This is a genomic window from Microvirga brassicacearum, from assembly GCF_008757455.1.
Taxonomy (GTDB): domain Bacteria; phylum Pseudomonadota; class Alphaproteobacteria; order Rhizobiales; family Beijerinckiaceae; genus Microvirga; species Microvirga brassicacearum.
The window spans coordinates 111,937-169,049 of record NZ_VCMV01000002.1; the positions used below are offsets into that span (position 1 = coordinate 111,937).

Annotated in this window: 48 protein-coding genes and 3 tRNA genes (2 of these 51 only partly in view); 35 read left to right on the forward strand and 16 right to left on the reverse strand. The window is 63.1% G+C overall.

The annotated features are described in order from the left end of the window. From yajC to FEZ63_RS01150, 6 genes are all read left to right on the forward strand, one after another. Positions 1-43, forward strand: partial view of a preprotein translocase subunit YajC gene (gene yajC / locus FEZ63_RS01125; RefSeq protein ID WP_244622583.1) — the final stretch only. 293 nt of this gene lie to the left of the window's left edge; the window shows 43 of its 336 coding nt (coding positions 294-336); the start codon falls outside the window, past its left edge; its stop codon occupies positions 41-43. Between the two features lie 73 nt (positions 44-116). After that, positions 117-1,724, forward strand: a complete 1,608-nt coding sequence (secD, locus tag FEZ63_RS01130) for a protein translocase subunit SecD (protein WP_150941798.1) — start codon at positions 117-119, stop codon at positions 1,722-1,724. A 12-nt stretch (positions 1,725-1,736) separates the two neighbouring features. Next, positions 1,737-2,675, forward strand: a complete 939-nt coding sequence (secF, locus tag FEZ63_RS01135) for a protein translocase subunit SecF (RefSeq protein ID WP_150941799.1) — start codon at positions 1,737-1,739, stop codon at positions 2,673-2,675. 4 nt (positions 2,676-2,679) lie between these two features. Further along, entirely contained in the window at positions 2,680-3,066 is a 387-nt protein-coding gene (locus FEZ63_RS01140; protein WP_150941800.1) for an Mth938-like domain-containing protein, read from the forward strand. A gap of 1 nt (position 3,067) precedes the next feature. Beyond that, positions 3,068-3,916, forward strand: coding sequence for a phytoene/squalene synthase family protein (locus FEZ63_RS01145; protein WP_150941801.1), 849 nt, complete (start codon positions 3,068-3,070; stop codon positions 3,914-3,916). A 377-nt stretch (positions 3,917-4,293) separates the two neighbouring features. Beyond that, complete coding sequence (locus tag FEZ63_RS01150; protein WP_150941802.1) at positions 4,294-4,905, forward strand: DUF2155 domain-containing protein; 612 nt, start codon at positions 4,294-4,296, stop codon at positions 4,903-4,905. Between the two features lie 19 nt (positions 4,906-4,924). Here FEZ63_RS01150 and aat read toward each other — a convergent pair whose 3' ends face one another. From aat to FEZ63_RS01175, 5 genes are all read right to left on the reverse strand, one after another. After that, entirely contained in the window at positions 4,925-5,608 is a 684-nt protein-coding gene (gene aat / locus FEZ63_RS01155; RefSeq protein ID WP_150941803.1) for a leucyl/phenylalanyl-tRNA--protein transferase, read from the reverse strand. A gap of 113 nt (positions 5,609-5,721) precedes the next feature. Beyond that, positions 5,722-7,086, reverse strand: coding sequence for an acetyl-CoA carboxylase biotin carboxylase subunit (gene accC, locus FEZ63_RS01160; protein WP_150941804.1), 1,365 nt, complete (start codon positions 7,084-7,086; stop codon positions 5,722-5,724). 5 nt (positions 7,087-7,091) lie between these two features. Then, entirely contained in the window at positions 7,092-7,568 is a 477-nt protein-coding gene (gene accB / locus FEZ63_RS01165; RefSeq protein ID WP_150941805.1) for an acetyl-CoA carboxylase biotin carboxyl carrier protein, read from the reverse strand. Between the two features lie 43 nt (positions 7,569-7,611). Continuing rightward, positions 7,612-8,079: a type II 3-dehydroquinate dehydratase gene (gene aroQ / locus FEZ63_RS01170; protein ID WP_150941806.1), complete on the reverse strand. Its 468-nt coding sequence runs from the start codon at positions 8,077-8,079 to the stop codon at positions 7,612-7,614. Between the two features lie 204 nt (positions 8,080-8,283). After that, on the reverse strand, positions 8,284-9,060 hold the full coding sequence (locus FEZ63_RS01175) for a DsbA family protein (protein WP_150941807.1): 777 nt from the start codon (positions 9,058-9,060) through the stop codon (positions 8,284-8,286). 220 nt (positions 9,061-9,280) lie between these two features. Here FEZ63_RS01175 and FEZ63_RS01180 point away from each other — a divergent pair, with 220 nt between their 5' ends. Continuing rightward, positions 9,281-10,462, forward strand: coding sequence for a pyridoxal phosphate-dependent aminotransferase (locus FEZ63_RS01180; RefSeq protein ID WP_150941808.1), 1,182 nt, complete (start codon positions 9,281-9,283; stop codon positions 10,460-10,462). A 420-nt stretch (positions 10,463-10,882) separates the two neighbouring features. On the opposite strand, the gene FEZ63_RS01185 is transcribed toward FEZ63_RS01180, so the two are convergent. Beyond that, positions 10,883-13,564 carry an Rne/Rng family ribonuclease gene (locus FEZ63_RS01185; protein ID WP_150941809.1) on the reverse strand — a complete coding sequence of 894 codons (2,682 nt, stop codon included), beginning with the start codon at positions 13,562-13,564 and terminating at the stop codon, positions 10,883-10,885. A gap of 633 nt (positions 13,565-14,197) precedes the next feature. Between FEZ63_RS01185 and FEZ63_RS01190 the strand changes: the two genes are divergently transcribed. The 3 genes from FEZ63_RS01190 to prfB all read left to right on the forward strand — a co-directional run bounded on the left by FEZ63_RS01190 (position 14,198) and on the right by prfB (position 19,268). Then, positions 14,198-15,454 (forward strand): N-acetylmuramoyl-L-alanine amidase, encoded by a 1,257-nt coding sequence (locus FEZ63_RS01190; RefSeq protein WP_244622584.1) that lies wholly within the window; start codon positions 14,198-14,200, stop codon positions 15,452-15,454. A gap of 147 nt (positions 15,455-15,601) precedes the next feature. Next, entirely contained in the window at positions 15,602-18,025 is a 2,424-nt protein-coding gene (locus tag FEZ63_RS01195; RefSeq protein ID WP_150941810.1) for a penicillin-binding protein 1A, read from the forward strand. A gap of 114 nt (positions 18,026-18,139) precedes the next feature. Continuing rightward, positions 18,140-19,268, forward strand: a protein-coding gene (prfB, locus tag FEZ63_RS01200; protein WP_150941811.1) for a peptide chain release factor 2 whose coding sequence is annotated in 2 segments (ribosomal slippage) — positions 18,140-18,208 and positions 18,210-19,268 — 1,128 coding nt in all. Because the reading frame shifts where the segments join, the coding sequence is not laid out codon by codon here. A 117-nt stretch (positions 19,269-19,385) separates the two neighbouring features. Here prfB and FEZ63_RS01205 read toward each other — a convergent pair. Further along, complete coding sequence (locus FEZ63_RS01205) at positions 19,386-20,567, reverse strand: M10 family metallopeptidase (protein WP_150941812.1); 1,182 nt, start codon at positions 20,565-20,567, stop codon at positions 19,386-19,388. A gap of 118 nt (positions 20,568-20,685) precedes the next feature. After that, complete coding sequence (bcp, locus tag FEZ63_RS01210) at positions 20,686-21,150, reverse strand: thioredoxin-dependent thiol peroxidase (protein ID WP_150941813.1); 465 nt, start codon at positions 21,148-21,150, stop codon at positions 20,686-20,688. Positions 21,151-21,367: 217 nt separating this feature from the next. On the opposite strand from bcp, the gene FEZ63_RS01215 reads away from it, so the two are divergent. After that, positions 21,368-24,751 (forward strand): YhdP family protein, encoded by a 3,384-nt coding sequence (locus tag FEZ63_RS01215; protein ID WP_162419639.1) that lies wholly within the window; start codon positions 21,368-21,370, stop codon positions 24,749-24,751. A 4-nt stretch (positions 24,752-24,755) separates the two neighbouring features. Here FEZ63_RS01215 and tyrS read toward each other — a convergent pair whose 3' ends face one another. Continuing rightward, positions 24,756-26,018, reverse strand: coding sequence for a tyrosine--tRNA ligase (tyrS, locus tag FEZ63_RS01220; protein WP_150941815.1), 1,263 nt, complete (start codon positions 26,016-26,018; stop codon positions 24,756-24,758). A 332-nt stretch (positions 26,019-26,350) separates the two neighbouring features. Here tyrS and FEZ63_RS01225 point away from each other — a divergent pair, with 332 nt between their 5' ends. Further along, positions 26,351-28,153, forward strand: coding sequence for a M10 family metallopeptidase (locus FEZ63_RS01225; protein WP_162419640.1), 1,803 nt, complete (start codon positions 26,351-26,353; stop codon positions 28,151-28,153). 201 nt (positions 28,154-28,354) lie between these two features. Here FEZ63_RS01225 and FEZ63_RS01230 read toward each other — a convergent pair whose 3' ends face one another. Continuing rightward, positions 28,355-29,011, reverse strand: coding sequence for an alpha/beta hydrolase (locus FEZ63_RS01230; protein WP_150941817.1), 657 nt, complete (start codon positions 29,009-29,011; stop codon positions 28,355-28,357). 292 nt (positions 29,012-29,303) lie between these two features. Here FEZ63_RS01230 and FEZ63_RS01235 point away from each other — a divergent pair, with 292 nt between their 5' ends. The 6 genes from FEZ63_RS01235 (at position 29,304) to FEZ63_RS01260 (ending at position 35,996) form a co-directional block, all read left to right on the forward strand. After that, positions 29,304-30,476, forward strand: a complete 1,173-nt coding sequence (locus FEZ63_RS01235) for a cysteine desulfurase family protein (protein WP_150941818.1) — start codon at positions 29,304-29,306, stop codon at positions 30,474-30,476. Between the two features lie 67 nt (positions 30,477-30,543). Then, the gene (gene sufB, locus FEZ63_RS01240) at positions 30,544-32,016 is read left to right on the forward strand and encodes a Fe-S cluster assembly protein SufB (RefSeq protein ID WP_150941819.1); all 1,473 of its coding nucleotides are present in this window, start codon (positions 30,544-30,546) and stop codon (positions 32,014-32,016) included. Positions 32,017-32,183: 167 nt separating this feature from the next. Continuing rightward, a complete protein-coding gene (gene sufC / locus FEZ63_RS01245; protein ID WP_150941820.1) occupies positions 32,184-32,936 on the forward strand; it encodes a Fe-S cluster assembly ATPase SufC in 753 nt (250 codons plus the stop codon). Position 32,937: 1 nt separating this feature from the next. Beyond that, positions 32,938-34,251 carry a Fe-S cluster assembly protein SufD gene (sufD, locus tag FEZ63_RS01250; RefSeq protein WP_150941821.1) on the forward strand — a complete coding sequence of 438 codons (1,314 nt, stop codon included), beginning with the start codon at positions 32,938-32,940 and terminating at the stop codon, positions 34,249-34,251. A 112-nt stretch (positions 34,252-34,363) separates the two neighbouring features. Beyond that, complete coding sequence (locus FEZ63_RS01255; RefSeq protein ID WP_150941822.1) at positions 34,364-35,602, forward strand: cysteine desulfurase; 1,239 nt, start codon at positions 34,364-34,366, stop codon at positions 35,600-35,602. 97 nt (positions 35,603-35,699) lie between these two features. Continuing rightward, positions 35,700-35,996 carry an SUF system Fe-S cluster assembly protein gene (locus tag FEZ63_RS01260; RefSeq protein WP_244622591.1) on the forward strand — a complete coding sequence of 99 codons (297 nt, stop codon included), beginning with the start codon at positions 35,700-35,702 and terminating at the stop codon, positions 35,994-35,996. Between the two features lie 33 nt (positions 35,997-36,029). Here FEZ63_RS01260 and ybaL read toward each other — a convergent pair whose 3' ends face one another. After that, entirely contained in the window at positions 36,030-37,766 is a 1,737-nt protein-coding gene (ybaL, locus tag FEZ63_RS01265) for a YbaL family putative K(+) efflux transporter (RefSeq protein ID WP_150941823.1), read from the reverse strand. 177 nt (positions 37,767-37,943) lie between these two features. On the opposite strand from ybaL, the gene FEZ63_RS01270 reads away from it, so the two are divergent. Together FEZ63_RS01270 and FEZ63_RS01275 are read left to right on the forward strand one after the other, a co-directional pair. Then, the gene (locus FEZ63_RS01270; protein ID WP_150941824.1) at positions 37,944-38,324 is read left to right on the forward strand and encodes a HesB/IscA family protein; all 381 of its coding nucleotides are present in this window, start codon (positions 37,944-37,946) and stop codon (positions 38,322-38,324) included. A gap of 56 nt (positions 38,325-38,380) precedes the next feature. After that, positions 38,381-38,734 (forward strand): TfoX/Sxy family protein, encoded by a 354-nt coding sequence (locus FEZ63_RS01275; RefSeq protein WP_150941825.1) that lies wholly within the window; start codon positions 38,381-38,383, stop codon positions 38,732-38,734. A 34-nt stretch (positions 38,735-38,768) separates the two neighbouring features. On the opposite strand, the gene FEZ63_RS01280 is transcribed toward FEZ63_RS01275, so the two are convergent. Then, positions 38,769-40,331, reverse strand: a complete 1,563-nt coding sequence (locus FEZ63_RS01280) for a DEAD/DEAH box helicase (RefSeq protein ID WP_150941826.1) — start codon at positions 40,329-40,331, stop codon at positions 38,769-38,771. 163 nt (positions 40,332-40,494) lie between these two features. On the opposite strand from FEZ63_RS01280, the gene FEZ63_RS01285 reads away from it, so the two are divergent. Further along, the gene (locus FEZ63_RS01285; protein ID WP_150941827.1) at positions 40,495-41,193 is read left to right on the forward strand and encodes an alpha/beta fold hydrolase; all 699 of its coding nucleotides are present in this window, start codon (positions 40,495-40,497) and stop codon (positions 41,191-41,193) included. 97 nt (positions 41,194-41,290) lie between these two features. Beyond that, the gene (locus FEZ63_RS01290; protein WP_150941828.1) at positions 41,291-41,947 is read left to right on the forward strand and encodes an outer membrane protein; all 657 of its coding nucleotides are present in this window, start codon (positions 41,291-41,293) and stop codon (positions 41,945-41,947) included. Positions 41,948-42,108: 161 nt separating this feature from the next. Here FEZ63_RS01290 and glnA read toward each other — a convergent pair whose 3' ends face one another. Together glnA and FEZ63_RS01300 are read right to left on the reverse strand one after the other, a co-directional pair. Then, positions 42,109-43,518 (reverse strand): type I glutamate--ammonia ligase, encoded by a 1,410-nt coding sequence (gene glnA, locus FEZ63_RS01295; protein WP_150941829.1) that lies wholly within the window; start codon positions 43,516-43,518, stop codon positions 42,109-42,111. Between the two features lie 68 nt (positions 43,519-43,586). Then, a complete protein-coding gene (locus FEZ63_RS01300; protein WP_150941830.1) occupies positions 43,587-43,925 on the reverse strand; it encodes a P-II family nitrogen regulator in 339 nt (112 codons plus the stop codon). Between the two features lie 178 nt (positions 43,926-44,103). Between FEZ63_RS01300 and FEZ63_RS01305 the strand changes: the two genes are divergently transcribed. Beyond that, complete coding sequence (locus FEZ63_RS01305; RefSeq protein ID WP_150941831.1) at positions 44,104-45,594, forward strand: NAD(P)H-hydrate dehydratase; 1,491 nt, start codon at positions 44,104-44,106, stop codon at positions 45,592-45,594. 70 nt (positions 45,595-45,664) lie between these two features. Here FEZ63_RS01305 and FEZ63_RS01310 read toward each other — a convergent pair whose 3' ends face one another. Further along, complete coding sequence (locus tag FEZ63_RS01310) at positions 45,665-47,005, reverse strand: multicopper oxidase family protein (RefSeq protein WP_150941832.1); 1,341 nt, start codon at positions 47,003-47,005, stop codon at positions 45,665-45,667. A gap of 206 nt (positions 47,006-47,211) precedes the next feature. Between FEZ63_RS01310 and FEZ63_RS01315 the strand changes: the two genes are divergently transcribed. The 7 genes from FEZ63_RS01315 to FEZ63_RS01345 all read left to right on the forward strand — a co-directional run bounded on the left by FEZ63_RS01315 (position 47,212) and on the right by FEZ63_RS01345 (position 54,379). Further along, positions 47,212-47,296, forward strand: a tRNA-Leu gene (locus tag FEZ63_RS01315). Positions 47,297-47,409: 113 nt separating this feature from the next. Continuing rightward, positions 47,410-48,822 (forward strand): trigger factor, encoded by a 1,413-nt coding sequence (gene tig / locus FEZ63_RS01320; protein WP_150941833.1) that lies wholly within the window; start codon positions 47,410-47,412, stop codon positions 48,820-48,822. Between the two features lie 79 nt (positions 48,823-48,901). Next, positions 48,902-49,534 carry an ATP-dependent Clp protease proteolytic subunit gene (locus tag FEZ63_RS01325; RefSeq protein ID WP_150941834.1) on the forward strand — a complete coding sequence of 211 codons (633 nt, stop codon included), beginning with the start codon at positions 48,902-48,904 and terminating at the stop codon, positions 49,532-49,534. A 227-nt stretch (positions 49,535-49,761) separates the two neighbouring features. Further along, positions 49,762-51,030 carry an ATP-dependent Clp protease ATP-binding subunit ClpX gene (gene clpX / locus FEZ63_RS01330; RefSeq protein WP_150941835.1) on the forward strand — a complete coding sequence of 423 codons (1,269 nt, stop codon included), beginning with the start codon at positions 49,762-49,764 and terminating at the stop codon, positions 51,028-51,030. 226 nt (positions 51,031-51,256) lie between these two features. Continuing rightward, positions 51,257-53,686 (forward strand): endopeptidase La, encoded by a 2,430-nt coding sequence (gene lon / locus FEZ63_RS01335; RefSeq protein ID WP_150941836.1) that lies wholly within the window; start codon positions 51,257-51,259, stop codon positions 53,684-53,686. A gap of 194 nt (positions 53,687-53,880) precedes the next feature. Beyond that, a complete protein-coding gene (locus FEZ63_RS01340; RefSeq protein ID WP_150941837.1) occupies positions 53,881-54,159 on the forward strand; it encodes an HU family DNA-binding protein in 279 nt (92 codons plus the stop codon). Between the two features lie 144 nt (positions 54,160-54,303). Continuing rightward, a tRNA-Val gene (locus FEZ63_RS01345) sits at positions 54,304-54,379 on the forward strand. Positions 54,380-54,412: 33 nt separating this feature from the next. Here the strand turns inward: FEZ63_RS01345 and FEZ63_RS24765 are convergent. Next, a complete protein-coding gene (locus FEZ63_RS24765; protein ID WP_153245846.1) occupies positions 54,413-54,571 on the reverse strand; it encodes a hypothetical protein in 159 nt (52 codons plus the stop codon). Positions 54,572-54,876: 305 nt separating this feature from the next. Here FEZ63_RS24765 and FEZ63_RS01350 point away from each other — a divergent pair. From FEZ63_RS01350 to FEZ63_RS01370, 5 genes are all read left to right on the forward strand, one after another. After that, positions 54,877-54,953 (forward strand) — tRNA-Asp (locus FEZ63_RS01350). 148 nt (positions 54,954-55,101) lie between these two features. Continuing rightward, positions 55,102-55,530: a low affinity iron permease family protein gene (locus tag FEZ63_RS01355; RefSeq protein ID WP_150941838.1), complete on the forward strand. Its 429-nt coding sequence runs from the start codon at positions 55,102-55,104 to the stop codon at positions 55,528-55,530. A 169-nt stretch (positions 55,531-55,699) separates the two neighbouring features. Further along, positions 55,700-56,065: an NADH-quinone oxidoreductase subunit A gene (locus FEZ63_RS01360; protein WP_150941839.1), complete on the forward strand. Its 366-nt coding sequence runs from the start codon at positions 55,700-55,702 to the stop codon at positions 56,063-56,065. Then, a complete protein-coding gene (locus tag FEZ63_RS01365) occupies positions 56,056-56,643 on the forward strand; it encodes a NuoB/complex I 20 kDa subunit family protein (protein WP_162419641.1) in 588 nt (195 codons plus the stop codon). The genes FEZ63_RS01360 and FEZ63_RS01365 overlap by 10 nt, the downstream gene beginning before the upstream one ends. 14 nt (positions 56,644-56,657) lie before the next feature. After that, a protein-coding gene (locus FEZ63_RS01370) for an NADH-quinone oxidoreductase subunit C (RefSeq protein ID WP_150941841.1) crosses the window boundary here: on the forward strand, positions 56,658-57,113 show its 5' portion. 147 nt of this gene lie beyond the right edge of the window; the window shows 456 of its 603 coding nt (coding positions 1-456); its start codon is at positions 56,658-56,660; its stop codon lies beyond the right edge, outside the window.

Below are 57,113 nucleotides of genomic sequence, written 5' to 3' on the forward strand. Positions count from 1 at the left end.
GATCTCCGAGGTGCGCACCAAGGGCGAGCCGGTCAAGGCCTGACCATCGGCTGTCGCCGATGAATTGGCTGCCGCCGACAAACCGGCTGTCGCGTTAATAAAAGGTTGAGCTGACGATGCTGCGCTTCTCGAAATCGAAGATCATCTTCACGGTGGGGATCATCGTCATCGGCCTGTTGCTCGCCGTTCCGAGCATGATGAGCCGCGAGCAGCGCGAGTCGTTCCAGCGCTCGCTGCCCAATTGGGTGCCGTCGTGGCTGATCCCGTCCCGCGCCATCGTGCTCGGCCTCGACCTGCAGGGCGGTTCGCACGTCCTGCTCGAGGTCGATGTGCCGGATCTGATGCGCACGCAGACCACGCAGCTCCGCGACGACATTCGCCGGATCCTGCGCGAGACGCGCGTGACGCCGCAGGGCGGCATCCAGCTGACCCCGCGCGGGGCCCAGATCCGGGTCCCCGATGTGGCCGATCGCGACCGGGTTCTGCCGAAGCTGCGCGAGCTGGGGCAACCCCTCGGCAGCGCCATTCTGGGCCAGGGCGGCGGCCGCGATATCGAGGTGTCGGTGACGCCCGAAGGCCTCATTGCGCTGACCTATTCGGAAGGGGGTGTGAACGAGAAGGTTCGCCGCGCCGTCGACCAGGCCATCGAAGTCATCCGCCGCCGTATCGACGTGACGGGCACGACCGAGCCCAGCATTCAGCGGCAGGGCGCAGATCGCATTCTCGTCCAGGTTCCGGGCTTGCAGGATCCGCAGCGGCTGAAAGAACTTCTCGGCCGCACGGCCAAGCTCGAATTCCGCCTGCTGGCGCAACCGGGCGCTGCCGATGTGGACATGCTGCCGATGAAGGAAGAGGGCGGCAACCGTGTTCCCGTCGAGCGCCGCGTCATCGTCGACGGCAGCGATCTGGTGGATGCGCAACCCGCCTTCGACAGCCGCACCAACGAACCCATCGTCAATTTCCGCTTCAACGTCCGCGGCGCGCAACGCTTCGGCCAAGCGACCACGGAGGCAATCGGCCGTCCGCTCGCGATCGTGCTCGACAACGAGGTGATCTCCGCGCCGACCATCCAGTCCGCGATCACCGGGGGCGCCGGACAGATCTCCGGCCGCTTCACGGTCCAGCAGGTCAACGACCTGTCGGTGCTGCTGCGCGCCGGTGCCCTGCCGGCGAAGCTCACCATCGTCGAGGAACGCACCGTGGGTCCGGGCCTCGGGCAGGATTCGATCGAGGCCGGCAAGAAGGCGACCTATGTGGCGACGATCTTCGTCGTGATCTTCATGTTCGCGACCTACGGCCTGTTCGGCCTGTTCGCCAATATCGCGCTCGTCGTCCATGTCGGCCTGATCTTCGGCCTCATGTCCATTCTCGAGGCGACGCTGACGCTTCCGGGTATCGCCGGCATTGTGCTCACCATCGGCACGGCGGTCGATTCCAACGTGCTCATCTACGAGCGCATCCGCGAGGAATTCAAAGCCGGACGATCGATGGTGTCCGCCATTCAGGCGGGCTTCGACCGCGCCTTCGCCACCATCGTGGATTCCAACAGCACCATGGCGATCGCCGCCGTGATCCTGTTCTTCCTCGGCTCGGGGCCGGTGCGCGGCTTCGCGGTCGTCTTCATTCTCGGCATCCTGACGACGGTTCTCACCGCCGTGACCCTGACGCGCATGATGATTGCGCTCTGGTACCATTGGATGCGTCCAAAAACCCTTCCGTTCTAAGGAGCTCTCATCGTGCGCCTCATCCGGCTTTGGCCCGACGACTCCCGTTTCGACTTCATGAAGTTTCGGCGGTTCTCGTTCCCGCTCTCCGCCCTCTTCTCAGTGGTGACAGTTGTCCTGCTGCTGACGGTCGGCCTGAATTTCGGTATCGATTTCAAGGGCGGCACGCTCATGGAGCTGCAGGCGAAATCCGGCCAGGCCGATGTCGGCAAGGTCCGCCAGGCGGCCGACAGCTTCGGCTTCGGCGAGGTCGAGGTGCAGGAATTCGGCACCGCGGGGGGAATCTCGCTGCGCTTCGCCATCCAGGAAGGCGGCGAAGCCGCCCAGAGCGCCGTCGTGCAGAAGGCGCGCGACACTTTTGGGGCGGAATACGAGTTCCAGCGCGTCGAGACGGTCGGTCCGCGCGTCTCCGGCGAACTCGTGCAATCCGGCACCGTCGGCATCATCCTGGCGGTCATCGCGGTGCTGTTCTATCTCTGGTTCCGTTTCGAGCGCGAACTGGCTGTCGGCGCGATCATCGGCACGCTCCACGACATCGTGCTGACGCTCGGCTTCTTCGTCATCACGCGCCACGAATTCAACATGACGTCCATCGCGGCGATCCTGACGATCGTCGGCTATTCGCTGAACGAGACCGTGGTGGTGTTCGACCGCACGCGCGAACTCATGCGCCGTTACAAGACGATGCCATCCGTCGATCTGTTGAACCTGTCGATCAACAACACCATGTCGCGCACCGTGATGACGGCCGTGACCACGGCCTTGTCGCTGCTGGCGCTGGTGCTCTTCGGCGGGCGCGCCATCGAAGGCTTCGCCCAGGTGATGCTGTATGGTGTTGTGATCTGCACCTATTCGGCGATCTGCATTTCGTCGCCGATGCTGATCTATATCGGGCTTCGCGGCTCGGAAGCCACCAAAACGGTCGGCGGCAAGGTCGCGCCGGCGGAGTAGATCGATGAGTGGCGGCCGGATTTACGACGGCTTTGTTCCAGGGCGTCATTTAATTGACGCCTATGGCAATGGCGGCTTCCGTTTCGCCGAAATGTCCCATCGCGGTTCGATTCTCGCGTTGCCGTCCGGCATCGTTGCGTGGCCTGTGACCGCCATGTCGGATGTCACGGCGGAGAACCTCGCGCCCGTTTTCGCGCAGGGCACTGAACTCGAGTTGCTGCTCTTCGGGACCGGGCTCGAAATCGTGGCGCTTCCCGAGACGTTGCGCGCGCGCTTTCGTGCCGCCGGCATCGGGCTCGATGTGATGCAGACGGGTGCTGCGGCGCGCACCTACAACATCCTGCTGGCGGAAAACCGCAAGGTCGGCGCGGCGCTGATCGCCGTGGCCTGACATGACAGACGACGCCCTGAATTTTGCCTATGCCCATTGCGAGGAACTTATCCGCGATGTGGATGAGGATCGTTTTCTTGCGGCACAGTTTTCGCCCGCCGACAAACGGCCCCACCTGTTTGCTCTTTACGCCTTCAGCCACGAGATCGCGCGCGTGCGCGATTCCGTCCGTGAGGCGATGATTGGCGAAATCCGGCTGCAATGGTGGCGCGATACGCTCCAGGGCGAAGCGCGCGGCGATGTGCGCGCCAACCCGATCGCGGCGGCGCTCGACGAAACGATCGTGAAATTTCGTCTGCCGCGGCAAGCATTGGTCGATCTCATCGATGCGCGCGTGTTCGACCTCTACGACGACCAGATGCCCACGGTGAACGATCTCGAGGGCTATTGCGGCGAGACCTCGTCGAGCCTGCTTCGGCTCGCGTCCATCATCCTGTGCGGCGGGGCCGATCCTGGCAGTGCGGATGCGGCCGGCCATGCGGGGGTCGCCTACGCCATGACGGGATTGCTGCGCGCGTTTCCGTGGCATGCGCGCCGGGGCCAGGTTTTCGTCCCGACTGACATCCTGGCGCGTCATGGTGTCGTGCGCGACGACATCATCAGCGGGCGCGGCGGCCCGGGCCTGACGGGAGCGCTGGCGGACATGCGCGCCGTCGCCCGCTGGCACATGGAACAGACGCGCAGCCTGCGCAGCACCATTCGGCCCGAGACAAGGCCAGTCTACCGTCTCCTTGCGCTCGTCGAGCCGTATCTGAGGCGGATGGAGCGGGCCGATTACGACCCGTTCACCACGCCCGTCGACATCGCCAAGTGGCGCAAGATCTGGTTCCTGTGGCGGGGCTGGTCATAGGCCGGCCCACCGCCGCGACGGCCGGTTTGCATGTTCGCGCCTCTCCTCCCCCTTGCGGGGAGGAGCTGGAGGTGGGGGTCGAACGACCGGGTGGTTCCGGAATCGGAACGCCGTATCGCCGTTCGAAAACACGCGGTTTCGAGGAGCGCTTCGACTTTCCGACCCCCACCCTGACCCTCCCCGCAAGGGGGAGGGAAAGGACCGCTTGAGCCTTCATCGCCTCCGCCGTTTTGCCGAGGACGAAGGAGCGGACAATTCACACCCGCCATCGCCCTTTCCGGAAGATGCCCTTTTTCCAACACGGTTGCCGTGTTAACGCGTTGCAGGGATGTGAGGACGGCCACGCTTGGCCGGTCTATCGAGAGCGTGGACGCGATATGGATTTCGGATGGAAGCGGGCCGCCCTGGTGCTCGCAGCTTTGATCGGCGGCGCGAGCGGCGCTCAGGCGGACCGGATCAAGAATCCGACCGCGGTCTTTTCCGGCCTCGACAAGATCACCGGCCGCATCGTCTCGTTCGAAGTCGGCATCGACGAGACGGTTCAGTTCGGCGCCTTGCGCATGCAATCCCGCGTCTGCTTTACCAAGCCGCCCAACGAGAACCCCAACACCACATCGTTTGTCGAGGTCGAGGAGAGCGGCACGGACGGCAAGTCCCGCAAGGTCTTCTCCGGCTGGATGTTTGCGTCGAGCCCCGGCCTCCACGGCATCGAGCACCCGGTCTACGACATCTGGCTCGTGGATTGCAAAGGCGGCAGGGAAATCATCCCCGAGCCCAAGGAAGCCGCAGAGGAACTGCCGCCGATCGATGAGACTCGTCCGGTCGCAACGGAAGCCTCTCGGCCCGGCGACATTCTGGCTCCCGGGGTCGACGCCCAGACCGCGCCGCCTCCGCCGCCGATCGAGACGGCCCCTTTGCGTCCGCAGGCTCCGGTCCGCCGCGCGCCGGTTGCCCCGGTCATCAACAATGATCGGTCGAACGACCGCTAGTGTTTGAGAGAACTGCCGTCTAGCGACTGTCCGCCTCGGCGATCGCCGCGAGGACTTCGTTGCCGCTGACGGCGGTGTCCAGCGGCCAGACGTCCCATTGCGCATCGTGGTCCATGGCCGCGCGAAGCAATTGTTTGTAATTGCGCCGCGGCACCTCGATGGCGCCGAATTGCGCCAGATGCGGCGTCACGAATTGCGTGTCGAGCAGGGTGAAACCACCCTTCCTGAGCCGTGCGACCAGGTGGACCAGCGCCACCTTTGAAGCGTCGCGCTCCCGGTGAAACATGCTTTCGCCGAAGAACGCCCCTTGCAGGCGCACTCCGTACAGCCCGCCCACGAGACGGTCGTCGCGATAGACCTCGACGGTATGGCAGAAGCCGGCGTCGAACAGTTCCCCGTAGAGCCGGCGGATGCGACCGCTGATCCAGGTTTTCTCGCGGTCGAATCCCGGTGCCGCGCAGGCGGCGATGACCGCATCGAAATCCTCGTCGACGCGGATATCGAAGATGTCGGAACGGATGGTCCGCGCCAGGCGCTTCGAAATGTGGAAGCCGCGCAAAGGAATGATGCCGCGCTCGCGCGGTTCGACCCAGAACAGGGTCGGGTCGTCGGCATCCTCGGCCATCGGGAAGATTCCCGCCGCATATGCCCGGAGAAGGATCTCGGGGGTGATTTCGAGCGCGCGATCCGAGGCTCTGCTCATGCAACTAAAACCCGCTCATTGCCTGTCCAGATTAAGCCGAGCCGGGCCCGATGTCACACGGGTAAAACCAAGTTGTGATCATGCGAGGAGGACGATTCCCGCCCGGGGACTCGTCAGATGTTGTCCACGTCCTCGATTCCGCCGGTCTTGAGGAAATGCTCCAGCCAGTGGATGTCGTATTGGCCGTTCTGAATGTCGGGATTGCGCACGAGGGTCCGAAACAGCGGCAAGGTCGTATCGACGCCGTCGACCACGAACTCGTCGAGCGCCCGGCGCAGCCGCATCAGGCATTCGTTGCGCGTGCGGCCATGGACGATGAGCTTGCCGACGAGCGAGTCGTAATGCGGCGGAATGCGGTAGCCCTGATAGGCCGCCGAATCGACGCGCACGCCGAGACCGCCCGGCGTATGGAAATAGCTGATCGTGCCGGGCGAGGGGCGAAACGTCGAGGGATGCTCGGCATTGACCCGGCATTCGATGGCGTGGCCATCGAACCGGACGTCGCTCTGCTTGACCGACAGGGGGGCGCCAGCGGCGATCCGGATCTGCTCGTTGACCAGATCGATCCCGGTGATCATCTCCGTCACCGGATGCTCGACCTGGATGCGGGTGTTCATCTCGATGAAGTAGAACTCGCCGTCCTCGTAAAGGAACTCGATGGTGCCGGCGCCGCTATATTGCATGTCCTGCATGGCCTTGGCGCAGACATTGCCAATGCGCTCGCGCATTTCGACGTTGAGGGCAGGCGAGGGGCCTTCCTCCCAGACCTTCTGGTGCCGGCGCTGGAGCGAGCAATCGCGCTCGCCGAGGTGGATGGCATTGCCGCGGCCGTCGCCCAGGACTTGGATTTCGATGTGACGCGGTTTTTCGAGGAATTTTTCGATGTAGACAGCATCGTCGCCGAAGGCCGCCTTGGCCTCGGTCCGCGCGGTCTGGAGGGCATGGACGAGGTCCGCTTCTGTCCGCGCCACCTTCATGCCGCGACCGCCACCGCCTGCCGCCGCCTTGATGATGACCGGGTAGCCGATCTCCTTGGCGATGCGCATGGCTTCGCCCTCGTCGGTGACGCCGCCCTCGGAGCCGGGAACGCACGGGATGCCGAGGCGCTTGGCCGTCCGCTTGGCCTCGATCTTGTCGCCCATGATGCGGATATGTTCGGCCTTGGGGCCGATGAACGCGATGTGGTGATGCTCGAGCACCTCCGCGAAACGCGCGTTTTCCGAGAGGAAGCCGTAGCCGGGGTGGATGGCGTCCGCGCCGGTGATCTCGCATGCGGCGATCAGGGCCGGAATGTTGAGGTAGCTATCCCGGGCGGCCGGCGGCCCGATGCAGACGCTCTCGTCGGCGAGGCGCACATGCATGGCGTCGGCATCGGCGGTGGAGTGAACCGCCACGGTGGCGATGCCGAGCTCCTTTGCGGCCCGCAGGATTCGCAGGGCGATCTCGCCCCGGTTGGCGATGAGGATCTTGTCGAACATTGCCATCACTCGATGACGAGGAGCGGTTCGCCATATTCGACGGGCGTTCCGTCTTCGACATAGATCGCCGTCACGGTGCCGGCGCGCGGGGCCGTGATTTCGTTGAAGGTCTTCATGGCTTCCACCAGCAGCAACTTGTCGCCGACCTGCACCTTGGAGCCGACCTCGACGAAGTTCTTCGCCTCGGGCGAAGGCTTGCGATAGGCGGTGCCGACCATCGGCGACAGCACGGCGCCGGCATGGGCTGCGGCGGCCGCCCGCGCGGTCGAGGCGGCCTCGGCGACGGTCGGGGGCGGGGCGACGACCGCTGTTGGAATGGCTGGCGCGGGCGCGTAGGAGACGGCTGGCGCGGCGCTTATCATCCGCGCGACGCGAATGCGAAGGTCGCCTTTTTCAACTTCGATCTCGGTCAGATCCGTGTCGGAGATCAGTGCTGCGAGCTCGCGCACGAGATCGGGATCAAAAGGATTGTCTTTGGCCATGAGGCTTGCCTCTAATCTTTGAGGAACGAATGCTTTGCGAGAACTAATGCTTGGAAGGCTCGTCCTGCTGTGACCGCTCCGCCAGCGTGCGGTGGACGGCCTCGAGACCCAGCAGGTAGCTCATCGGCCCGAAACCGCAGATCACCCCGAGCGATACCGGTGCGATCAGGGAGCGGTGGCGAATGGCCTCACGAGCATGAACATTGGACAGGTGAACCTCGACCGTGGGAGCGCCGCTGCCCGCGATCGCGTCCCGGAGGGCGAGCGACGTGTGGGTATACGCGCCCGCATTGATGACGATGCCGGCGCCCTGAGTGCCGGCTTCCTGGATCCAGTCGACCAGATGGCCCTCGTGATTAGACTGCCGGAAGGTCACTGATGCGCCCAACGTGCCCGCCTTCTCGCGCACCAGCCGCTCGATTTCCGCAAGCGTCGTGCTGCCGTAGATCTGCGGCTCTCTGCGGCCGAGAAGGTTGAGGTTGGGTCCGTTCAGGACGTGGATCGTGATCATTGCGAAATGACTATTCCGGAAAGCGCCAAAAACTGGAGCCGAAAGGCCGTCTTAGCCAAAACGCCGCCGAGGGGGAAGGGTAAAACCAAGTCTTTCCAAAGCCAGAGCCGCAGGGCGTGGTTCGGGAAGCGCTTCCGAACAGGCTCAAACCGGCGCGCAGCCTTGTTCCGCCAGGTATTCACGCCCTGCGCGACCGGTTCTCCATCAGCAGGCGGCCTTGCCGCATTTCCGGGTATTGGCCACAACTTGCCGGAGCGGGTCGAGGCCGACGGCGCCCGGAATGATCTCTTCGCCGACGATGAAGGCCGGCGTGCCGGTCAGGCCCAGCTTGTCGCCCAATCCCGCATTCTCCTCGAGCGCGGCGCCGACCTCGGCGCCGGCCATTTCCTTCTGCAGGCGCGGCACGTCGAGGCCCATCTCCTTGGCGACGGCGAGCGCCCGCTCGCCGTTCACCCGCCCGCGGCTGTCCATCAGCTTGACGTGGTAATCGAGCAGCTTCTCGCCCTGGAGCTGGTTCTTGACCGCGAGGCCGACCCGGCTGGCTTCGACCGAATCCGGCCCGAGGACCGGGAAGTCCTTGAGCACGATGCGAAGCTTGGGGTCGTTCTTCACGAGGGTGCGGACGTCGCCGAGAGCTTTTTTGCAGTAGCCGCAATTGTAGTCGAAGAACTCCACCAGCGTGACGTCGCCGGCCGGATTGCCGACGACCAGCGAATGCGGCGAGTTCAGCAGCGTCTGGCGGGTTTCTTTCAGGGCGCCGGCTTGCGAGACCCGCTGGGCATCGGCCTGCCGCTTCTCCAGCTCGGCGATCACCTCGGTCAGGACCTCGGGATTCTTGAGGAGGTAGTCACGCACGATCTCGCCGATCGCCTGACGTTGCGGTTCGGAGAATGGCGCATTCTGGGCCGTCGCGGCTGAGCCGACGACCAAGCTGCCGAAGAGGGCGAAGGTCGAAAGCGAGTGGGAGAGCGAAAAACGCATTTTGGGTCCTTGTCGGGAGCGAAGCCCCTGTCGCGCCAAAGGGCGACGAAATGTCTCCCGAAGGCAGAGAGACGAAAAAGTGAAGCGGTCCATCGACCGCGTGATTCCACGCCAGAACTAACGGTTTCGGCCGGGAAGCTCAATTCACGCCTTCGTGGACGCATGTGGCAGTCCTCGGGAAGTTCTTGAGGCGCGGGCGTCAAGCGGGTACCACCCGCGCATGACAAAAGCACGCCCGAACCTTCACCTGCCCGTCGTCGCGCGCCGCATGGAGCGCGTGTCGTCGTTCCTTGCCATGGATGTGTTGAGCGCCGCCGCGGCGAAAGAAAGGCAGGGCGGCAGCGTCATTCACATGGAAGTGGGACAGCCCTCGGCACCGGCCCCGCGTGCCGCGCGCGAGGCGGCCAAGACCGCGTTGGATCTGGGGCGCATCGGCTATACCGAGGCCCTCGGCCTCTCGTCCCTCCGTGAGCGGATCGCCCGTCATTACCGGGACAGCTACGGCGTCGGCGTTTCGGCTGAGCGGATCGTCGTCACCACCGGCTCTTCCGCCGGGTTCGTGCTGGCGTTCTTGAGCCTTTTCGATCCAGGGCAGCGCATTGCCATCACCGCGCCCGGCTACCCGGCCTATCGCAATATCCTCGAAGCGCTCGATCTTGAGCCGGTCATCGTCCCTCTGTCGAAGCCGGAGGGCTGGATCATGACCGCGCAGGCGGTCGAGAGGGCTCATGCGGAAAGGCCCATCCACGGCATTCTGGCCATGAGTCCGGCCAATCCGTCAGGCACGATGATCGGCCGCGACGCCCTCGCGGAACTCGGCGCCATGTGCCGCCGCCTCGGATTGTGGTTCATCTCCGACGAGATTTATCACGGGCTCACCTATTCGGCCCCGGCCTCGACCGCCCTGTCATCGGATGACGACGCGATCATCATCAACTCATTCTCGAAATACTACTGCATGACCGGCTGGCGCATCGGCTGGATGGTGGTGCCGGAGCGCGTGGTGCGGCCCATCGAGCGATTGGCGCAGAACTTCTATATCTCGCCGCCTTATCTTTCGCAGGTGGCGGCCTTGGCGGCCTTCGAGGCGATCGACGAGCTGGAAATCGTCAAAGCCGGCTATGCCCGCAATCGCGCCATCCTGCTGGAAGAACTGCCGCGGATCGGCATCTCCGACATGCATCCGGTCGATGGCGCCTTCTACATCTATGCGGACATCGCCCGCTTCACGAACGACTCCATCGCCTTCTGCAAGCGCATGCTGGACGAGACGGGAGTGGCGGCGACGCCGGGGATGGATTTCGACCCGGTCGAGGGCGCGCATTACCTGCGCTTTTCATTCGCAGGGTCGGAAAACGATTGCCGCGAGACAGTATCCCGCCTCGCGGCTTGGTTGAAATAACGATGGAGCGCGACCTCTCCCCGGCGGGGAGAGGTGGCGCGAAGCGAGGGTGAGGGGAAAAGATCTTTCCGGAAAACGCGCCGCACCCTCACCCGGACCGTCGGTCCGACCTCTCCCTCGAGGGAGAGGTGGAGGAAGCGCCGACCCTTCACTCCCGGGGGAAAGGTGAAGAGCGGCACCATGACCTCTCCCCGGCGGGGAGAGGTCGAGCGGAGCGAGGGTGAGGGGTCTTTCCGAAAACCGCGCCGCACCCTCACCCGGACCTTCGGTCCGACCTCTCCCTCGAGGGAGAGGTGGAGGAAGCGCCGACCCTTCACTCCCGGGGGAAAGGTGAATAGCGGCACCATCACCTCTCCCCGGCGGGGAGAGGTCGAGCGAAGCGAGGGTGAGGGGAAAGGTCTTTCCGGGCGCTGCGCGAGCCTAATGCCCGCTGATCACCGACTTTGCCTTCGACCACCAGCCGGCGCGCTTCGGGCGATCCGGATCGGGCGGGGTGAGGACGACTGCGACGGGCTCGGGTTCCGGCGCCGCCGGCGGAGCGGGCTCGGGCTCGGGCTCGGGTGCAGACTCCCCTGCAGGCGCGTGCGATTTCGTGACCGACTCGACGATGGGCACCGAGCGGATGGCGCCTGCGCGCTCCTCGCTCCGTGGCGCGGGCGCGCTTTCGCCGGCCTCTGACGGCGTGGCGGGTTCCGCTGCATCAACGGCGCCGGAGGCATCCGACAGATCTTCGGAGACAGCCTCCAAACCTTCTTCGCGGCCGCGGCCACGACCACCCCGACGGCCGCGACGACGGCGGCGCGCGCTGCGTTCTTCGGATTCGGCGGTTCCGGCTTCAGCCGCAAGGGGCGCCTCGGCTTCGGATTCCTCATCCGAGCCTTCGCCCTCTTCGGTCGCGCCCGTCTCGTCGCCCTCGGTTTCGGTGCCAGAGGCGTCACGATCCCGGCCACGGCGGCGGCGGCGACGACGACGGCGACGGCCCGTGCCGTCTCCTTCCTCGTCGCGGTCCTCACCGGATCGCGCTTCGACGACGGATTCGTCCGCCGCCTCGGTCTCGCCCTCGATTTCGTCCTCCATCTCCAGATCGGCTTCCGCGGCCTCGTCGGCGGGCGGAATGGCGTCGATCTGAATGCCGGTGGCGGCGGCCCGGTGCTCGATGCGAAGTGCGGGCTCGCCACGCTCGATCGCGTAGTTGGTGGTGCCGGTCAGGCTGTCATCGGCCACGATGCTGATCGTGACGCCGAACCGCGTTTCCAGTTCGCGCAGGTGAATGCGCTTCTGGTTGAGGATGTAGAACGCCGCCTCCATCCGCGTGCGGACGACGAGGTTGTAGCCGGCATTCTTGATCAGCGTCTCTTCGATGGAGCGCAGCACATGCAGGGCCACCGACGGGGTCGAACGCACGAAGCCCGTGCCGGCGCAGTGGGCGCACGGGATCGACGAGGATTCGAGGACGCCGGTGCGGATGCGCTGACGCGACATTTCGAGCAGACCGAACGGCGAGATGCGTCCGACCTGGATGCGGGCGCGGTCGTTCTTCAGGCACTCGTTCAGCTTCTTCTCGACGGTGCGGTTATTCCGCTTTTCTTCCATGTCGATGAAATCGATGACGATGAGGCCGGCCAGATCGCGCAGGCGAAGCTGGCGGGCGATTTCTTCCGCGGCCTCGAGATTCGTGCGGTAGGCCGTGTCCTCGATATTGTGCTCCCGGGTGGAGCGGCCCGAGTTCACGTCGATCGAGACCAGCGCCTCGGTCGGGCTGATGACCAGATAGCCGCCGGATTTCAGCGTCACGTGGTTCGAGAACATCGCGTCGAGCTGGGCTTCGACGCCGTGTTTGGCAAAGAGCGGCTGCGGATCGCGATAGGGCTGGACGATCTTGGCATGGCTCGGCATGAGCATGCGCATGAAGTCCTTGGCCTCGCGATAGCCGTCCTCGCCCGACACCGTGACGTCATCGATATCCTTGTTGTAGAGATCGCGGATGGCGCGCTTGATCAGCGAGCCTTCCTCGTAGACGAGGGACGGTGCCGAGGAACTGAGCGTCAGCTCGCGCACGCTCTCCCAAAGCCGCATCAGGTATTCGTAGTCGCGCTTGATCTCCGGCTTGGTGCGCGATGCGCCGGCGGTGCGCAGGATGATGCCCATGCCGTCCGGCACGGACAGGTCCTGGGCGATCTCCTTCAGGCGCTTGCGGTCGGCCGCATTGGTGATCTTGCGGGAAATGCCGCCGCCGCGCCCCGTATTGGGCATGAGCACCGAATAGCGCCCCGCGAGCGACAGGTAGGTGGTGAGCGCCGCGCCCTTGTTGCCGCGCTCTTCCTTGACGACCTGAACCAGCAGGATCTGGCGACGCTTGATGACTTCCTGGATCTTGTATTGCTTGCGCGGCACGCGCGGGCGGTGAGGAATGTCCTCCTCGGCATCGCCGCCGCCGAGCTGCTCGACGATATGGTCGGGATCCTCTTCGCCGTGGTCGTCGTCATCATGATGGTCGTCGTGCTCTTCCTCGTCCGAATGCTCCTCGCGAGCCTCGCTTGACGGGGCGGCCTCGGCCCAAGCCTCGCCGGAGGAGGGCGCTTCGCCTTCCGAGGATTGTTCGTCGCCGGATGCTTCGCCGGTCGTCAGAACGGTCGTGTCGCCGACAACCTCGAACTCGCCTTCCAGGATCGGTGCGCCGCCCTCAGGAGGCTCGACGCCTTCATCCGCGCCGATTTCCAAGGATGTGACGGCGGCATCGCCCCGCGAGCGCTTGGGCGCCGAGCGACGGCGACGATTGCGGCGCTGCTCCTCGTCGCGCTCTTCCTCGCGCTGAGCCTCGGCATCCGCTTCCAGCAGAGCCTGACGGTCGGCGACGGGGATTTGATAGTAATCCGGGTGGATTTCGCTGAAGGCGAGGAAACCGTGGCGGTTGCCGCCATATTCCACGAATGCCGCCTGAAGGGACGGTTCGACCCGCGTTACCTTCGCCAGATAAATATTGCCCCGCAACTGTTTGCGGGTCGCCGACTCAAAGTCGAATTCCTCGACCTTTTGGCCGCGTACCACCACGACCCGGGTCTCTTCCGGGTGGGAGGCATCGATAAGCATCTTGTTTGCCATGTTGAACTCTCGACATGGCGACCGGGGCCAGAACCTGAGGCAGGAGCCGCGAAAGGGGCGGGTGGCCTCGCCGCGAAACTCGGCAGCGGGCCTGTATTGCGTTCAAATGTCTGTCGGTCGCCATCATGCGCCTCATTGGGGCGCATTCTGGGTTGAATTGGGCCGACGCCATGCCGGGTTGAGCGGAACATGGGCGGGCGCGAAACCGATCGCGCGCATTGAACGATGCTGAGACGATAGTCAGAACTGACTTCGCTAGCGCAACCATTCAACGACGGCCCTTTCGAAATCGATGAGCCAGACGAGGCTGGCCACCGGTATATACAGCGATCACATCGCCACTTTGCCTGTCCGTGAGCCTGTCGAGGTGACGCAGGGTCCAGAGGATCGATCAACACAACCGTCTCCACGGACCCCGCCGCCAGATTCGGCCATGCCGGACGGGACGCCCATCAATACAGAGCCTCGGAGGCATTTGGCAAGATAAGATGCGGCCGCCGCCGCCGCCACCCCGAACGCGACTGTGCTGCGGACGCAACAGTGCTGCAATATGGTCCCTTTTGCCGTGACAATTCGTTAACCAAACCCTGCTTATGGGTTTATGAGGGGCACTCGAAACCATCGGCGCTCGGGATGCACATCGGACGATTCTCCAACCTCTGCGGTTTTCTCCTGCTTGCGATGCTGTCCGTCGCGGGAAGCGGAATCGCGTGGGCGCAGAACGGCACCGGCGCTCCGAAACAGGCGGCCACCAGCGTTGTTGCCGCAGCGGTCGGCGTGCATGTCGAGGGCGACAGGACGCAGTTCCGCGTCACCCTGTCGGAGCCGGTCGAGGCGCTGGCCCACCTGATGGAGGGGCCCGACCGGGTCATCGTCGATCTCCCCGAGGTGGCCTTCCACCTCGCGGCCGAGAACGGGGCGAAGCGCGAAGGCGTCATTGCGTCCTACCGCTACGGGCTGTTCGCGCCCGGCCGCTCCCGCGTCGTCATCGATCTCGCCCAGCCGGCCATTGTGGCCGACATTCGCATTCAGGGCGATGCGCCGGGCGGCGCGTCCATCCTTGTGGTCGAGTTGAAGCGGGTCGAGCGGGACGAATTTCGCCGCGTACAGGCGGCGAGCATCGCGACCGCGGCCAAGACCTCGCCGACCCGTCAAAGCGCGGTCGAAAAGACCGATGAGCGACCGATCATCGTGATCGATCCGGGCCATGGCGGTATCGATCCCGGCGCCAACGGCGCCAACGGGATCGTCGAGAAGGAATTGGTGCTCGTCTTTGCCCAGCAGTTGAAGAAAAAGCTCGACAGCTCAGGGTATTACAGGGTTTTGCTGACACGCGACCAGGATGTTTTCATCTCGCTCGGCGACCGCGTTCGCGCCGCCAGATCGGCGAAGGCGGATCTGTTCATCTCGATCCACGCGGACTCGATCTCCGGCGGACAGGACGTCCGCGGATTGACCGTCTATACCGGCTCGGAGCGCGCCTCGGACGCGGATTCGGCACGGCTGGCCGATCGCGAGAACAAGGCCGACGCGGCTGCCGGCATCGAAGCGAATGAGGGGCCCGATGAGATCCTGGACATCCTTCAGGAGCTGACTTCGCGGGAAACCCGCAGCTTCTCCCACCGCTTCGCCGGACGCCTCGTCGGTGAGCTCGACGCGGTGGCGCAACTGAACAAGAACCCGCGGCGCGAGGCAGGCTTCAAGGTCTTGCGCGCGCACGATGTGCCCTCCGTGCTGCTGGAGCTGGGTTATCTCTCCAGCCGCAAGGACCTCGACCTTCTCGTTTCGGACGAATGGCGCGGCAAGGCGATTGCCTCGATGGCGGTTGCCATCGACCGGTTCTTCGCCACACGGCTGGCGCGCCAGGGGGCTGCCGCAGTTTCACCATAGAAACCGTGTCGATATCCGTGGCGGGGACGTGATTCCTCGGCTACAGGGCAGATGGGCCATCGTGGAGCCGGTTGCTTGACAGCCGGGCTTTGCGTTTGCACACCAGCATAACCGGGCGCGCCAGCGCCGAGAACGGAACATTTTCGGATGCGCTTCGTCCTACGTTTCTTCGGATTTCTGTTCAGTATCGGAGCGATCTTTTTCCTGATCGGCGCCGCTGGTCTCGCATACGGCACGTGGATGTTCTCGAAGGACCTGCCGGATCACGCGCAGCTGGCCGATTACGAGCCGCCTGTCATGACCCGCGTCCATGCCTCAGACGGCTCGCTGATCGCCGAATACGCCCGCGAGCGGCGGCTGCACATGCCGATCCAGGCGATGCCGAAGCGCGTCATCGAGGCGTTCCTGTCTGCCGAGGACAAGAATTTCTACAAGCATGCTGGCATCGATCCCGAGGGGATCGTGCGTGCGGTCGTCGCCAATCTCCGTTCCGGCGGCCGGCGCGAGCAGGGCGCTTCCACCATCACCCAGCAGGTCGCCAAGAACTTCCTGCTCTCGAACGAGCGCACCTACGAGCGCAAGATCCGCGAGGCGCTGCTGGCGCTGCGCATCGAATCGACGTTCTCGAAAGACCGCATCCTCGAACTCTACCTGAACGAGATCTATCTCGGCCTCAGCAATTACGGCGTCGCGGCGGCAGCGCTCAATTATTTCGGCAAGTCGGTTCATGAACTGACCGTCGCCGAGGCCGCCTATCTGGCGGCTTTGCCGAAAGCGCCGAACAATTATCACCCCTATCGCCAGAAGCAGGCGGCTATCGAGCGCCGCAACTGGGTCATCGATCGCATGGTCGATAACGGCTACATCAAACGCGAGGAAGCGGACGCCGCCAAGAAGGAGCCGCTGACCGTCAGCCCCCGCTCTGTTTCCCCCAACAGCATCGCGTCGGGGTACTTCGCCGAAGGCGTTCGCCGCGACATCGCGGATCGCTACGGCGAGGAAACCCTCTATGAGGGCGGCCTTTTCATCCGCTCCACGTTGGACCCGCAGATGCAGGCGATGGCGCGCAAGGCGCTGGTCGACGGTCTTGTGCGCTTCGATCAGGCGCGGGGCTGGCGCGGCGCCCAGCAGAAGATCGACCTGACGGGTCGCGAATGGGGTCTCGCGCTTGCCGAAGTGCCGGTTCTCGGCGACGTGCAGCCCTGGCGTCTCGCGGTGGTGCTGGAGGTGTCCGGCGGGCGCGCCCGCATCGGACTTCAGCCCAGGAAGGCTGCATCGGGACAGGTCGTCGCCGAGCGTCAGACGGGCTTTGTCGGCGCCGAGGGCGTGAAATGGACACGCCGGACCGTGGAAAAAGCGCTTTCCACCGGGGATGTGGTTTATGTCGAGCCGATCGACGACAAAACCGATCAGTTCCGTGTGCGTCAGATCCCGGAAATCTCCGGCGCGATCGTCGCCATGGATCCGTATACCGGACGTGTTCATGCCATGGTGGGTGGATTCTCGTTCGACCAGAGCGAATTCAATCGCGCCAACCAGGCCATGCGCCAGCCCGGCTCATCGTTCAAGCCCATCGTCTACGCGACCGCTCTGGACAAGGGCTACACTCCGTCGAGCCAGGTGCTCGACGCGCCGTTCGTGCTGGATATGGGCCCCGGTCAGGCCGCCTGGGCGCCCTCGAACTATGATGGCAAATCAGCCGGCTTGCGCACCCTGCGATACGGCGTCGAACACTCGAAGAACCTGATGACGGTGCGCCTCGCCAACGAGATCGGCATGCCGGCGATTTCGGAATATTCCCGCCGCTTCGGCGTTTACGACGATCTGTTGCCATTGTTGTCGATGTCGCTTGGTGCCGGCGAGACCACCGTGATGCGGATGACGGCGGCCTATTCGATGTTCGTGAACGGCGGACGGCGCATCAAGCCGACGCTCATCGACCGCATTCAGGATCGCTCGGGCAAGACCATCTATCGCCACGACGACCGCAAATGCGCAACGTGCGATGCGGCCGATTGGGATGGCGGCGCGGCGCCGAAGTTGACGGATAACCGTGAGCAGGTGATCGATCCGTTGACCGCCTACCAGATGACATCGCTTCTCGAAGGCGTCGTGCAGCGCGGCACGGCACAGAGCGTCAAGGTGGTTGGCAAGCCGCTCGCCGGCAAGACCGGCACCACCAACGACGCGAAGGACGTGTGGTTCGTCGGGTTCTCGCCCGATCTCGCGGTCGGCGTCTTCATCGGCTATGACAAGCCGGCCTCGCTCGGCAACGCCGCTACGGCGGGTCAATACGCGGCGCCGGTGTTCCGCGATTTCATGCAGATGGCGCTGAAAGAAAAGCCCGCGACGCCTTTCCGCGTGCCGCCCGGCATCAAGCTGATCCGCGTCAACGCCTCCACCGGCCTGCGCGCCGGATCGGGCGAGGGCGGCGGCGTCATCGTCGAGGCCTTCAAGCCGGGCACGGGTCCGCCGGAAAGCTACATCCCGGTCGAGGTCGACCCGCAGGCGGAGGCTCCGCCCGAAGCCTATCGGGCGGTCGCGCCCGGAAGCGTCGGCGGATTGTACTAGCTGACCCGATATCCATATGAGGAGACGCCGCGTCCGAGCGCGGCGCACTGCTTTACACGCCGCGGCGCTGATCCTATGACGCCGCGATATCTTTGACGGGAATCTCTCAAGACCATGCGCGCCGAAATCGAACATCTCGTGGACGAAGCCAAGCAGTCGATCGGACTGCTGAGGAGGCATCTTTGACTGGGACAATGCCCAGCGCCGCCTCGCTGAACTGAATTCCTTCGCCGAAGACCCGGACCTCTGGAACGATGCGGACGCCGCGCAGAAGATCATGCGCGAGCGCACGTCGCTTGAAGACCAGATCTCCGCCATCAAGCGTTTCGAGCAGGATCTCGAGGATTCCATCACGCTCATCGAACTCGGCGATGCCGAGGGCGATGCGGCGACCGTGAAGGAAAGCGAAGAACATATCCGCGCCCTTCAGGCCGAGGCCGCGCGCCGTCAGGTCGAGACGCTGCTCTCCGGCGAGGCGGACAGCAACGACACCTACGTGGAAGTGCATTCCGGGGCGGGCGGCACCGAGAGCCAGGATTGGGCCTCGATGCTGCAGCGCATGTATGCGCGCTGGGGCGAGCGCCGGGGCTACAAGGTCGAATTGCTGGAAATCACCGATGGTGAAGAGGCCGGCATCAAGAGCGCCACGCTCCTGATCAAAGGGCACAACGCCTATGGCTGGCTCAAGACCGAATCCGGCGTTCACCGGCTTGTGCGCATTTCGCCCTACGATTCGAATGCCCGCCGGCATACGAGCTTCGCGTCCGTGTGGGTTTATCCGGTGGTCGATGACCGCATCAACATCGAGATCAAGGAATCCGATTGCCGGATCGACACCTTCCGGTCATCCGGCGCCGGCGGCCAGCACGTGAACACGACCGATTCCGCGGTCCGCATCACCCATATCCCGAGCGGAATCGTGGTGGCGTGCCAGCAGGAGCGCTCGCAACACAAGAACCGGGCGACCGCCTGGAACATGCTGCGCGCGCGCCTCTATGAGGCCGAGCTGAAACGACGCGAGGAGAAAGCCAACGCCGAGGCCGCCTCCAAGTCGGAGATCGGCTGGGGCCACCAGATCCGCTCCTACGTCCTGCAGCCCTACCAGATGGTCAAGGACCTGCGCACTGGCGCGCAATCCACCAGCCCTCAGGATGTGCTGGACGGCGACATCGACCTGTTCATCGAGGCATCGCTGGCGCAGCGCGTGTTCGGCAACGGAACCGAGGTCGAGGATATCGATTAGAGCCTGATCCGGCGAAGTGGATACCGGTTCACGGAGAGATCATGCGCCAAAACAGAGAGCTAGAGCCGGATCAGATTCGAAGAAACTGAATCCGACTCTAGGGACGAGCGGGCCGCGTCAGATGATCAGGAAGTGGCTGGCGTTGACGACGTCGGTCACGACCTGAAACGAGGCGATCTTGATTGATGCCTCGGGCCCCGACCCGTCCGGGTCGTAGAAGAGACCGTCCGAGTGCCCGCCGTCATACAGAATGCGGGTGGCGGCGGAAGTCGCTTTCGCGCCAATTTCGAAGACCCCCGCCGCGAGTGCACCTTTTGGACCCAGCTTGGCAAAGATTGCGCCAGACAGGTGGATCCAGTCGATTTTTTCGAAATTGTAGATCACATCCGCTCCGTCAGAGGACGGATCCGTATCGAAGCGGAAGATGTCACGGCCTGTGCCGCCGATCAGAACGTCCGATCCGCTGCCTCCGGACAGCACATCGTCTCCCGATAACCCAAGCAGACGATCATCGCCGCCGCCGCCGGAAATCACATCCTTGCCGCCAGTGCCCTGGATAACGTCCGATCCGGCCTTTCCTTTGAGCGTCAAGATTTCCTTCTTGGCGTTCCAATGCCAGCTTTTTACGTGTTTGGCGTCAGAGCGGCCGGTTCCGTAGAGCGCGCGGATTGCCTGGAGGTCGAACGGGGCCAACTTTGTCGGGGAGGCATCCCCGTCCGAGGTGTATGCCATTACTGAATATTTGACGCTGTCATATTGCGTAGACATGATGGAATTGTTGTAGTTCGATGTATTGAACGGATGCTTCAAGCCAAGGGCATGCCCTATTTCATGAAGCAAGATATAAGTTTTGAATGCTTTGTCCCTCCTGAATGTCTCAGAATATTCCGTATTCATGTAAACGTTGCCGGCATAAGGATAAAAATGCGTATGAGTGTTGGGCTCGCCGTAGGGCGAATAATTGCTGGGGTGATAGGCGAAAGCAGATTGGGTTCCAGGTTGCGGAATCCAGCTGAACTGGATATCGCCATGATCCTTTTTTGCTTCCAGGAAGCGGACACCTGACGCGTCACCCCATTGTTTGAGCGCAGCCTTCGCGTCGATCCTGTCCTGCGCTGAAAACGCCCGCCACTTTTTCTCATCCTCGGGCCACGACTTTCGATCGTCCTCCGGCATGAAGGTAGGAAATGAAAAGGTGAGAAAGACCGGCTTCTTGCTGGTCTTAAGCGTGCCGAAGCTGGTGACCCACGAAGAACCCGACAGAATTCCGCGGTAGTTGGAAACAATGTTCTCGCCCATGGGCCCATCTCTAAACTATGAAATATCGTTGCAATTCCATAACTGAGATCGGCATTCGAACAAAGTTCTTTTTCTAAGGTCAGTGTGCGGTGCGTCGGACGAGATGCCGCCTGCCAGCCTAAAGCGCCTTCGCGGCCGCGAGAACTTCCTCAGCGTGACCCGGCACCTTCACCTTTTCCCAGACCCGCGCGATCTTGCCGTTGCGGTCGATCAGCATCGTGGTCCGTTCGACGCCCATATACTTGCGGCCATACATGCTTTTCTGGGCCCAGACGCCGTAAGCCTCGAGCATGGACTTGCCCTCGTCGGATGCGAGAGCGAAATCGAGCCCGTATTTCGACCGGAACTTGTCGTGACTCTTCATCGCATCCGGCGAGACGCCGATGATCTCGGTGCCGGCCGCCTCGAATTCGCTCTTGAGAGCCTGAAAATTCTTCGCCTCGAGGGTGCAGCCGCTGGTGTCGTCCTTCGGGTAGAAATACAGCACGACCTTCTTGCCCTTCAGGCCGTCGAGGGTGAGCTCTCGTCCGTCGGTTGCCGGAAGAGTGAAAGCCGGGGCGTCATCGCCTGCTGCCAAGGTCATGGATCGCCTTCCTTTCGACGGAATAGGGTGATTGGAAACATTCGCGCTCATTGAAAGACATGGTCGCGGCGCGTGCGCAAGAGGGCTAAGGTCGCGCTCTGATTCCCTCTTCCGTGGAAAAGCTTGAGCGGTTGCAGACAACACGAGAATGAAGTCGTTATCCAGACTCAAGTTCCACCGACGCAGATCGGTCAGACGCAGTTCCCTTGCTCGTGTCATGCGCGGGTCCGCGTACTCGTGCGCGGCCGTGATCCTGCTGATCGCCTTGGGATTGGGCCTGCTCTACATGCGCCTTTCTGCCGGTCCCTTGAGCTTCGGCAGCCTTCCCGATCGTGTTGCCGAATCGATTGCGGCGCGCATCGGGCCCGGCTGGTCGGTGACGCTGCGCAACACCGCGCTTGAACTGCGTGGCGGCGCTCCGGCCTTGCGGGCGAACGGCCTCGATGTCAGGGATCCGGATGGCGGGCTCGTCCTGCGCGCGCCCTATGCGCTCGTCAGCGTCGATGCCCTCTCGCTCCTTGCCGGCAACCTGCAACCGAAAGCCATCGAGGTCCGGGATCTGCAATTGCGGGTTCTGGTGGACCGTGACGGCGCGCTGAGCTTTTCCCCGGTGCCGCCGGCCGAGGGTGGAGAACTGGCCACGCCCCAGCCCAATCCCGCGTCGCCGCCCATGCCCTCGGCCTTGCCTGTCCTCGCGACCGCCGGTGCGTCCCCCGTTTCCAATGTGGTGGGCTCGTTGTTCGAGCTCGTCGTCGGTCCGCAAAGCATCCTGAATTCCCTCGACCGCGCTCAACTCACCAATGCGCGGCTCGTCTTCGTCGATGCCGATCAACGCCAGCGCGCTTCCTTCAATCGGCTCGATGCGACCTTCGATTGGGCCGACGATGGCGGACGCAGGTTCTCCGCCGGCCTCGAGGGTCCGCAGGGGGCATGGCAGCTGACGGGCGATGTCGATTCCGATGGACGCGGCGGCTATCGGGCGGAAATTCTCGCCGACGGCGCTCCGATCCAGGACATGCTCCTGCTGGCCGGCCTCTCGGCGCTGCCGGCCACGACCGATCTGGAATTCTCCGGCCGCGTCGACGTCGCCCATGCGGCCGGCCGCGTGACCGACCTCAGGGCCAAGCTTTCGAGCAAGGCGGGCATAATCCAGGTCGACGACAAGGATACGTCGCCCGCCATCGTCGAGGGCTCCAGCATCGAAATGTCGTGGGATGAAAACGCCAAGGCCCTCGATCTGACCCGACTTCACCTGCGCGGCGGCGGAAACGACGTCACTCTCCAAGGCCGGTTGACCACCAAGGTGCCGGATGAAGGCTGGCGGCTGTCGCTTGCCGGCAAAGATCTCCTCCTCTCCGGCGCAGCGGGTGCGGACGCGCAGGTCCACATTGCCGATTTGGCGGCGGAGCTTTCCGGGCCCGACGGCATAACGGTGAAGTCGGTGAAGCTGCGCGGACCGGACTTGTCGGCCGATATCGACGGGCACCTCGTTCCCGCGGCCGATCCAAGTTCGCTTGATCTGCGCGTGCGCGGCGCGAAAACCGACATTCGGACGGCCTTGCGGCTTTGGCCGGAGGCGGTCGCGCCCCCCGTGCGCAAGTTCCTCGTCGGCCACCTCAATGGCGGTCTGCTCGATGCCATCGATCTGAAAGTGGCGATGAGCGGAGCCGACATGACGAAGGCCGTCTCCGGCGGGCCGATTCCGGCGGAAGCGCTGCGGATTGATTTCGCGATCTCGGACGGCACGCTGACAGCCGCGGAAGGCCTTCCGCCGCTCTCACAGCTCGATGTGACGGGCGCCGTCAGCGGCCTCGATGTGCGGCTGCGGGCGCCGGTCGGGAAGGCAGAGATGGACGGCCGCTTCCTCGATGCGTCGGACGGCACCTTCATCCTTGAGAACTACTGGAAGGATGACGCTACGGCTTTCATCAATTTCCGCCTGACGGGAGGTGCCGATGGTGTCGGCGCATTGCTGCGGCAGCCGCTGATTCATGACATTGCGGGCTTCGAGATCGACCCGGCGACGATGAAGGGCAGTGCCGATCTGAATGTGAAGATTGCGCTTCCGGTGAAGGACATTCCGAGATTTGTCGATCTTCCGATTTCGGTGACCGGGACGATGAGCGATCTCGTCATCGACAAGGTCTTCGGCAAGGATCGCCTCGAGGGCGCGAAACTGGCGATCGCCTACGACAAAGGTGACCTGACGATCAAAGGCGACGGCAAGCTCGGGGGGAGCGCTGCCAATATCGACCTCCAGAAGAATCCGGCCGGTGGTGAAGCGAACGTGACCTTCAGTCTCGACGATGCAGGCCGCGCCAAGCGGGGCATGTCGTTCGGATCGCAATTGAACGGCACCTTTCCGCTCAAGGTCATTGTTCCCCTCGGCGACGATGCAAAGGCTGGCATGCGCGTCGAGGCGGATCTGACCAAGGCTGCAATCGATCAGCTTATTCCGGGCTGGGTGAAGCCGGCGGGTCGTGCCGCCAAACTGTCCTTCACCATGACGGAAGGCGCGACGACGGAGATCCGGGACCTGCAACTCGACAGCGGTTCGGTGCAGTTGCGCGGCACCGCGACGCTGATGCCCGACGGAGCCCTCGACAAGGCGGATCTTTCGACCTTCAAGCTCTCGCCGGGGGACGATATGCGTGCCCAGGTGGATCGCACGGGAGGTGTCTACAAGGTTGTCATCAGAGGCAATACCGGCGATGCGAGACCGTTTGCCAAATCGGTTGATGCCGGCCCCGCACCGGGCCGCGCGGCGGCGTCACGCGATGCCAAGGATTTCGACCTCGATCTCAACCTCAACATCCTGACCGGCTTCAACGATGAGGCGATCACCAATGCGACCGTGAAGACCTCCTTCCGAAAGGACAATATCCGGCAGCTCGACATGAAAGGCCGTCTCGGCGCCACCAACCTCACGGCCCGCACCGTGACGGCTGCCGCAGGAAGTCCTCAGATCGTCATTCAATCGGACAATGCCGGATCGCTGCTGCGATTTCTCGACATCTACAAGCGGATGACCGGGGGCGATCTCGTGCTCCAGATGGGGACCGGCGATGGACCACAGGCCGGAAACCTCATCGTCCGCGACTTCGCGCTCAGCAACGAACCGGCGCTTCGCCGCATCATCCCGACCCAGACCCAGATCGTCGCTGGCCAGGATCGCGACGGCAACGCACAGGCGGTGAAGGTCGATATCAATGCGGCGCGTTTCAGCAAGGCCCGGGTCGATTTCACCCGCACCGCCGGACGGCTCGATTTCAAGGATGCGGCGGTGTTCGGCAGCCAGGTCGGCTTCACCCTCGGCGGGTTCATCGACAACACGAAAGACCGCATGGATATTTCCGGGACGTTCGTGCCGGCCTACGGCCTCAACAACGCCTTTGCGCAGGTGCCGCTGTTCGGTCCGCTGCTCGGCGGCGGGCAGTATGAGGGCCTGTTCGCGGTCAATTTCCGCGTCAGCGGCCCGGTTGCCAGCCCGACGCTGACGGTCAACCCGCTCTCGGCGGTGGCACCAGGCTTCCTGCGCAAGCTGTTCGGGGCCGGTGGCGAGCAGCCGACGGGGTCCCTGCCGACGCCGCCCGAACGCTGAACAATCAGACCGCGCGCAGGAGCACGTGGCGCTTCTTGCCGAATGACAGCTTGATCACCCCTTCGGGCGTGAGATTGGCTGTCCGCAACACGCCGCGCTCGTCCGTGACGATCTGGTCGTTGACCCTGAGGCCGCCGCTCTTGACCTGCCGCCGCGCTTCGCCGGTGGATGGCAGCAGTTTCGCGTATTCAGGCCCGAATGCGGTCAGCACGCCGAGACCGGCATCAAGCGACGAGGCTGAAATCTCGACGGTCGGCAAACTCTCGGCGAGAGCGCCTTCCTCGAATGTCTTTCGTGCGGTGTCGGCCGCAAGTTCGGCTGCTTCGCGACCGTGGAGGAGGGCGGTTGCCTCGGTTGCCAGGACCTTCTTGGCCTCGTTGATATCGGCCCCACCCAATGCTTCGAGTCTGGCAATCTCGTCCATGTCGAGAAGCGTGAACAGCTTGAGAAACCGCCCCACATCGGCGTCCTCTGTGTTGCGCCAGAACTGCCAGTAATCATAAGGACTCAGCATGTCGGCGTTGAGCCAGACGGCGCCCGACGCCGTCTTGCCCATCTTGGCGCCCGACGCCGTGGTGAGGAGCGGGCAGGTGACCGCATAGAGCTGCGCGGTGCCGGAGCGGCGGCCGAGGTCGATGCCGTTGACGATGTTGCCCCATTGATCCGAGCCGCCCATCTGCAGGATGCAGCCGTAGCGCTTGTGCAATTCCACGAAATCGTAGGCCTGCAGGATCATGTAGTTGAATTCAAGGAACGACAATTCGTGCTCGCGCTCGAGGCGCAGCTTCACGCTGTCGAAGGAGAGCATGCGGTTGACGGAGAAATGCCGGCCGACATCGCGCAGGAACTCGATGTAGTTGAGCCGGGTCAGCCATTCGGCGTTATCGACCATGATGGCGTCGCGCGTGCCTTCGCCGAAATCGATCAGGCGCGAGAACACGCCTTTGAGGCTCAACTTGTTGTCGTCGATCTGCTCCGGCGTCAAAAGCTTGCGGCTCTCGTCCTTGCCGGAGGGGTCGCCCACCCGCGTGGTACCGCCTCCCATGAGAGCGATCGGCTTGCCGGCCCCGGTCTTCTGGAGCCAGTGCAGCATCATGATCGACAACAGATGACCCACATGCAGCGATGGGCCGGTGCAATCGTATCCCACGTAAGTGGTGAGCCGCCCCTCAAGCGCCGCCGCGTCGATGCCCTCGAAATCCGACGTCTGGTGAATGAAGCCGCGCTCGGTCAGCACTTTCAGGAATTCGGATTTCGGCGCGCTCATCGCGTCTCTCTCGGGGCTCAGCAGGAAAAGATAGGGAAGCTCTATCGGCCGTGCTGCTGATCGACAAGATATTTTCCTGTGCGGCGAAGAGGCGTCCATTCACTCAACCAAGGATTGAGATGGGCCAAACTGACTCGCACGGCCAAGTCGGTTGACGTCTCTCCTCAAGAGAATAACATGTCATAACGTTTCACATGGGGAGGTTGTCGATGTGTTATCTGTGTGCAGGCAGCAACCACGGAACTTCGAGCTTTTCGCATGATCTGGGTTGGACAGCCACCACGTGGGGTGCCAACGGCGAACCGCTTGGCGACGGCGCGACGAATCACGCCATGTCCTTTGCCAGCATGGCTGCGGGCGCTCCGTGGGACGGCATCGGCGATTGGATCGAAGGCGCTGTGGACGATGTCTACGATTGGATTTCGGACAATGTCTCGACCGCGCCGCTAAGCCTCTTTTCCGCGCTGGCAACGACCGCGCCGTTTTCGGTCGCGGGCGTCCGGTTTGTCGTGCCGTCAGGCCTCGATTCCGATGTGCGCGCCCTATTGACCGGCTCCCAGTGGAGTTCCGGCGCAATCACTTACAGCCTTCCGGATTCCCGAAGCGACTACCAGTGGTTCAATCCGAGCGCGAGCGGCTATAGGGCACTGTCATTCGATACCGAACAGGCGATCCGCTACGCCTTTGAGGGCTACAGCCCCTATGCCGGCGGACCGAAGATGGGCCTCACCTCAGTCGAGGGCGTGACCAATCTGTCGCTGGCTTATGCGGGTCGGAACGGAGCGACCATCCAGGTGTCGGGTTTTACTCCCGGCGACACGATCAACCGCAGCCACGGCTATTATCCCGGTGTGCCCGGCTATGGCGGGGACGTCTGGTTGAGCCGCGACAGCGCCGGCGTCGGTTCCTACAGCCATTTCCTGGTGCTGCACGAACTCGGCCACGCACTCGGCCTCAAACATCCTCATGATTCCGGCGGCGTGCTTCCCAAAATGAGTGCGGCTCGCGATTCAGCGGAATACACCGTGATGTCGTACCATCTGACCGCGGACGACCCGCAGACCTTCATGCAATATGACGTTGCGGCACTGCAGGCGATGTACGGCGCCGACTTCGTCACCAACAGCAGCAGCACCACCTATACGTGGTCTCCGACGACCGGGGAGGCTTTCGTCAACGGCGTGGGGCAGGGAGCTCCCACCAAGAATATCATCTTCATGACGATCTGGGATGGCGGCGGGATCGATACCTACAACCTGTCGAATTACCACGGCGGCGCGGTGATCGATCTCGCACCCGGCGGGTACGTGAAGTTCTCGCAGTCCCAGTTGGCGCACAAAAACGCGACCACCTATGTCAAGGGCAACGTCTACAATGCCTTCCTGTACAAGGGCGATGGGCGCTCACTCATCGAGAACGCGAATGGCGGGAACGGAGACGACGACATTCGGGGCAATGCGGCGAACAACGTCCTGACGGGCAATGCCGGAGATGACACTCTCTCCGGGGCGGCCGGACAGGACAGGTTGATCGGCGGTGAGGGTGCGGACCACCTCCGCGGCGGTGCCGGCGCGGATTATCTCGATGGTGGCGCCGGAACCTACGACACGGTCGAGTACAGCGATTCCCCCACCGGCGTATCCGTCAATCTTGGCGCCGGCACGGTTGTGGGCGGCTACGCGACGGGCGATCAGATCTTCGGATTCGAGAACGTCATCGGCTCGGCGCGAGAGGACGTTCTCTACGGGTCCTCGGGGAACAACGTTCTTCTCGGCAACAGCGGCAGCGATCAACTCGTCGGTCAAGGCGGCAGCGATCATCTGGGCGGTGACGACGGAGACGACATGCTGATCGTTAATGGCGGTTTTGCCACCATGGTCGGCGGATCCGGTGACGACCGCTTCGTGGTCTTCCCGGGCAGTCACGCCAGGATCACGGATTTCACAGCCGGCGCCGGGTACACGGATGAGATCCTGATCTACAAGAACATTTTTGCCTCTTTCGCAGAGGTCAATGCGGCCACTTACGCAAGCGGCGACAGCACGTTCATCGTCAAGGGTGACTTCCGGATCGAACTCGTCGGTGTGAGGCCCTGGCACCTGCACGCGGACGATTTCAACTTCCTCAATATCTGACCGCGCGCACGCTCCACGAAACGAAAGAGGCCGCCTGCGCGGAAGCGAGGCGGCCTCTTTTTCTGACCGGTGGGAGATGTGATCGGCGTCGCCGGGCGGACGAGCTCCGGTCCGCGACATCCGCCGGGAATCCAGGTCTCCGACGGGTGGTGCAACTTTGCTGGGGTGGAGCAACGCAAGGACGGAAGCCGTCCTCAAGCCCTATGCGACCTCTTCGGTCGCTCCCAGGCGCATGTCCAGATAGGCGCCGACGGAGGTCATCAGTTCCTCGACGCGACCATCGAAGAAGTGGTTTGCACCCTCGACTACTGCGTGCTCGAGCTTGACGCCTTTCTGGGTTTTGACCTTCTCGATGACGCTCACCACGTCCTTGACCGGTGCCACGCGGTCTTCCGACCCATGCACGAACAGGCCGGAGGACGGGCAGGGGGCGAGGAACGAGAAATCGTAGCGGTTGGCCATGGCGGCGATCGAGATGAAGCCTTCGATCTCGGGACGACGCATGAGAAGCTGCATGCCGATCCAGGCGCCAAACGATACGCCGGCGATCCAGCAGGCTCGCGCGTCCGGGTTCACGGCCTGCGCCCAATCGAGAGCCGCCGCCGCATCCGACAATTCGCCCTGGCCGTGATCGAACGCGCCCTGGCTCCGTCCGACGCCGCGGAAATTGAAGCGCAGGACGGAGAATCCCCGGTTCACAAAGTCATAATAGAGATTATAGACGATCTGGTTGTTCATCGTGCCGCCGAACTGCGGATGCGGATGCAGCACGATGGCAATCGGCGCTCCGCGCTGCTTCGCAGGCTGGTAGCGCCCCTCGAGACGGCCGGCGGGACCGGTGAAGACGACCTCAGGCATGAATGTAAACCTCTTGCTCCACCTCTCGACTGCGAGAGGGAAAGTCCGGTACGGCCTTGACTTGGCCCCGCGAACCTCGGTAAAGTTTTAGAACAATTCTAAACTGTTTTATTGTTTCACTCACGTGGCGACCTTCGGCGGCGTGAGCTCGTGAGAATGTGGTTGCGGTGCTTTAGCATGACAACCCAGGGCAATTGCAAGAATTTCATGAAAGCAGGCCAGTCGGTGGCAGAGCCTTTCGTGACGGCGGGGCTTCTCTGCGGAGGAGAAGCTCGAAAAGGTAGAGCACCGGATGACGGTTCAGACGCGCGCTTATCTTGATCACAATGCCACCTCGCCGATCCGGCCCGAGGTCGCAGCGGCGATGACGCGTGCGTTCGACCTTGTCGGCAATCCGTCCTCCGTCCACGCGGAGGGACGGGCCGCGCGCGCCGCCATCGAGAGCGCGCGCGATCAGGTTGCGCGGCTCGTCGGTGCCAAGTCCAAGAACGTGATCTTTACCAGCGGCGGCACCGAGGCCGCCAACATGGTCTTGAGCCCGTCCTTTCGCCGTCTCGGCGAACGTGGCTCCACGACGTTGCTTTTGGGCGCGACGGAACACCCGTGCGGCTTGAACGGTCACCGGTTTGCGCCAGCCGATGTGGAAATCGTGCCGGTGGATGCCCAGGGCATCGTTGATCTCACCTGGCTTGCCCCGCGGCTGAAGGAGCCGGGCGAGGGTCGGATCCTGGCTTCCATCCAGCTTGCCAACAACGAGACCGGAATCATCCAGCCGATCGCCGAGATCGCGCATCTTGTCCACGCCGAGGGCGGGCTCCTCCATGTGGACGCGGTGCAGGCGGCCGGGAAGCTCGCCATCGACATGGCGGCCCTTGGCGCTGACGCGGTGACGCTCTCCGCCCACAAGATCGGCGGGCCAAAGGGCGCCGGCGCCGTCATTCTCGCCTCGGACCAGTTCGAGATTGCCGACCGGCTCATTCGGGGCGGCGGACAGGAGCGCGGCCATCGGGCCGGTACGGAGAACGTCGCCGCGATCGCCGGTTTCGGCGAGGCGGCGGCCATTGCCGCCCGGTCGCTGGATGAAGAGGCCGGAAGGCTCAGGCTCTTGCGTGACGAGGCGGAGCGGGCGCTTCGCCGTCTTGCCCCGGATGCGGTCATCATCGCCGAGCAATCGTCAAGGTTGCCGAACACCTTCGCGTTTGCCATACCCGGCCTGAAGGCCGAAACGGCGTTGATCGCCTTCGACCTTCACGGGATATCCCTGTCGTCGGGCTCAGCCTGCTCGTCGGGCAAAGTCAGACGGTCGCATGTCCTTGCCGCCATGGGGGTCGATCCTGCCTTGGCGGATGGTGTCCTGCGCGTGAGTTTGGGGTGGACGTCCACAAAAGAGCACGTGGCCCGCTTTGCGGAAACGTGCGAAAGAGTGGTCGACACCCTATATAAGCGGAAGGCGAGCGCGGCCTGAGGTCACGCTTCGTATTTCCACGTCATCAACCCGCGGCCCTTGAAGCCGTGAGCGGTGGGAGAGACAGATGCCTGCTGTGCAGGAAACAATCGACCAGGTTCGCCTGATCGACGTTGATCAGTACAAATACGGTTTTGAAACCGATGTCGAAATGGAGAAGGCTCCCAAGGGCCTCTCCGAGGACGTGATCCGCTTCATCTCGGCCAAGAAGGGCGAGCCGGAATGGATGCTCGAATGGCGGCTCGGTGCCTATAAGCGTTGGCTCACCCTGAAGGAGCCGAACTGGGCGCGCGTGTCGTACGACAAGATCGACTACAACGACATGTACTACTACGCCGGGCCGAAAAACTTCCCGTCGCCGAAATCCCTCGATGAGGTCGATCCGGAGATTCTCAAGACCTACGAGAAACTCGGCATTCCTCTGCGCGAGCAGGAAATTCTGGCGGGCGTCGAGCCGAAGAACCGGGTCGCCGTCGATGCGGTGTTCGATTCGGTGTCGGTCGCGACGACCTTCAAGGCCGAGCTTGCGAAAGCCGGCGTGATCTTCATGCCGATTTCGGAAGCGATCCGCGAATATCCGGATCTGGTGCGCCAGTATCTCGGCACCGTCGTGCCGGTGACGGACAATTTCTTCGCGACGCTGAATTCGGCGGTCTTCACCGACGGCTCGTTCGTCTACATTCCGCCGGGCGTCCGCTGCCCGATGGAGCTGTCGACCTACTTCCGGATCAACGAGAAGAATACCGGCCAGTTCGAGCGCACGCTCATCATCGCCGACAAGGGCTCGTATGTGTCCTATCTCGAGGGTTGCACGGCCCCGATGCGCGACGAGAACCAGCTTCACGCGGCCGTGGTCGAGTTGATCGCGCTCGATGATGCCGAGATCAAATACTCGACCGTGCAGAACTGGTATCCGGGCGATTCCGAAGGCCGGGGCGGTATCTACAACTTCGTGACCAAGCGCGGCGATTGCCGCGGCAAGAACTCGATCATCACCTGGACCCAGGTGGAGACCGGTTCGGCGATCACGTGGAAATATCCGTCCTGCATTCTGCGGGGCGACGGTTCGCGCGGAGAGTTCTATTCCATCGCGGTCTCGAACGGCATGCAGCAGGTCGATTCCGGCACCAAGATGCTTCATCTTGGCAAGAACACCACCAGCCGCATCATCTCGAAGGGCATTGCCGCCGGTCGCTCGGAGAACACCTATCGCGGGCTCGTTTCAGCTCACCGCAAGGCATCGAACGCGCGCAACTTCACCAATTGCGACTCGCTTTTGATCGGCAACCAATGCGGCGCGCACACCGTGCCTTACATCGAGTCGAAGAACGCGACCGCGGTGTTCGAGCACGAGGCGACGACCTCGAAGATCTCCGAGGATCAGCTGTTCTACTGCCAGCAGCGCGGCCTTTCCGCCGAGGAAGCAACGGCGCTGATCGTCAACGGGTTCGTGAAGGATGTGCTCCAGCACCTGCCCATGGAATTCGCGGTCGAAGCGCAGAAGCTGATCTCGATCTCGCTCGAAGGCTCGGTCGGTTAACCCTTTTCACCTCCCCCATGTGGGGAGGTCGACGCCGCAGGCGGCGGGTGGGGTGCTGGCGCCAACATGAATCAAGTTTGGTGCCTCACACCCCCACCCTGACCCTCCCCACAAGGGGGAGGGAACGCGCCGGCGGCTTTCAACAAACGCTGAAACGGAAGTTTGTCATGCTCCAGATCAAAAACCTCGTCGTCCAGATTGAGGACAACCGCATTCTCAATGGGCTCAACCTCACCGTGAACAAGGGTGAGGTGGCGGCCATCATGGGGCCGAACGGCTCCGGCAAATCGACCCTGTCCTATGTCATCGCCGGCAAGGCCGATTATGAGGTTCTCGACGGCGAGATCCTGCTCGACGGCCAGAACATCCTCGAGATGGGACCGGATGAACGTGCGGCTGCCGGCCTGTTCCTGGCCTTCCAGTATCCGCTGGAAATTCCCGGCGTCGCCTCGATGACGTTCCTCAAGGCCGCCATCAACGCACAGCGCAAGGCGCGCGGCGAGATCGAGCTGACGACGCCGGATTTCATCAGGCGCGTGAATGCTGCGGCCACCAAGCTCGAAGTGCCGAAGGACATGCTCAAGCGCGGCCTCAATGTGGGCTTCTCGGGCGGTGAGAAGAAGCGCATGGAAATCCTGCAGATGGCGCTGCTCGAGCCGCGTTTCTGCATCCTCGACGAGACGGATTCGGGTCTCGACATCGATGCCCTGCGCATCGTGTCGGAAGGCGTGAATGCGCTGCGCTCGCCGGATCGCTCGTTCCTCGTCATCACCCACTATCAGCGCCTGTTGAACTACATCGTGCCGGACAGCGTGCATGTGATGTCGGCCGGCCGCATCGTGAAATCCGGCGGCAAGGAACTGGCGCTCGAACTCGAGGCCAACGGCTATGCGGATTACCGCGAAATCGAGGCCGCCTGACATGGCCCAGCTCACATTGATGAGAACGCCGACCGAGACCGCCTTGGTCCAGGCATTCGACGCCGCGAAGGCGACGCTTCCCGGAGACGTGGAATCGCGTGCGAAGGCGTTCGAGATCTTCAACCGCAACGGCTTGCCGCATCGCCGGGTCGAGGAGTTCAAATACACCGACCTGCGCGCCCTCATGCGCGAGATCGCGCCCTTCGCTGTCAAGCCCTCGGCTTCCGACGCCGCTGCGGCGCTGGCGAAAACGACGGCGTTCGCCGGCACCGAGGCGCTGGACGTTCCGTTCGTGAACGGTCACTTCGTGCGCGACGCGGTGAAGTTCGACGCGTTGCCCGAGGGGGTCGAGATCGTCCCGCTGGCGGAGGCGCTGGCCTCCGGCCATGAATGGCTTGCCCGCCTCAGCCCGGTGGCATGGGCGAAGGACAATCCGGTCTATCAGCTCAATTCATCCTTCATGGCCGATGGGGTGATGCTGCGGATCGTGGGTGCGGTCGAGACGCCCATTCACCTGCGTTTCATGACGGGCAGCGAGACGGCGGTCGCCACCGCTACGCGCATTCTCATTCTGGTCGAGGACGGCGCCTCCGTGACTTTGCTCGAATCCCATGAAGGCACGAACGGCGCGGCTCACCAGCCGAACGACGTCGTCGAGCTGATCGCCGGCGACCGGACGAACGTCCATCACGTGCGCCTCAACCGCGAGGGCGACCAAACGCTTGCCCTTTCGACCCTTGCCCTGAAGCTTGGTGGCGACGCCTATTTCAACAGCATCAACGTGGTAGCGGGCTCGTCGATTTCGCGTCATCAGGTCTTCGCCATGCTCAATGGCGAGAACTCCAAGGCGCAGATCAACGGCGTGTCGATGATCAAGGGCGGACAGCATGCGGATTCGACGTTGATCGTCGAGCATGCGGCGCCCCATTGCGAAAGCCGCGAGTTGTTCAAGACCGTGATCGACGGCGAGGCGACGGGCGTGTTCCAGGGCAAGATCATCGTGCCCCATCACGCCCAGAAGACCGACGGCCGCATGATGTCGGCCGCGCTGCTCCTGTCCGAGGGCGGCACCATGAACAACAAGCCCGAGCTGGAGATCTTCGCCGACGACGTGCAATGCGCCCACGGCGCGACCTGCGGTCAGCTCGACGACGATCTCCTGTTCTACCTGATGGCGCGCGGCCTGCCGCGCATGGAAGCCGAAAGGCTTCTGGTCCAGGCCTTTCTCGGTGAAGCGATCGAGTTCGTCGACAACGAGGCGGCGCGCGATGGGTTGATTGCGATCGCCGAGGATTGGTTAAAGGCCAGAGTGTGACGTGACCCGTCATGGCCGGACTTGATCCGGCCACCCATGTCTTTACGACGGTGGGAAACTAGGCGCGGGTGCCCGGGACAAGCCCGGGCATGACGGCGAAAAGGATTTGTCGATGAACGCACCGATTGTGGCCCCCTACGACGTCGAGGCGATCCGGGCTCAGTTTCCGATCCTGTCGCAGCAGGTCTATGGCAAGCCGCTGGTTTATCTCGACAATGCGGCATCGGCGCAGAAGCCGCGGGCGGTCATCGATGCCATGACGAACATCATGGAGACCGGATATTCGAACGTCCATCGCGGCCTGCATTTCATGGCCAACGCGGCAACCGAATCCTTCGAGCGCGCGCGAGAGACGGTGCGGGAATTCCTCAACGCCGACTCCATCGACGAAATCGTGTTCACCAAATCCGCGACCGAGGCCTACAACCTCGTGGCCGATTCCTTCGGCCGCATGGCGATCGGGGAGGGTGACGAGATCATCCTGTCGATCATGGAACACCATTCCAACATCGTGCCGTGGCACTTCCTGCGCGAACGAAAAGGCGCGGTCATCAAATGGGCGCCGGTCGACGACGAGGGCAATTTCCTCATCGACGAGTTCGAGAAGCTGATCACGCCGCGCACCAAGATCGTCGCCATCACCCACATGTCGAATGTGCTGGGCACCGTCACGCCCATGAAGGACATCATCCGTATCGCTCACGCGCATGGGGTGCCGGTGCTGGTCGATGGCGCGCAGGGTGCGGTGCATCTCGATGTGGATGTGCGCGATCTCGATGCGGATTTCTACGTGTTCACCGGCCACAAGGTCTATGGCCCGACCGGCATCGGCGTTCTTTACGGCAAGAAGGAATTGCTTGCGCAGATGCCGCCCTATCAGGGCGGCGGCGAGATGATCCGCGAGGTGCGCACCGACGCCATCACCTATAACGAGCCGCCGCACCGCTTCGAGGCGGGAACGCCGGCGATCATCGAGGCGGTCGGCCTCGATGCGGCGCTTCGCTTCATGATGGAGCTCGGCCGCGACAAGATTCGCGCTCATGAGACGGCGTTGTCGGATTATGCCCATGAGCGCCTCGGGGCCATGAACTCCATCCGCATTTTCGGGCGCGCCAAGGGCAAGGGCGCTATTCTGGCTTTCGAGATGGCCGGAGCGCATGCCCATGACGTCGCCACGATCATCGACCGGCAGGGCGTCGCCGTTCGCGCCGGCACCCATTGCGCCATGCCGCTGCTCGAACGGTTCGGCGTGACCGCCACCTGCCGCGCTTCATTTGGCCTCTACAACACGAAGGCGGAAGTCGATAAACTGGCGGATGCCCTGCAAAAGGCCGAGGCCCTGTTCTCGTGAGGATTGACCTGTGAACGACCAGACACCCATCGAGACCGCGCCGAACGCGCCCCAGCTATCGCAGACCTCGGCGATTCCGCCCGAGGAGCTCGACCGCATGACGGATGACATCATCGCGGCCCTCAAGACGGTCTATGACCCGGAAATCCCATCCGACATCTATGAACTCGGGCTCATCTACCGCGTCGATATCGACGATGACCGCAACGTCGCCATCGACATGACGCTGACGGCACCCGGCTGTCCGGTTGCGGGCGAGATGCCGGGCTGGGTGGAAAACGCCGTGGCCGCCGTGCAAGGCGTGCAGAGCGTGAAGGTCGCGATGGTTTTCGATCCGCCGTGGGACCAGAGCCGCATGTCCGACGAAGCCCGCGTCGCCCTCGATATGTGGTAGCGCTACCGGCGCGGGCCGATCCGGCGTCCTGGATCAGGCCTCGAGCGGTTCCGCATCCGGCGGTGCGTCCTTGCGGGGCGCATCATCGCCTCCCTCCGGCAGCACGAGCGCACGCGCGTTCTTCACCATTGCGCGGGCAATCTCCTGCTCGCCCATGATCACCGCCGTGGCGCCGTATTTCGTCAGATGCTCCTGTTCGGCATCGGAATGCGCGCGGACGATGATCGGCAGGGCCGGGCTGATTTTTCGCGCCTGCTCGACCACCTGACCGCTCTCGAACGAGTCCGGGATCGCCACCAGCAGACAGCGCGCCGCGCCGATATTCGCCGCAGCTGCGACATCCGGATCGGCCGCATTGCCGATGATCGGCTCAACGCCATCTGCTTTGAGCTGAACAAGCTTGTCCTCGTTGGCCTCGATGACCGTGAAGGGAATGTTGCGGGCCTGAAGCTTCGCGCTGATGAACTTGCCAACCCGGCCATAGCCCACCAGCACCACGTGGTTGGTGAGCGTCGTCCTCTCGAGGGTGGGCGTCGGCTCCGGCACCATCGGTTCCAGCGTATCGAGGGCCGCAGCCTTCCGCGCCTCCGTGCGTGCCGTCCATCGATCGAGCGCTGCAAAAATGAACGGGTTGCAGATGATGGAGAGAATCGCGCCGGCGAGAATCAGGTCGCGGCCGCGCTCGGGCAACATCTGCAGGTCCACACCTAATCCGGCAAGGATGAAGGAGAATTCGCCGATCTGCGCCAAACTTGCGGCAATCGTCAGCGCCGTCGCGTTGCCGTGACCGAAGAGGCGCACGATCCCGAAGGCCGCCAGGGACTTGCCGATGACGATGATGAGAAACGTCGCCAGGACAGGCCCGAAATCGTTGATGAGAATCATCGGGTCGAACAGCATCCCGACGGAGACAAAGAACAGCACCGCGAAGGCATCGCGCAAAGGGAGCGTCTCCGAGGCGGCGCGCTGGCTCAGCTCGGATTCGCTCAGGATCATGCCGGCAAAGAACGCGCCGAGCGCAAACGAGACGCCGAACAGTTCGGCGGCTCCGTAGGCGATGCCGAGAGCGATGGCGAGCACCGAAAGCCGGAACAGTTCGCGCGATCCCGTGTGGGCTACGAAGTGCAACAGCCAGGGAATGAGCCGGCGTCCTCCGACCAGCATGATCGCCACGAAAGCGCCGACCTTGCCGAGGGTGATTGCAAGCGATTCCAGGAGCAGCCAGGGATCGGCATTGGTCTCGTTCAGCGCGGTGGCGATGGCCGGAAGCAGGACCAGCGTGAGGACCATCGCCAGGTCCTCGACGATGAGCCAGCCGACCGCGATATGGCCGCGTTCGGTCTCAATGAGACGCCGCTCCTGCATGGCGCGCAGGAGCACGACCGTACTGGCAACCGAGAGGGCGAGCCCGAAGACGATGCCGCCGCCGATCGACCATCCCATAAGCCACGCCAGGCCCATGCCCATGAGCGTGGCGCTGGCGATCTGCACGACCGCGCCGGGAATTGCGATCGCCTTCACGGCGAGCAGGTCCTTCAACGAAAAGTGAAGACCGACGCCGAACATCAGCAGGATCACGCCGATTTCAGCCAACTGGTTCGCGAGACCTTGATCTGCCACGTAGCCGGGCGTGAAAGGCCCTACCAGCACCCCTGCGACGAGGTATCCGACGAGAGGGGAGATCCGAAGCCGATGCGCCAGAGCGCCGAAAGCAAATGCCATCACCAAGCCGACAACGATGGTCGAAATCAGCGGGGTATGATGCGGCATCTGCTCTCCTTTTCGGTTGATTGTTCCGGTTCGTTAGATTGGAAAAGGACCCGAATCGTCAACCCAAACCGGCCGTCCTGTGGGAAAAATCTCGACGTTTCGGGTTTGACCTCCTATCTGTACGACATATCCCTCGTTCTGCCCGGGCCTTGAACCCGGCCGTCAGGAGAGACTTTCATGGCACTACCCGGATTCAAGGTCATCACCTTGACCGACGCGGCGGCAAACCGCGTCAAGGACATCATCGGCAAGGCGGATCGGCCCATCGTGGGCGTGCGTGTCGGCGTCAAGAACGGCGGCTGCGCGGGCATGTCCTACACCATGGAATATGCCGAGACGGCCACACCGCTGGATGAGGTGGTCGAGGACAAGGGCGTGACCGTGCTGGTCGACCCCAAGGCCGTGCTGTTCCTTTTGGGGACCGAGATGGACTTCGAAACCTCCAAGATGGCGTCGCAATTCGTGTTCAGAAATCCGAACCAGACCTCGGCCTGCGGCTGCGGCGAATCGGTCGCGATTACTCCCGCCGTGCCCGAAATGCTCCAGTCTGCCCATTAGGCACGCAGATGCAGTCTGAAAGCCGCTGCTCGCATTTTGGCGCCAGGCTCTAGCCGATGGATGCTGAGGCGATCCGCGAGATCTTTCGAGAGACGGGGGATATCCGTGTCCGCAAGATGTTCGGCGGGCAGGGCGTCTATCGTGACAACCTGATGTTCGCGCTCGAGGCGGGCGGCGAGCTTTACCTGAAGGTCGATTCCGAGACCCTCGATCGGTTTCGCGATCTCGGCTCCCGGCCATTCACCTATCAAGGGCGTGACGGCAAGCCCAGGTCGATGAGCTATTGGCTGATGCCCGAAGGGGCTCTCGACGACCCGGAAGAAGCCGCGCGTTTCGCGGCCCTGGCGATCGCGGCTGCCCGGCGGGCGCACGCGAAGAAGCCGGCGCGAGACCGTACAGCACGCGGCTGATTGATCGCGCCCGCGGCGAGCGCGCGGCGCTTGCTTACTCGGGCTTGGTTTTCTTTGGAGCAGTGGGTCGCATCAGGAAGGCGGGGACGTGCTCGCCCAATCCAAAAACCGGTGCGTCGGAATCCTGCTCTTGACGGCGGGGTCTATCGTCCGACGAACGGGCCGGCTGACGATCGCGTCCGCGAGGAGGCCTTGCTGGCGAGCGATCCTCAGGGGCGGGGCGCGGCTCCCGGGCACCTTCATCATTGGCGGGTGGCCTGGCTTCGCGAGCGACTTTGTCCTCGCGCGGCTTGCGCGGAGCACGTGCGGGCCGTTCCTGCCGCGGAGCCGCCTCTTCGGCCGCCTCCGGACGCTCGCCGGCAGCCTCACGATCACTGCCGCCCCGGCGGCCGCCGCGGGGACGATCGCTTCCCCCGGTGCGCACACGACGCTTCGAAGGACGCTCGGATGATGTGGAGGCCGGACGCTCCGCAAGCGTCGGACCCTGCCATTCGACCGCCTGGGCGGTCAGCTTCTCGATAGCCGTAAGGGACTTCTCGTCGCCTGGCCCGACCAGCGTAAAGGCAGCGCCCGCCCGTCCGGCGCGACCGGTGCGACCGATGCGATGGACGTAGTCTTCGGCGTGGTGGGGAATATCGTAGTTGAAGACGTGGCTGACCGCCGGAATGTCGAGCCCGCGCGCCGCCACGTCGCTTGCCACCAGCAGAGGCACCTCGCCGCTTCTGAAAGCGTCGAGGGCCGCCATCCGCGAGCGCTGATCCATGTCGCCATGGAGCGCCGCCACGTTGAAACCATGCTTCAGCAGCGAGCGGTGAACGACGACCACGTCGCGCTTGCGGTTACAGAACACGAGCGCGTTCTGCAGATCGACCGCGCCGTTGATCAACTCACGCAGCGTCTCGCGCTTCTCGAAATCCTCGCGACCGGTGGCGACCAGGCGTTGGGTGATGGTCGCGGCGGTGGATGCGGCGCGCGCCACCTCGACCTTTACGGGAGTGTGCAGGAATGCGTCGGCAAGACGCTGGATTTCCGGCGGCATCGTCGCCGAGAAGAACAATGTCTGGCGGGTGAACGGCACCATCTTCACGATACGTTCGATATCCGGGATGAAGCCCATGTCGAGCATCCGGTCGGCTTCGTCGATCACCAGCAGTTCAACGCCGCTCAGGAGCAGCTTGCCGCGCTCGATATGATCGAGCAATCGGCCCGGCGTCGCGATAAGCACGTCGACGCCGCGCGCGATCTTGGCATCCTGGTCGCCGAACGAGACGCCGCCGATGAGCAGGGCCACGTTGAGCTTGTGATTGATGCCGTATTTGTCGAAGTTTTCCTGCACCTGCGCAGCGAGTTCGCGCGTCGGTTCGAGGATCAGCGTGCGCGGCATGCGCGCCCGGGCCCGGCCGCTCTCGAGCCGGGTCAGCATCGGCAGCACGAAGGCGGCGGTCTTGCCGGTTCCGGTCTGGGCGATGCCGAGGACGTCGCGGCGGGCAAGCACATGCGGAATGGCCTGCGCCTGGATCGGCGTCGGCTCCGTGTAGCCGGAGGCCGCGACAGCCTGGAGAACTTTCTCGCTGAGTCCGAGTTCGGCGAAAGACATGAGGAGTATAACCGTTGGGGTCTGGAGGCGCTTTCGGTCCCGACCGCACGAGGCGGCAACAAACCGGCGCAAAACGAGTTTTACCTGAGGTATCCGCCCAAGCAAAGGTGTGGCCGGACCATAGGACAAGCTAGTCGCTTGTCAATCCAAGGGAAAACTCTTGATGGCGGCGACCCTCCTTTTGATTCCGGGACTCGGCAATACCGGACGGCTGTTTCAACACCAGATCGCGACCTTCTCGCCGCTCATGACGGTCATGATGGCCGACCACACCCCGGATGATTCGATGGAGGCGATCGCCCGTCGCGCTCTGGCCGATGCGCCGGAGCGCTTCGCCCTCGCCGGCCTGTCCATGGGCGGCTACATCGCCATGGAAATCCTGCGTCAGGCTCCCGAACGGGTGGAGAGGCTGGCCCTGCTCGATACCAGTGCCCGGCCTGATACCGAGGAGGCGAAGCGGAACCGGGAGCGGCTCATCGGCCTCGCCGAGGCCGCCCGCTGGGACGAGATCCTCGCCGAGCTCTGGCCCAAGCTGGTTCATCCGCGTCGGGAGGGCGACGAGGGATTGAAGGGAGAGGTCGGTTCCCAGCTTCGCGAAACCGGCACGGCAGGTTACGTCCGCCAGCAGCGGGCCATCATGGGGCGGCGCGATTCGCGCGAGCTCCTGCCGGGGATCGAGATTCCAACCCTCATCGTGGTGGGCGACGGCGATGCGATCACGCCGCCGGAGATCGCGCGGGAGATGGCGGAGATGATCGAATGGTCCTCGCTGATCGTGATCCGCGGATCGGGCCATCTCTCCGCGCTCGAGGAGCCCGAGCAGGTCACTTCGGCCATGCGCCTGTGGCTCGACAGATCCTAGACTCTCATTACGAGACAATGTTGCAGAAATGTTACAGAAAATTGCGCTGCGGTGAAGTAATAACGTTGCTGGACTTCTCGCAACAGGACGAATCACAATGAAAAAAATCCTTCTCTCCACGGTCGCCTTCGTCGGGCTGACGGTATCCGCTGCCGCGGCTGACCTCCCGTCGCGCGCGGCTCCTGCCATGATGGCCCCGGTTCCGGTCTTCACCTGGACGGGCTTCTATGTCGGCGTGAACGCCGGCTACGGCTGGAACGCAAACGACAACAACGACTTGGTCGATCCGATCACGGGGATCGCCATCGGCGGCGGCGGCGATGACGGCGGCTTCGTCGGCGGCGCGCAGCTCGGCTACAACTATCAGATGGGCATGTTCGTGCTCGGTGCCGAGACTGACATTCAGTATGCCGATCTCGGCAACCGGATCCGCTTCGAAGGGCTTGGCGTCATCGATAACGGCTCGGACAATGAATTCTTCGGCACCACCCGCCTTCGCGCCGGTGTGGCGTTCGATCGGTTCCTTGCCTACGCCACCGGCGGTGTCGCCTATGCGGATTCGAACTTCGGCTGGACGGTCGGCGCGGGCGTGGAATACGCCTTCACCAACAACCTGACCGCCAAGGTCGAAGGTCTCTACGTCAACCTCGACGGCGACGACGATCGTAACTTCGGCATTGCCTTCGCGGGCAACAACAACAATGAGTTCGGCGTGGTTCGCGCCGGCCTGAACTACAAGTTCAGCAGCTACTAAGACCTTCGCTTCGGCGAATGAAGGCCCGGTGGAGACGCCGGGCCTTTTCCGTTTGCGGTTCGGCAGCTCTCGACCGGACGTCCCGCGCACAAAAAAGCCGGAGCCGCGAGGGCTCCGGCAGAAGTGTCGCGCGCGAGCGCGAGCGCGAGAAGAATTCCCGATCAGCAGGAATAATACATCGTGAACTCGACCGGATGCGGGGTCATCTCGAAGCGGGCGACTTCCGTCATCTTCAGTTCGATGAAGCTGTCGATGAAGTCGTCGCTGAAGACGCCGCCCGCCTTGAGGAAGGCGCGGTCCTTGTCGAGGCTGACCAGAGCTTCCCGGAGCGAGCCGCAGACGGTCGGGATCTTCTTCAACTCGCGCGGGGGCAGGTCGTAGAGATCCTTGTCCATGGCAGCGCCCGGATCGATCTTGTTCACGATACCGTCGAGGCCGGCCATCAGCAGGGCGGCGAAGCAGAGATACGGGTTGGCTGTCGGATCCGGGAAGCGGATTTCGACGCGCTTTGCCTTCGGCGAGGTGGTCCACGGAATACGGCAGGATGCGGAGCGGTTGCGGGCCGAATAGGCCAGCAGCACCGGCGCTTCATAACCCGGGACGAGACGCTTGTAGGAGTTCGTCGACGGGTTGGTAAAGGCGTTCAGCGCCTTCGCGTGCTTGATGATGCCGCCGATGTACCACAGGCATTCCTGGCTGAGATCCGCGTATTTGTTGCCGGCGAAGACCGGCTTGCCGCCCTTCCAGATCGACTGGTGCACGTGCATGCCCGAGCCGTTATCGCCATAGACCGGCTTCGGCATGAACGTTGCCGACTTGCCGTAGGACTGGGCGACGTTGTGGATGCAGTATTTGTAGATCTGCATCTGGTCGCCCATGTGGGTGAGGGTGTCGAACTTCACGCCGAGCTCGTGCTGGGCGGATGCCACTTCGTGATGGTGCTTCTCCACCTTCACGCCCATGGCCGCCATGGCCGCCAGCATCTCGCCGCGCATGTCCTGTGCCGAATCGAGCGGCGGCACCGGGAAGTAGCCACCCTTCATCGGAATGCGGTGGCCGAGATTTCCGCCCTCGTAATCCTTGTCGCCGTTGGTCGGCAACTCGGATGAATCGAGCTTGAAGCCGGTATTGTAGGGATCGGCCATGAACTTCACGTCGTCGAACACGAAGAACTCGGCTTCCGGGCCCACATACACCGTGTCGCCGATGCCGGTGGACTTGAGATAAGCCTCGGCTTTCTTGGCGATGCCGCGCGGATCGCGGGCATAGGGTTCGCCGGTGGCCGGCTCGAGGATGTCGCAGACGATCGAGAGGGTCGATGCGGAGAAGAAGGGGTCGAACTGCGCCGTCGTCGGATCGGGCATGAGCGTCATGTCGGATTCGTTGATCGCCTTCCAGCCTGCGATCGACGAACCATCGAACATCACGCCGTCGGCGAACGCTTCCTCGTCGACGATCGAAACGTCGAAGGTCACGTGCTGCCACTTGCCCCGCGGGTCGGTAAAACGGAAATCGACATACTTGATGTCATTGTCCTTGATCGCCTTCAGCACATCCTTGGCGGTCTGCATGATCGTGTAGTCCCTTCTGCCCTAGAGAAATTATACCCGGCGGAACGCCGTGGTTTGAGGAGGCAAGGTCAGATCGCGTCGGATCCGGTCTCGCCAGTTCTGATGCGGACGGCCTCTTCGACCGATGACACGAAAATCTTGCCGTCGCCGATGCGGCCGGTCTGTGCCGCCTTTCGAATGACCTCGATGGCGCTCTCGACCAGGTCGTCGGCCAGCACGATTTCGAGCTTCACCTTCGGCAGGAAGTCGACCACGTATTCGGCCCCGCGATAAAGCTCCGTGTGGCCCTTCTGACGGCCAAATCCCTTCGCCTCGATCACCGTGATGCCCTGCAGGCCGACCTCCTGAAGGGCTTCTTTGACTTCATCGAGCTTGAAGGGCTTGATGATGGCTTCGATCTTTTTCATTCGATAACCGCTTTGTTTCGAGGATTTGCCGCTTTTAGCACCAGAAAACGCGTGCTTCCACGGAGTCCTGTTTGCGAATGGACGAGTCTTGCCGCCTTGTGCGGCATGTCGTGGCTAAAGTTTGTGCACTTGCGAGTTTAGAGGTCGATAGGGTGCTTTTCTGCGCAAGAATGATCCGATGAACGCGCCAGAGCTGCTTTTGACGCCACGGGAGATGAGAAAGGCCGATGCTTCGGTCATTCGATCCGGCACGCCTGGGGTGACCCTGATGCAAAATGCCGGAGCCGCCGTTGCGGACGCGGCGCGCGAGATGGTGTCGCCCGGCGCCCGAATCGTGGTTCTGGCCGGGCCGGGACAGAACGGCGGCGACGGGATCGTGGCGGCGACCCGGTTGCGGGAGCAGGGCTATCGCGTCTCGCTCGGGCTCCTGGGCAAACGCGAGGCGTTTTCCGGCGATGCTGCCCTCGTGGCGCGGGAATGGCCGAGCGACGTGGTGGCCGTGGATGGCGCGAACCTCGCACCGGCCGAGCTGGTGATCGATGCGCTCTTCGGCGGCGGGTTGTCGCGCGAGATCGAAGGCGCCGCGCGAGCCGCCATCGACAGAATCAATATGTCGGGCGGGCCGGTTCTGGCCGTCGATCTTCCGTCGGGCATCGATGGCGAGACCGGGGCGGTGAGAGGGATTGCAGTGCGGGCTGCGCGCACGGTGACGTTCGCGGCGCGCAAACCCGGTCATTATCTCCTGCCGGGTCGCACGTTTTGCGGCGACGTGACCGTGGCCGATATCGGAGTTGGTTCAAGTGACCTCCAGGCGTCGGGGGGAAGGACCTACGTCAATGCACCCGCGCTCTGGCGCGAGGCGATCCCGCGCCCCGGTCCTTCCTCCCATAAATACGAAAGGGGCCATGTGCTGGTCGCCTCCGGCGGCGCGACCCGGACCGGTGCAGCGCGACTGGCAGCGCGCGCGGCGCTGAGAATCGGCGCCGGCGTCGTGACCGTTGCGTCCCCACCGGAGGCGCTTGGGGTCAATGCGGCCCAACTGACCGCCATCATGCTGCGCGGTTGCGACGGACCCGAAGGGCTTCACGCAATTCTGGCGGACGAGAGGCTGAACGCCTTGGTCGTCGGGCCGGCGCTCGGTGTGACCGCGGTCACACGCGCGATGGTGGCGGTTGCCGCACAGGCACGGCGCAGGCTCGTTCTCGACGCCGACGCCCTCACGTCGTTCGAGGGTCTGGCCTCCGAACTCCACCAGGGTTTCCGTTCGGCCCCCACGGTGATCACGCCGCATGACGGCGAGTTCACGCGCTTGTTCAAGGGACACCCGGATATCCTTGATCCGTCATCGAAAGTCGAGCGGGCGCGCAGGGCCGCGGCGTATCTTAGCGCTGTTGCGGTGCTCAAAGGCGCCGACACGGTCATCGCGGCGCCGGACGGGCGGGCGGCGATCAACGCCAACGGCACGCCCTATCTCGGAACCGCAGGATCCGGCGACGTTCTGTGCGGAATCATCGCCGGTTTGATGGCGCAGCATCTTCCGGCCTTCGAGGCCGCCGCCGCCGCGGTTTGGATCCATGCGGAAGCCGGAGCCGCGTTCGGAGCTGGCCTCATCTCCGAGGACCTGCCGGAGCTCATTCCGGAGGTTCTTCAAGGGCTTCTCGGAGCATGATGCCGAAAAGTGTGTCGCGGTTTTCGGACGACATCATGCTCCAACTAATCATGCTCCAACTAATCGCGATCTAGCTGACCTCGATCCACGTCCAGAGGCCCGCATCGAAGCGCTCCATGACCGTCGACGCCAGAAGCCACTTGCCGGGATTGTCGGCCACAAAGGCGATCCGCGCGGTGCGGCGTTCCGGCACCTGCAGGGTGTCGAGAAAATAGGGCTCCCAGCCGTCATCGAGGCCATGGAGCAGCCGGAAGACATGGCCGTGGAGGTGCATGGGCTGAACAAGATCCGTCTGGTTGTCGATCGCCAGCACGACCGGCGCCCCGCGCCTGACCTTGAGAACCGGCACCTTCACGTCGCCCGCCATCCCATTGATGGTCCACGCAGATTTCGCGCCATCTGCGCCAGCCTTGATGACGAGGTTCTTGCGGGCGGCATTCTGCAGCTTGATCGTCTCGGGGAGTTTCTTGTTGGGCGGAATCGGCTCGATTTGCGGGCGTTCCGGACTTTTCTCGCCGACGGCCAGCAATTCCACCAGCGGCATTCCATCCCCGATCACGGCCGTGACGGCGCCGGTTGCCCCGGCTTCATCCGGTACGTCGACGATCACATCGTACCGGGTGCCGGGCGCGAACGGCAGGGAGGAGCGCAAGGGCTCGAAGGTGTCCGTCGGCTGGCCGTCGATCGCCACCACGTAGGGTTTCAACCGGTCGAAGCGCAGGCGCATGATCCGGGCATTGCAGGCATTGGCGAGGCGCAGGCGCACGCGGCTTCCCGGGCGCGCCTCGATCCTCAGCGGGATCGCCTTGCCGTTGACGCTGAGCCAGTTGCCGAGCCGCCCAACCGCATCGGGCGCGAAGGGCGAGAGTGAGCCATCCTCCTCCAACCGCCAATCGTCGACGAGGATCGCCTCGTCGCGATCGACCGGCGGCGGGTTCTGCTCCTCCACGATCAACAGGCCGGACAGGCCGCGTTCGAGGGGCTCCGCACTCCCGCCGATCACGCAGGGGCGGATCAGATAAGTACCGGCATCCGGCGGGGTGAGGCGATAATCGAACTGACCGCCGGGCAGAATCGGAGCCTGCGTCAACCCTCCGACTCCATCCGCCGCATTGGGGTCGCGAACGCCGTGGAGATGAAGCGAAAGGGGCAGGGCGGTTTCATTCTTGAGGGCTAGTCTCACCTCCTGCCCGTGCTTGATCCGCAAGGCAGGTGCAAGCTTCCCGCCGAGTGTCCAGATATCCGCATCTCTCGACGCATTTGGTCGAAGGCGCATGGGAGATGGCGCGGCTCTCAGTTCGGGCGTGATGCCGTTCCCCTTGAGACCGTCCACAGGCTGCGCCCGGACCTGCAATGGAGGGCTCGCGAAGGCCGCTGCTAGGCCGGCGGTTGCAGTGCGTCGGGTGATCATGAGGACAGGGACCTTCAGCAAAGCAAGATAAGCCTCAGGCCTACAGCCTGAACCAGCAGCGGCCAAGTGCCGCCCATCCCAGGCCGCTCCATTCCGCCGAGTGAAGCCCCTCCCTAGAGTACACGAAGTTTTTTGGTGCACCGGTTGAAGAGCGTGGTATAGAGCGCGCGTCCCGGACGAGGGGCGCGTGTCGCGCCGCCTCCCGCGCGGGCGTGGCGGAATTGGTAGACGCACTGGTTTTAGGTACCAGCGGCGAAAGTCGTGGGGGTTCGAGTCCCTCCGCCCGCACCAATCCCGTCAGGGTTGGTTTCCGGATGGGCCCGCCGGCCCGGTCGCATGCGGCTTGCCGCGTCGATCGAGGCCCGGGCCGCAGATTTTTTGCAAGAGTGAAGGCGGTTAGAACCATGCAGGTGACGGAAACTCTGTCCCAAGGCTTGAAGCGGGAATTCAAGGTCGTGCTCCCGGCAACGGAGTTGGAGAAGCGGCTCAACGATGAGCTGGCGACTCTCAAGGACCGGGTGAAGATCAACGGGTTCCGCCCAGGCAAGGTGCCGGTCGGGCACCTGCGCCGGGTTTATGGCCGCTCGGTCATGGGCGACGTCGTGCAGAACGCCGTCAACGAGGCCAACCGCAAGATCATCGAGGACAACAGCCTCAAGCTCGCTTTCGAGCCGCAGGTCCAGTTCCCCGAGAACAAGGACGAGATCGAAAAGGCCATGGACGCCAAGGGCGATCTGGCCTTCACGGTGGCGCTCGAGGTCCTGCCGGTGTTCGAGCTGGTCGATCTCAAGGATGTGACCGTCAACAAGCCGGTGGTCGAGGTCGCCGAGACGGAAGTCACCGAATCGCTCGAGCGCATGGCCAAGCAGAATCGCGCCTTCGAGCCCAAGAAGGGCAAGGCCGCCGACGGCGATCGCGTCGTGGTTGATTTCGTCGGCCGAATCGACGGTACGGAATTCGAGGGCGGCACCGGCCAGGATATCCGGGTCGAGCTCGGTTCGAACACCTTCATCCCGGGCTTCGAAGAGCAGCTCGTCGGCGTCAAGGCGGGCGACGCCAAGCTGGTGAAGGTCTCGTTCCCCGAGAACTACCTTGCGCCGCACCTCGCCGGCAAGGCTGCCGAATTCGACGTCACCGTCAAGGACGTCGAGGCGCCGGGCGAACTGGTGATCGACGACGAGCTCGCCAAGGGCTTCGGCATGGAATCGCTCGACAAGCTGAAGGAAGCCATCCGTGGCGCCGTGCAGCGCGATTTCGACGCACAGTCCCGCCGCAAGGTGAAGAAGGAGCTGCTCGACGCGCTCGATGCCAAATACAGCTTCGAGCTGCCCCCGAGCCTCGTTGAGCAGGAATTCACAGCCGTCTGGGCCCAGGTCGAGGGCGACATGAAGTCCAACAACCGCACCTTTGCGGATGAGGACACCACAGAGGAAGAGGCTCGCGCCGAGTACCGCAAGATCGCAGAGCGTCGTGTACGGCTCGGCTTGGTCCTTGCGCAGATCGGTGAGAAGTCCGATATCAAGATTTCCGACGACGAGGTCACGCAGGCTCTCGTCGAACGGGTCCGCCAGTATCCGGGTCAGGAAAAGCAGGTGTGGGACTTCTACCGGAAGAACCCGCAGGCGCTTGCCGAAATCCGGGCACCCTTGTTCGAGGAAAAGGTGGTCGACCAGATCCTGACGCAGGTGAAGGTGGTCGACGAGACCGTGTCCAAGGAAGCTCTGTTCAGCGACGAGGACGGTGAGGAGGAAGGCTCCAAGCCGGCATCGAAGACGGGCAAGGCCAAGGGCGGCAAGAAAGCCAGCAAGAGCGAGTAGCGCTGATTTCAGCGTCTCGCAGCTTGCATCAACCTGACGGCCGCGCCATTGCGCGGTCGGATTTTGGAGCAGTGAGACGATGAGAGATCCGGTCGCCCTCTACGCAAACACGCTTGTCCCCATGGTGGTCGAGCAGTCGAACCGCGGCGAACGCGCGTTCGACATCTATTCGCGCCTGCTGCGGGAGCGGATTATCTTCCTTACCGGACCGGTTGAAGATTACACGGCCTCGCTGATCGTGGCACAGCTTCTGTTCCTCGAGGCCGACAACCCCAAGAAGGAAATCTCCTTCTATATCAATTCCCCGGGCGGCGTCGTGACGTCCGGATTGTCGATCTACGACACGATGCAGTTCATCCGCTGCCCGGTTTCCACGCTCTGCGTCGGCCAGGCCGCCTCGATGGGATCGCTGCTCCTGTGCGCAGGCGAGGCCGGACAGCGCTTCGCGCTGCCGAATGCCCGAATCATGGTCCACCAGCCCTCGGGCGGCTATCAGGGCCAGGTGACCGACATCATGATTCACGCCCGCGAGAGCGAGGCTTTGAAGCGCCGGCTCAATGAAATCTACGTGAAGCACACCGGTCGGGACATTGGGGCAGTCGAGCAGGCGCTCGAGCGCGACAACTTCATGACCGCCGAGGCCGCACAGGAATTTGGTATTATCGATCAGGTCCTTACCAAGCGTCCCGAGTCTGCGAATCCACCGGTCTGAATGACGAAAACCGGGGGGCCATAAGCTCAACGGTGCGTCTTTTTAGCGTCCTGCCCCCTTCCTATTGCTCACGGCTGTGTTGCGTGTTTGCATGAGGATTCGGGAAGCCGGGGATTTGAGAGCCTGCTATTTTGGCGTCGGAACCTTTCCTTAGTTCCGACGCGCCTAAACTTAAAGGGAGTGGGGGGACGGCACGTGCCGGACCTGCTCCGGTTGGAGAAGTGATAATGACCAAAGCTGGCGGCAGTGATTCCAAGAGCACGCTCTACTGCTCCTTTTGCGGCAAGAGCCAGCACGAGGTTCGCAAACTGATCGCCGGCCCGACGGTTTTCATCTGTGATGAGTGCGTCGAGCTGTGCATGGACATCATTCGCGAGGAGTCGAAATCCTCGCTCGTGAAATCGCGCGATGGCGTCCCGACCCCCAAAGAGATCAGCCACGTTCTCGACGATTACGTGATCGGCCAGGAGCACGCCAAGAAGGTGCTGTCGGTCGCGGTTCACAACCATTACAAGCGCCTCGCCCATGCGACGAAGCACAATGACGTGGAACTGGCGAAGTCAAACATCCTGCTGATCGGCCCGACCGGTTCCGGCAAGACGCTGCTGGCGCAGACCCTGGCGCGCATCCTCGATGTGCCGTTCACGATGGCCGACGCCACGACGCTCACCGAGGCGGGCTATGTGGGCGAGGACGTGGAGAATATCATCCTGAAGCTGCTTCAGGCTTCCGATTACAACGTGGAGCGGGCCCAGCGCGGCATCGTCTATATCGACGAAATCGACAAGATTTCGCGCAAATCCGACAATCCCTCGATCACCCGCGATGTCTCGGGCGAGGGCGTGCAGCAGGCCCTGCTGAAGATCATGGAAGGCACGGTCGCCTCCGTGCCGCCCCAGGGCGGGCGCAAGCATCCCCAGCAGGAATTCCTGCAGGTCGATACCACCAACATCCTGTTCATCTGCGGTGGTGCCTTCTCGGGCCTCGAGCGCATCATCTCGAGCCGCGGCAAGGGCACGTCGATCGGTTTCGGCGCCTCCGTCGAGGCTCCGGACGATCGCCGCACTGGCGAGATCTTCCGCGCCGTCGAGCCCGAGGATCTGTTGAAATTCGGTCTGATTCCGGAATTCGTCGGCCGCCTGCCGGTTCTAGCGACCCTCGAGGATCTTGACGAAGACGCCCTGAAAAAGATCCTGCAGGAGCCCAAGAACGCGCTCGTGAAGCAGTATCAGCGGCTCTTCGAGATGGAAAACGTGAGCCTGACCTTCCAGGACGAGGCCCTCTCGATGATCGCCCGCAAGGCGATCGATCGCAAAACCGGCGCCCGCGGCCTTCGCTCGATCATGGAGGGCATCCTGCTCGAGACCATGTACGATCTGCCCGGTCTCGACTCCGTCGAGCAGGTCGTGATCGGCCCCGAAGTCATCGAAGGAAAGGCCAAGCCCCTCTTCATTCATGGCGATCGCGGCGAGCCTGCCGCAAGCGTCAGCGCCTGATCGGTTTCGAGGATTCAGTACGATAACGGCTCGGCGGTCGCAGTTCTTGAAACATTGTGCCTGCCTCGCCACATCAACTACCGCACGGCCGCTGTCAGCTCATCTTCGGAGGGATGGCGCCGGGTACCGGAAGCAGCGAATATCATTGCTTGAGCGTTCCGGTTATTCGTCCTCAGGCGCGCTCATGTGAGGCGCTTCGCGGACGCTGTCGAAAGGATGTCGTTTCATGACACAAGCAAAGCCACGTCAGCCCGTTGTCCCGGGCTCGACCGGAACCTACGCGGTTCTGCCTCTGCGCGACATCGTCGTCTTCCCGCATATGATCGTGCCGCTGTTCGTCGGCCGCGAGAAGTCGATCCGCGCGCTTGAGGAAGTGGTCAAGGGGGACCGTCACATTCTTCTGGCAACCCAGATCGATGCGACGGACGACGATCCGGCCACGGATGCCATTTACAAGGTCGGAACGCTCGCCAGCGTGTTGCAGCTTCTGAAACTCCCGGACGGCACCGTGAAGGTGCTGGTCGAGGGTGCAAGCCGCGCGCAGGTGAAGAACTACACCCGGACCGATGAATTCTACGAGGCGGAGGCGGAGGCGCTTCCCGACGCTCTCGGCGACCAGATCGAAGCCGAGGCCCTGGCCCGTTCGGTGGTTTCCGAGTTCGAAAACTACGTCAAGCTGAACAAGAAGGTTTCGCCCGAGGTGGTGTCCGCCGTGACCCAGCTCGACGATCCGGCGAAGCTTGCCGACACCATCGCCTCTCATCTGGCGATCAAGATCGCCGACAAGCAGGCGATCCTCGAAATCCCGACCGTTGCCGAACGCCTGGAGAAGGTTCTCGGCCTGATGGAGAGCGAAATCTCCGTCCTGCAGGTCGAGAAGCGGATCAGGACCCGCGTGAAGCGTCAGATGGAGAAGACGCAGCGCGAGTACTATCTCAACGAGCAGATGAAGGCGATCCAGAAGGAACTCGGCGACGACGAGGGTCGCGACGAGTTGGCCGAGCTCGAGGATAAGATCGAGAAGACGAAGCTCACGAAGGAAGCCCGTGAAAAAGCCCAGAACGAGCTGAAGAAGCTGCGGCAGATGTCGCCCATGTCGGCGGAAGCCACCGTGGTGCGCAACTATCTCGACTGGATCCTGAGCATCCCGTGGAACAAGCGTTCCAAGATGAAAAAGGACCTGACGGCCGCCCAGAACCTGCTCGATGCCGACCATTACGGTCTCGACAAGGTGAAAGAGCGCATCGTCGAGTATCTCGCCGTGCAGCAGCGTGCCAACAAGCTCACCGGCCCGATCCTCTGCCTCGTCGGCCCTCCGGGCGTCGGCAAGACCTCGCTTGGCAAGTCGATCGCCAAGGCGACCGGTCGCGAGTTCGTGCGCATGTCGCTTGGCGGCGTGCGTGACGAATCCGAGATCCGCGGTCACCGGCGGACCTATATCGGCTCGATGCCCGGCAAGATCATCCAGTCGATGCGCAAAGCCAAGACGTCCAACCCGTTGATCCTGCTCGACGAGATCGACAAGATGGGCATGGATTTCCGCGGCGATCCGTCGGCCGCCTTGCTCGAGGTTCTCGATCCTGAGCAGAACAAGGCATTCAACGACCATTATCTGGAGGTCGATTACGACCTGTCCAACGTGATGTTCGTGACGACGGCCAACACGCTGAACATCCCGCCGCCGCTTCTCGACCGCATGGAGGTCATCCGAATCGCGGGTTACACCGAGGAAGAGAAGGCGGAGATTGCGCGCACCCACCTGATCCCGTCGGCCACCAAGAAGCATGGTCTGGCGGCATCGGAATGGTCCATCGACGACGAAGGGCTGCTCATGCTGATCCGGCGCTACACCCGCGAGGCGGGCGTGCGCAATCTCGAGCGTGAGATCGCCAACCTCAACCGGAAGGCCGTGAAGGAGATCCTTATCTCCAAGGTCAAGACGGTCGCGGTGACGGCGGAAAACCTGCCCGACTATCTCGGCCCGCCGCGCTTCCGCTATGGCGAAGTCGAGACGGAGGACATGGTGGGCGCGGTGACGGGCCTGGCGTGGACGGAGGTCGGCGGCGAGCTTTTGACCATCGAAGGCATCATGATGCCGGGCAAGGGCAAGATGACCGTCACCGGCAACCTGCGCGACGTCATGAAGGAATCGATTTCGGCGGCGGCATCCTATGTCCGCTCGCGCGCTCTCGATTTCGGCGTCGAGCCGCCGATGTTCGATCGTCGTGACATCCACGTGCACGTGCCGGAAGGCGCGACACCCAAGGATGGTCCTTCGGCCGGTATCGCCATGGGCACCGCCATCGTCTCGGTCATCACGGGCATTCCGGTTCGCCGGGACATCGCGATGACGGGCGAGGTGACGCTGCGGGGACGCGTGCTGCCGATCGGCGGTCTGAAGGAAAAGCTCCTCGCTGCCCTGCGGGGCGGCATCAAGAAGGTGCTGATTCCCGAGGACAACGCCAAGGATCTGGTGGACATCCCGGCCAGCGTGAAGAACGGCCTCGAAATCGTGCCGGTCTCGCGCATGGACCAGGTCCTCCAGCATGCCCTCGTGCGGATGCCGGAGCCGATCGAATGGGATGAGCCGGCACCGCTCAAGACACCGGCTCCCGCCGCCACGGAGGATGATTCCTCAGGCGTGATCGCCCATTAAGAATTGACGCTTCGTCATTTCTGAACAGGCCCCCGAATCGTCGATTCGGGGGCTTTTTTTCCGCCAAAACCTCGAAAAACCACCCGTTCCCGCCGCCCCGGGGTTGCGCCGGGTGGGCGTTTGCGCCACACGAGGGTCCCTGAAACGTTGGCACAAATGTTACGATGCTCACGTGATCACTGGAGGATATCAGGATGAATAAAGGCGAGCTCGTTGCGGCTGTCGCAGAAAAGGTCAACCTGTCTCGCGGCCAGGCCGGCGAGGCGATCGACGCCGCGATCGAGGTCATCACCGGTGCCCTGAAGAAGGGCGACGAGGTGAAGATCGTCGGTTTCGGGACTTTCGTGGTCACGGACCGTGCGGCCGGAGAGGCGCGCAATCCGCGCACCGGCGAGAAGGTCAAGGTTCCGGCTTCCAAGACGCCGAAGTTCCGCGCCGGCGCGGGCCTCAAGGACGCTGTAAACAACAAGTAGTCGCGTTTTCGCGCGCTTTTGGTTACAAGAGGGCTGACGACGCTTGCGTTGTCGGCCTTCTCTTTTTATGTGAGGCGCCAGACCACTTGCATGCCGCGAGTCGCGGCGACCCGGCATTTTTCGAATGCCGGCGAGTGTGGGGCAGGGCGGTTAGCTCAGTTGGTAGAGCATCTCGTTTACACCGAGAGGGTCGGCGGTTCGAGCCCGTCACCGCCCACCATTTTCCCCGGCCAGCATCATTGCCCAACCGGGCTTATCGAATATCTTCCTGGCCCCAGTTTTCCCGGGCGGCCTGGTCGGATCGCGCCTTTTCCGAACGCGTGAGGCGACGGCGCCTGGCTGCGACGAACAGGGCGATTCCCAGGATCACCGGGCCGCCAACGATCACGAGACCCCAGATCCAGCCATCCATGTGAGATATCCTCGAAGTCACAGCGACGAACCACATGTGGCCAACAGCCTTCTGGGCGGCGTTGTTCCCGGGCCGGCGTGAGAAGCAGATTGAGCGCCGAAACCGCAGGTTTACCTGCGTTCCTCCTGCGCGAAATCTCGGGTGTGTTTTCACTGCCCGGTTGTCGAGAACGGTCGCACGGAACAAGAGCCTGGACCGGTGCCGAACGCCGCCGCGAACGTTTTCTCGGACGAAACACACGGAACGCTTGACAGGGAACGGGGGCGCCCTTACACCGCCCCCACACCGCTTCGGCGGTCCCCCGCGCGGGTGTAGCTCAGTTGGTTAGAGTGCCGGCCTGTCACGCCGGAGGTCGCGGGTTCGAGCCCCGTCACCCGCGCCATTTCATTCCCGAAATTGTTTCGTTTTTGGCCGCACGCCCGGGCTCCTCGCCACGGCTGACGTTGCGCCATCCATGGCACGTTCACCGTCCTTCCGATCTTTTGCGAAAGCTCAGCGTTATTCTCGCAACCATGTGCTGCGAGGGATGAATGTTGGTCTCAAAGTTCTTCACCGAGGTCTGCAATACGGTCGCTCACGCGGTCGGCAAGCCGGTAACATTTGCCGTCTGCGTCCTCGTCGTTGCCGGTTGGGCGGCGAGCGGCCCGATTTTTGGGTTCAGCGATACGTGGCAGCTGATCATCAACACGGGCACCACCATCGTCACGTTTCTGATGGTATTCCTGATCCAGAACACCCAGAATCGCGACGGGGCGGCGATGCAGGCCAAGCTTGACGAGTTGATCCGCGCCAGCGACTCGCGGAACGCCTTCGTGGGCATCGAGCATTTGACCCAGGAAGAGCTCGACAAGATCCTCGCCGAGGCCGAGGAGCGGGCGAAAGGCGAGGGGGACGAGGAGATCGCCGAAAAGCTTGCCCATCAGAGGTCCCGGAACCGCCACCGCCGGGCCGCGTCCTAGTTTAGAAGCGTTCTTTTGCTGCGCTGCAAACACTTGTCAGGGCAGGGGATCTCGGCTAAGCCTCGCGCGCAATCCATGGGTTGTCGCAGGGCCTTCAATTGAGGGCCGCTGCGACTTAAATGCGTGATTGCCGCAGGCTTTTCGCCTCGCTCCGTTTCTTGGGTGTCGCATGACGAATCTTCTCGCCGACTACCTGCCTCTCGTGATTTTCATCGGCGTTTCGCTCCTGATCGGGCTGGCGCTGCTCGTGGCACCTTTTATCGTCGCGTATAGCAGCCCGGACAGTGAGAAGCTTTCGGCCTACGAGTGCGGGTTCAATGCCTTTGACGACGCCCGCATGAAGTTCGACGTGCGGTTCTATCTGGTCGCCATCCTGTTCATCATCTTCGACCTTGAGGTCGCCTTCCTGTTCCCCTGGGCCATCACCTTTGGAGGCCTCGGCTGGTTCGGCTTCACGTCCATGATGATCTTCCTGGGCGTTCTCACGGTCGGCTTCGTCTACGAATGGAAGAAGGGCGCCCTCGAATGGGATTGATCGCAAACCCTCACACCGGCACGCTTGTCGCTCCCCAGCCTGTGGGAGCCGTCGATCCCGCGACCGGCCAGCCGATCGGCGCCGCCGACCCCTATTTTCTGTCGGTCAAGGATGAACTCTCCGACAAGGGCTTCCTCATCACCTCGACCGAGGACCTGGTCACCTGGGCGCGCACCGGCTCGCTCATGTGGATGACCTTCGGCCTCGCGTGCTGTGCGGTCGAAATGATGCAGATGTCGATGCCGCGCTACGACGTCGAGCGATTCGGCTTCGCGCCGCGCGCGTCTCCGCGCCAGTCGGACGTGATGATCGTTGCCGGCACCCTGACCAACAAGATGGCTCCCGCTTTGCGCAAGGTCTACGACCAGATGCCGGAGCCGCGCTACGTGATCTCGATGGGATCCTGCGCTAATGGCGGCGGCTACTACCATTATTCATATTCGGTGGTGCGCGGCTGCGATCGTATCGTTCCCGTCGACATCTACGTTCCCGGCTGCCCGCCGACGGCCGAGGCGCTGCTCTACGGTGTTCTCCTTCTCCAGAAGAAGATCCGCCGTACCGGCACCATCGAGCGTTGAGCGAGGATCAGAGCATGACTGCTGAACTCCAGGCACTCGCGGATCACCTTGCGGCATCTCTCGGCGAGGCTGTAACGGCGAGCGCAATCGCCTACGATGAACTGACCGTCGTGGTGCGCGCTGAGGACATCGTGCGCGCCGTCACGTTTCTGCGCGACGACCCCAAATGCCGGTTCATTTCGTTCCTCGATATCTGCGGTGTTGACTATCCTGGACGGGAGCAGCGCTTCGACGTTGTCTATCACCTGCTTTCGCCGCATCTGAACCATCGCATTCGGCTGAAAGTCGAAACCGATGAAGTCAGTCCGGTCCCGTCGATCATCGACGTCTTTCCCGCCGCGAACTGGTTCGAGCGCGAGGCGTACGACATGTACGGTATCCTGTTCTCGGGTCATCCGGACCTTCGCCGTATCCTCACCGATTACGGCTTCGAGGGTTATCCTTTGCGCAAGGACTTCCCGCTGACCGGC

Bases quoted from the DNA above. Each gene is read 5' to 3' on its own strand.
- ybaL (WP_150941823.1), bottom strand. From the start codon at position 37,766: ATGCCGCATCATACCCCGCTGATTTCGACCATCGTTGTCGGCTTGGTG.
- FEZ63_RS01270 (WP_150941824.1), top strand. From the start codon at position 37,944: ATGGCACTACCCGGATTCAAGGTCATCACCTTGACCGACGCGGCGGCA.
- accC (WP_150941804.1), bottom strand. From the start codon at position 7,086: ATGTTCGACAAGATCCTCATCGCCAACCGGGGCGAGATCGCCCTGCGA.
- FEZ63_RS01365 (WP_162419641.1), top strand. From the start codon at position 56,056: ATGGGATTGATCGCAAACCCTCACACCGGCACGCTTGTCGCTCCCCAG.
- FEZ63_RS01195 (WP_150941810.1), top strand. From the start codon at position 15,602: ATGCGCTTCGTCCTACGTTTCTTCGGATTTCTGTTCAGTATCGGAGCG.
- FEZ63_RS01305 (WP_150941831.1), top strand. From the start codon at position 44,104: ATGAACGCGCCAGAGCTGCTTTTGACGCCACGGGAGATGAGAAAGGCC.
- FEZ63_RS01300 (WP_150941830.1), bottom strand. From the start codon at position 43,925: ATGAAAAAGATCGAAGCCATCATCAAGCCCTTCAAGCTCGATGAAGTC.
- accB (WP_150941805.1), bottom strand. From the start codon at position 7,568: ATGGCCAAAGACAATCCTTTTGATCCCGATCTCGTGCGCGAGCTCGCA.
- FEZ63_RS01355 (WP_150941838.1), top strand. From the start codon at position 55,102: ATGTTGGTCTCAAAGTTCTTCACCGAGGTCTGCAATACGGTCGCTCAC.
- FEZ63_RS01275 (WP_150941825.1), top strand. From the start codon at position 38,381: ATGGATGCTGAGGCGATCCGCGAGATCTTTCGAGAGACGGGGGATATC.
- FEZ63_RS01185 (WP_150941809.1), bottom strand. From the start codon at position 13,564: ATGGCAAACAAGATGCTTATCGATGCCTCCCACCCGGAAGAGACCCGG.
- FEZ63_RS24765 (WP_153245846.1), bottom strand. From the start codon at position 54,571: ATGGATGGCTGGATCTGGGGTCTCGTGATCGTTGGCGGCCCGGTGATC.
- FEZ63_RS01205 (WP_150941812.1), bottom strand. From the start codon at position 20,567: ATGGGCGAGAACATTGTTTCCAACTACCGCGGAATTCTGTCGGGTTCT.
- FEZ63_RS01360 (WP_150941839.1), top strand. From the start codon at position 55,700: ATGACGAATCTTCTCGCCGACTACCTGCCTCTCGTGATTTTCATCGGC.
- FEZ63_RS01255 (WP_150941822.1), top strand. From the start codon at position 34,364: ATGAACGCACCGATTGTGGCCCCCTACGACGTCGAGGCGATCCGGGCT.
- FEZ63_RS01225 (WP_162419640.1), top strand. From the start codon at position 26,351: ATGTCCTTTGCCAGCATGGCTGCGGGCGCTCCGTGGGACGGCATCGGC.
- FEZ63_RS01285 (WP_150941827.1), top strand. From the start codon at position 40,495: ATGGCGGCGACCCTCCTTTTGATTCCGGGACTCGGCAATACCGGACGG.
- glnA (WP_150941829.1), bottom strand. From the start codon at position 43,518: ATGCAGACCGCCAAGGATGTGCTGAAGGCGATCAAGGACAATGACATC.
- FEZ63_RS01340 (WP_150941837.1), top strand. From the start codon at position 53,881: ATGAATAAAGGCGAGCTCGTTGCGGCTGTCGCAGAAAAGGTCAACCTG.
- FEZ63_RS01325 (WP_150941834.1), top strand. From the start codon at position 48,902: ATGAGAGATCCGGTCGCCCTCTACGCAAACACGCTTGTCCCCATGGTG.
- lon (WP_150941836.1), top strand. From the start codon at position 51,257: ATGACACAAGCAAAGCCACGTCAGCCCGTTGTCCCGGGCTCGACCGGA.
- FEZ63_RS01290 (WP_150941828.1), top strand. From the start codon at position 41,291: ATGAAAAAAATCCTTCTCTCCACGGTCGCCTTCGTCGGGCTGACGGTA.
- FEZ63_RS01215 (WP_162419639.1), top strand. From the start codon at position 21,368: ATGCGCGGGTCCGCGTACTCGTGCGCGGCCGTGATCCTGCTGATCGCC.
- FEZ63_RS01190 (WP_244622584.1), top strand. From the start codon at position 14,198: ATGCACATCGGACGATTCTCCAACCTCTGCGGTTTTCTCCTGCTTGCG.
- FEZ63_RS01230 (WP_150941817.1), bottom strand. From the start codon at position 29,011: ATGCCTGAGGTCGTCTTCACCGGTCCCGCCGGCCGTCTCGAGGGGCGC.
- tig (WP_150941833.1), top strand. From the start codon at position 47,410: ATGCAGGTGACGGAAACTCTGTCCCAAGGCTTGAAGCGGGAATTCAAG.
- sufB (WP_150941819.1), top strand. From the start codon at position 30,544: ATGCCTGCTGTGCAGGAAACAATCGACCAGGTTCGCCTGATCGACGTT.
- FEZ63_RS01140 (WP_150941800.1), top strand. From the start codon at position 2,680: ATGAGTGGCGGCCGGATTTACGACGGCTTTGTTCCAGGGCGTCATTTA.
- FEZ63_RS01235 (WP_150941818.1), top strand. From the start codon at position 29,304: ATGACGGTTCAGACGCGCGCTTATCTTGATCACAATGCCACCTCGCCG.
- aat (WP_150941803.1), bottom strand. From the start codon at position 5,608: ATGAGCAGAGCCTCGGATCGCGCGCTCGAAATCACCCCCGAGATCCTT.
- FEZ63_RS01280 (WP_150941826.1), bottom strand. From the start codon at position 40,331: ATGTCTTTCGCCGAACTCGGACTCAGCGAGAAAGTTCTCCAGGCTGTC.
- secD (WP_150941798.1), top strand. From the start codon at position 117: ATGCTGCGCTTCTCGAAATCGAAGATCATCTTCACGGTGGGGATCATC.
- sufD (WP_150941821.1), top strand. From the start codon at position 32,938: ATGGCCCAGCTCACATTGATGAGAACGCCGACCGAGACCGCCTTGGTC.
- tyrS (WP_150941815.1), bottom strand. From the start codon at position 26,018: ATGAGCGCGCCGAAATCCGAATTCCTGAAAGTGCTGACCGAGCGCGGC.
- clpX (WP_150941835.1), top strand. From the start codon at position 49,762: ATGACCAAAGCTGGCGGCAGTGATTCCAAGAGCACGCTCTACTGCTCC.
- FEZ63_RS01180 (WP_150941808.1), top strand. From the start codon at position 9,281: ATGACAAAAGCACGCCCGAACCTTCACCTGCCCGTCGTCGCGCGCCGC.
- sufC (WP_150941820.1), top strand. From the start codon at position 32,184: ATGCTCCAGATCAAAAACCTCGTCGTCCAGATTGAGGACAACCGCATT.
- FEZ63_RS01175 (WP_150941807.1), bottom strand. From the start codon at position 9,060: ATGCGTTTTTCGCTCTCCCACTCGCTTTCGACCTTCGCCCTCTTCGGC.
- aroQ (WP_150941806.1), bottom strand. From the start codon at position 8,079: ATGATCACGATCCACGTCCTGAACGGACCCAACCTCAACCTTCTCGGC.
- bcp (WP_150941813.1), bottom strand. From the start codon at position 21,150: ATGACCTTGGCAGCAGGCGATGACGCCCCGGCTTTCACTCTTCCGGCA.
- FEZ63_RS01260 (WP_244622591.1), top strand. From the start codon at position 35,700: ATGACGGATGACATCATCGCGGCCCTCAAGACGGTCTATGACCCGGAA.
- FEZ63_RS01150 (WP_150941802.1), top strand. From the start codon at position 4,294: ATGGATTTCGGATGGAAGCGGGCCGCCCTGGTGCTCGCAGCTTTGATC.
- FEZ63_RS01310 (WP_150941832.1), bottom strand. From the start codon at position 47,005: ATGATCACCCGACGCACTGCAACCGCCGGCCTAGCAGCGGCCTTCGCG.
- FEZ63_RS01145 (WP_150941801.1), top strand. From the start codon at position 3,068: ATGACAGACGACGCCCTGAATTTTGCCTATGCCCATTGCGAGGAACTT.